The following is a 56,403-nucleotide window of genomic DNA, read 5'->3' as shown; positions in this document are numbered from 1 at the left end:
TTGCGGCCCCTCTTTCATTACACCAATCGATTGAAATAGGCGTCCCATTCGACAGCGAACCGTTGCATTTGACGCTCGATGTCCTCAAGCACCGGTTCAAGGTTCTCGACTTCGTTCGTCTCACCGGCGAGTTCAAGTTGTTGGAAACGCGACGCCGTCTCGTCAAGTCCGACCGAATAAGAGGCTCCCTTTAACAAGTGGGCGAGTTGTTCGATTTGTTCATGATCTTTCGTCTCGACCACGCGCTTTAATTCAGGAAACTTCGCCTCGAACTGCGCGACGTAAGTCTCGGCAATCTTTTTCAGAAAATCTTTATTTCCACTTGCGATTTGATGGAGCTCTGCTAATTTATCTTCGTTAAACAGAGCGTTTTGGGGTGTTTGAGTCATCTCCATCCCTCCTTCTACTCATTCCTTCTGACATTCTAACTCACTGTAGGATGTTTTCGAGAGAAAACAAAAAATCTCCTTCTTTGCGATTGCACTCTCCTACTCGCCTACCTATAATAAAGTTGAGCTAAGGTAGGAGGAAGATTATGCTAACGATTTACCGTACCGACGCATCTGGTCGCGTTCACGAGATCGAAGACTTTGACAAAGGAAGCTGGATCCAACTCGTCAACCCGACGAAAGACGAGGCCGATCAAGTCATTGCCGCCTCCGGCATTCCTGAAGACTTCGTGTATGACCCACTTGATATCGAAGAAAAGCCGCGTTTTGAGAAAGATGACGAAGGCCTGCTCATGATCATTGACGTTCCATACGTTGAAGAAGACGATACGGGACGTGCCTATAATACGATCCCACTCGGTATCATCGTCACGGGACGACATTTCATCACCGTCTGTTCGCGTGACCTCGATGTACTCAACTTGTTCGCTAACGGCAAAGCCCGCTTGTTCCGGACAAACTATCGTAGCCGGTTCGTCTTCCAGATTTTGCACCGAGTCAGCATGACGTACTTGCGGTTCCTTCGCCAGATCGACCGGCGAATGGAAGAGCTAGAGCAAGAACTTCAACGTTCGATGCGAAATCAGGAAATTTTCCAGTTGATGAACTTACAGAAGTCGCTCGTCTACTTCATGACATCGCTCAAAGCGAATGACAGCGTCCTCGACCGCATCGTCAAGACGCCGAGTCTTGAGAAGCATGAAGAGGACGAAGACTTGTTAGAAGACGTATTCGTCGAGCATCGTCAGGCGATGGAGATGGCCTCGATTTATAACGACATCATCAGCATTAAGATGGATGCGTTCGGGTCGATCATCTCGAACAACGTCAACTTCGTCATGAAGTTCTTGGCGTCGATCACGATCGTGCTCAGCATTCCGACGATGATTTCCGGGATCTTTGGGATGAACGTCCAAGTCCCGTTCGAAGGTCAATCAATCGGTTTCGTGTTCGCACTTGCCATGATGGTCGGTTTTTCGAGTCTCGCCTTTTATATTTTATGGCGGAAACGTTATTTCTAGACAAAAGGATGAAATCGTCATGAGCGACGGTCTCATCCTTTTGTCGTTTAAGTTAGCTTTACCGTGACGAGGCACAAGTCGTCGTCAATCTCGATTTTCGGGACGAGCCGTTCGGCAACGTGACGGGCATAATCTAAGCCGTACGTGGCGATGTCTTTTTCAAGCCAACGGATGCCGTCATCGATGTCTTTGCTATAACATTCCATCAGTCCGTCCGTGTACATATGCAGGACCATACCTGGCGTGATCTTGATTTCTTTCGATTCATAATTCGGTTCCTCGAACATGCCGACCGGCACCCCAGTCGTCTCGAGACGAGTCATCCCTTCCGGAGACGTCACGATCACAGGCGGATGGCCGGCATTGACATACTCGATGCGTTGATTCGTCGTATCGATGTAACAATAGACGGCCGTGAAATAACTTTGCATATCGTCGCCTGAAAACAGGAACGTCATCTGTCGGTTCAGTTCGGTCATGACGTCGACCGGGTACTGGACGTTGGCGACAAGGCCTGGCAAGATCGAGCGGATTCCCATCGTGATCAAGGCTGAAGACACGCCGTGACCCATCACGTCGAAAATGATGACACCGTAACGATCAGGCGCGACTTGGAACCAGGCGTACATGTCACCCGCCAATTTTTTAGATGGCAGGTACAGCGCCCGCATATCGATTTCCGCGCTACTGATTGGTGGGGTCAGTGCGCTCTGCTGAATCTTTTGGGCCAAATCCAGGTCATATTGGAGACGAGCCTCATATTTTTTCCGTTCATCGACGGCCGCTTTGTAACGGAGCGCCGAGCGAATCCGGGCGAGGAGTTCGGTGATTTTGATCGGCTTCGTCGTATAGTCGGACGCTTCAGCATCTAGCCCTTCGGCAATTTGCTTCTCTTCGGTCCGGCCCGACACCATGATTACCGGCAGTTCTTCATATCCTGTCATTTGTCGAATCCGTTTGCACGTTTCAATCCCTGAGATGCCGGGCATCTCGACATCGAGCAGGACGAGGTCATACAGCGACGGGGCTTGCGGGTCCATGAGGAGCGCGAGAGCATCTTCACCACTTGAGACCGAGACCGTCTCATAATCGTGTTGATGCAATAATTGTTCGAGAACCATCGTATTGACCGGTTCGTCGTCGACAATCAAAATCGCCATAGTCATCCCTACCTTCTCTGTCAGTGTTCTTCTATATGTTATTGTATCATATCTAATCAAGAGACCAACCATTTCAAACCTGTAACAGTTGTGAGAGGCTCAAACATGGAGAACGTCTCAGCTTTTTGTCATACTAAAAGAAAGAAAGCGAGGAATGCGCCATGGGATGGATATTTGCCGTAAGTGGATTGATCATTTTGCTCGTCTTGATCGCCTCTGTCGTCGTCATCCAAAAAGGATACGCCTACAAAGACAACAAAGATGACATCGTTCTCGACTACGATGAGATTAATCGTCGCATCACCGAACAAGATCAGCAGGACAAATAGAGCCATCCACGACGGATGGCTCTATTTTTATCAAAATTAGGCGAGAATACGCCCACTTCTAAACGACGAACATCCAGGGCAAGTCTCAACTTCCTGAGGTGTCGATCGTCGGCAACCGGCTCAAGCTGCCGAAGTTGAAGTGGGTCCGGTTCGCCAACTCGAAGCAGGTCGAGGGCCGTATCTTGAACGCCACGATCCGACGTAACGCCTCAGGCAAATACTTCGTCTCCCTCCTCGTCGAGCAGGAAATCGACGAACTGCCGAAGACCGGCTCAACCGTCGGCGTCGACGTCGGGCTCAAGAACTTCGCCATCCTGTCCGACGGCACGGTGTACCAAAACGACCGCTACTTTCGCACGCTCGAGAAGAAACTGGCACGTGAGCAGCGCAAGCTCTCCCGTCGTCGGCTCATCGCCCTGAACCGGAACATCAAGCTGTCGGAGGCGAAGAACTATCAGAAACAGAAACGGAAGGTCGCCTGCATCCATGAGAAGATCGCCAACAAGCGCACCGACTTCCTGCACAAGGTATCGACCGAGATCGTCAAAAACCACGACATTATCGGCATCGAGACCTTGCAGGTGAAGAACATGCAGAAGAACCGCGCGCTCAGCAAGTCCATCTCGGAGGTGAGTTGGTCGGAGTTCTTCCGCATGCTCGAATACAAGGCGGACTGGTACGGCAAGACCGTCGTGAAGGTCGGGAAGACCTTCGCCTCGAGCCAGCTCTGTTCGAGTTGCGGTCATCGACACAAAGACGTGAAGCATCTTGGTCTGCGTGAGTGGACATGCCCGGGCTGCGGGACCCACCACGACCGCGATGTGAACGCAGGACTGAACCTCAAACGAGAGGCTCGGCGTATCTTCGCCTCTTCAACCGTCGGGACGACGGGGCTAGCCTGATCAGGTTTCGACTGTTAGGTCGGATAACTCAGGAATCCTCCCCCTCTAAGCGAAGCGTAGGTGGGGGTAGTTCAATTGAACTCGAAGCGTATCGCCCCTTTTTCAAGATAGAGCGTGGCCTCAAACGTCTTGTCGCCTTTTTTGAACGCATGAACATTTGACTGCCCGCCGTTGATCATCTGTTTCAGTTCATCTTTCGCGAGTCCGACACCGAGCACTTGTTTTGACACGGTGAATTTGCACCCTTCGCGGTAGCCGCTGCAACCGATGAACTTCGGATGCTCGACGAGTCCTTTTCCACAGCTCGGACAGACGCCAAACGACGCTTTTGGCCGCGAGGCAGATTTCTTCCCGAATCGTCTCGGTTCAATCGTATAGCCTTCCGGATTCGCCGCCGCGACTCTCGCTTTGGCTTCTTCGACGAGATGAATCGACATCTTTTTCGCCTGGTCGATGAATTCGGCCGCAGACGCAGACGCCTGTCCGATCTCATGGAGCCGCTTCTCCCATTTCGCGGTCATGGCCGGCGAGGCGAGAATGCTGTCGCCGAGCACATCGATTAACAGACGGCCTTTATCGGTCGGAACGAGCTCTTTCTTTTGAAGTTCAACATAACCCCGCTTCTTCAAGCCGTCGATTATGTTCGCCCGAGTCGCTTCCGTGCCGAGCCCCTCGACTTCTTTCATGATATGGATCAGTTCCTCGTCGTCGAGCTGTTTCCCGGCGACTTTCATCGCCATGATGAGCGCGCCTTCCGTATACCGTTTTGGAGGCTCTGTCTGTTTCGATAACACTTCGACTTTCTTTTCAGTCAACGGCTCACCGGTTGTCAGCACCGGAAGCTCGACGTCTTTTGACTTCATCTCGACGACTTGACGGTACCCGGGGCTGACAACGACCGTCCCTTTTGCCCGGTATAAGTCTTCCCCGTCCATCAAGTCGACGGTCGTCTTCTCGAGTTTGGCCGAGGGGGCGAACGCCGCCAGAAAGCGGCGGTTGATCAAGTCATACAGTTTCGCCTCATCCCCGCTAAGTCGACCCACATCGCCGCACGCTTCGGTCGGAATGATCGCATAGTGATCGCTCACTTTTTTCGCGTTGACGTAGCGGCTGTTCCGGGACGGGTTCTCGGTCAACACGTCAGCGAGTCCAGCATATGCCGCAGACTTCAACAGCCGTGCTTTCGTCTGCGGGAACAGCGTCGCCTCGTCGGGCGTGACGAAACTAGAATCTGTCCGCGGATAACTGATCCACCCTTTCGTATACAACTTTTGGGCGATATCGAGCGTCTTCTTCGCCCCGAAGCCGAACCGTTTGCCGGCCTCGGCCTGGAGACCCGATAAGCTGAACCAGAACGGTGGGTGTTCCGTCTTGTCTTCCTTATCAATCGACCGCACGACCGCCGTTCCGGTCGATCGGTCGACGACGGCGTCAGCTTGTTCACGCGTCTTCAGTTTCGTCGTCTTTCCAAGTGTGTATTTCGCTTTGAACGTGCCCCGTCCTTTTTGGAGCGTCGCTTCGACCTCGAAGTACGCCTCCGGGACGAACTGTTTGATCTCGCGCTCTCGATTGACGATCAAGGCGAGCGTCGGTGTCTGGACGCGGCCGAGTGAGAACACGTCTTCGATGCCAATCGTCTTCAAGAGCGTCGTATATGCGCGCGATGCGTTCATACCGACGAGCCAGTCGGCACAGGCACGACTCATCGCCTCATGGTAATACGGAATCGTCTGCTCTCCCGGCAACAGCTGCGCGAAGCCGCGGTCGACCGCCTGCTCGGTCAAACTCGAGATCCATAAGCGCTCGAGCGGTTTTTTGTTGCCGGCAAGGCGCAAGATGAGACGAACGATCGCCTCTCCTTCCCGCTCGGCGTCAGAAGCGATGATGACGTCCGTGATCGAGCGGTCGTGGAGCCATTTTTTGATTGTCTGGAACGGCTTCGACTTGCCCTTCGAGATGCGATAGTCGAACCGGTCTGGGACAATCGGAAGTGATTCATACTTCCAAGACTTCCACTCCGGGCGGTAGTGGGACGGCTCTTGGAGTTCACATAAGTGGCCAACTGCCCAAACGACGATGGCACCTTCCGGGAAACGTTGGCATGCCGCGATTTCAATCTCGTCTTTTCTCTTTTTTGATGGATACGGCGCCGCCAGCTTTTGTGCCTGCGACGGTTTCTCCGCAATGATTAATCTCATGTGATCCCTACTTTCGTTGTCGTTCGAACGATCTCGTCGAAACGACACTTTCGAAAAAGAATGTTTTTTCTCGTATGTTTCATTATATCATTAGAGGAATATGTACAAAACCAAAGGGGGATGCCTGTTGTCTTATTTAATTTTATTTGCCGCCGTCTTTTTCCTGTCGACGAGCGTCTTGTTCGTCAAATGGACGTCCGCTCCGGCGGAGACGGCCGCTTTCTACCGCATGCTGTTCTCGAGCCTCATGTTGTTACCGTTTCTCGATTACCGCTCGCTCTTCTCGTTACGCTCGAACACCCGCTACGCGATCTTGCTCAGCGGGACGCTCCTCGCCTTCCATTTCTGGCTCTGGTTTTTATCGCTCGACTACACGACCGTCGCAAGTTCGACGTTGTTCGTGACGTCGAGCCCGATTTTCGTCCTCATCGGGAACGCCCTGTTCTTTAAAAAACATCCGACCCGAAAAGGTTTGGCATTTGCACTCGTCGCCGTCCTCGGCGGCATGCTCGTCGCGGCCGGTGATATCCAAATCGGTCGCGACGCGCTCTACGGGGATGTGCTCGCGCTTCTCGCCGCCTTGTTGATCGCCGGCTACTGGCTCGTCGGTCAACACATTCGGACCGAGATGAAGACGAACGACTACTCGTTCAGCGTCTATTTCGTCGCCACGTTCGTTCTCGGTTTCATGTTGCTCGTTCGGGACACGACGTTCGTCGGCTTCGAAGGAGTGAATTGGTGGTATTTCATCGCCCTCGCCTTCTTCCCGACGCTCCTCGGCCATAACTTGTTCAACTACGCCCTCGCCCGCGTCAGTGCGACCGTCGTCAGCATCACCATTCTCGGCGAGGCGCTCTGGGGCATGCTATTCGGCTTCGTCTTCTTCGAGGAACGGCTCGGCGTGATGCAATGGATCGGCGCGGCCGTTTTGCTCGGTGGGATTTACTTGTTCCTAAAAGAAGACGCCCGTTCAACAAGAACGGACGTCGTTTCATAAATTGGTCGCTTTCGCTTTCGCTTCCACCTCATCTTCTGACGGACGGAACAGCAGTTTCCGGTCCCAAATCGCCATGCCGATCGCTGTCAGGAAGGTCAAGCCGTCGGCGATTGGGAAGGCGAGCCACACACCGAACACACCGAAGAAGTTCGGTAAGATAAAGACGAGCGGAATCGTATAAAGCGTCTGCCGAGACAACGACAAGAACATCGCGACCCGGGCTTTCCCGAGTGATTGATAGATGCCGTTGACGAGCATTTGGACGCTCGTTAAGAACGAGACAGCGAACAGGACATGAATCGCCGTCACCCCGCCAGCAATCAAGTTCGCGTCGGACGTGAACATGCGCATGAGCGGTTCTGGGAACAGCTGGAGCGTCAGCCAGATGAAGACCGCAATCGCGATCCCAGCCCGTAGCGCCGTCCAAATCGTCTCGCGCATCCGCTCGAACTGTCGCGCCCCGAAGTTATAGCCGACTATCGGTTGCATGCCTTGGACGATGCCCATGATCGGCATTCCGACGAGCGCCATGAACTTATTCAAAATGGCGAACGTGGCCAATTCTTGGGTCCCACCATACGTCCCGAGCATGATGTTGACGAAGACGAACAAGATCGATTGCGACACCATCATGACGAACGAGGATGACCCGATTGCCATAATCTCCTTCAATTCGCCGAACCGCAGCCGAAACTTCCGCCATTGGAAGTCGAGCTCGGTTCGGCGATTTTTTGCGAAAAAGAAGCGTAACATGAGCACCGACCCGACGACTTGAGCGAGTGCCGTCGACCAGGCCGCCCCGTAAATACCCCATCCGAACGTGAAGATGAACAGCGGCGTCGACACCAAGTTGACGACGACGGTCGTGAGCATCACTTTCATCTGATAAGGTGCCTGTCCTTCGGCCCGTACCATCGCGCTCGCCGCGAGCGTGAACATGAAGAACGGCGAACTGATCAGCGTGACCGATAAGTATTGACGACTCAATTCCATGATCTCCGACGTCGCCCCGAACACGGTCAAGATCGAATCGAGCATGAAGATGGCCGAACTGACCGCGAACGCGGCGAACACACCAACGAGCACGAGCACGTTCATGAACGTGACGGCGGCACCGGCGTCGTCTCCTTTGCCGAGTTTCCGCGAACTGATCGAGGCCCCGCCGAGACCGACCGCACTCGAGACGGCCATCAGAATCATTTGAATCGGGAACGCGATCCCGATCGCGGCCACCGCAGCCGGTCCGATGCCACGCGAGACGAAAATCGTGTCAATTATATTATAGAGCGCCGTCACCAGCATACCGATCATCGCCGGCAGCGACAGCTTAAACAGCAGGCGTCCGATCGGATCGGTCCGAAGTTGCTCCGTGTTCTGATTCATCCTTCCATCCCCTTTTTCGTATATGTTAATAGGGTAGCAAGATTGGATGGAACGGTCGACTATGTTGCCTTGCCGGATGTGTCAACGGGCACTCGAAGCGGGAACTTTCACTGCTGCCGCTTTTCGTTTTCGCATGATGAAGTCGGTCGCGACAGGTTGGTCGACTTTGACGCGTACCGTCATCATCGCCTGGTTCGCCGTCTCGAGCGGCATCCCGGTCTCATCGAACAACTCGTCGATCCGTTGCGTGAAGCGGACGAACCCGGGACCAAAGAATTCGACTTCTTCTCCGCGGCGGAAATGGTTACGCTGCTCGAGCGTCGCCATGCCCGTCGACGCTTCATACGAGATGACGCGCGCTGCGAACGCATATTGCGGGATGGCGCGCGGCTTGCCGAACAGTTGCTCTTTCTCGGTCGGGATGCCGTAATAGAACCCGCTCGCGAGCTCTCGTTGCGCTGCTTTCCAAATCTCTTCTTCCCATGCCGGGTCGAAGACGAATCCTTCAGGATCCCCGCAGTAGGCGTCGATGACTTGACGATAGACGTTACAGACGGTCGCTACGTAATGGATCGATTTCATCCGTCCCTCGACTTTCAAGCTATCGACGCCGGCATCGACCAAATCGGGTATGTGCCGGACCATCGCAAGATCGACCGAACTCATCGAGAACGGTTCCTCATCGCGCGCTGCCATGTCGTCTGTCAACAGCTCATCCGCCTCGAAGAAGCCGTATTTCCAGCGGCACGACTGGGCACAGCCGCCGCGGTTCGCATCGCGGAGCGCCATATGGTTCGACAGCGTGCAACGTCCCGAGTAGGAGATACACATCGCGCCATGGACGAACGCCTCGATCTCGACGTCGACTTGACGTTTCATCTCTTTGATCTCTTCCATCGACACTTCACGGGCGAGGACGATTCGCTCTAGCCCTTCCTCTTGCCAAAAACGGAGCGTCTCGTAGTTCGTCGCCGACGCCTGCGTCGATAAATGGACCGGAAGACCGGGCGCGTCCGTGAGACAGACCTCGATCATGGCCGGATCCGAGACGATGACGGCGTCGATGCCGATGTCACGGAGTCGACAGAAGAAATCGCCCGCGCCATCGATATCCCCTTCATGGGTCACCATGTTCGCGGCGACATACACTTTCGCCCCGCGCGCGTGCGCGAAAGCGACGCCTTCGGCCATCTCCTCGTATCCGAAGTTACCGGCCCGCGAGCGGAGCCCGAACTGTTGACCACCGATAAAGACCGCATCGGCCCCGTAGAGAATCGCCATCTTTAATTTTTCTAAGTTTCCTGCCGGAGCTAGTAGTTCTGGACGTTTTTTCATCTTGATCCCCTCACTTGATCTCTTCTGGATTTCGTAACAACAGTCCGGTCCCAAGCCGGAATTGTTCAGGTTGGAGTTCGGCGAGACGCCGTTCCATGAGCGTGCGGTCGAACTGGCCGTTCAACAAATCCGATCGGGCTTTGTCGAACAGACGGACGATGTCGACGAACGCGTCCCCGGCATGCCACCCTTCGAGTTTCCACGTATGCAGTCCGCCTTTTAAGAGCGCCGGCAATTGACCCATGAGCGTCAAATCTTCGGAGAAGACGTGCGTCCCGTTGTCGTCTTGGTAGACGGGATAGCGACTGTCCGCATCAGACGGTTCGCTCATATAGTACTCGCGCACTTCCGCCTCCTCTCTCGACCGGCCGATCTCATTGAAATAGTTCGTCAATAGCGGTCGTTTCGAGTGATGGATACATGTTGGTCCGTACACTTGAACCTCGACGGGGAGCCCGATCTGCTGTTGAATCATCCCGAGTTCGGTCAGTGTCACTTCACGGGCCGCGACTGCCCCGATGGCGTCGCGCTTACCCCAAAATTGAATGTGTCGCGCCGACGTGACGAGCGTTTGAGCATCGTACCAATAGGGGATATTGGCATTACGGATCAAGCGGATGGCACCTGGGTCGCCCGCCGTCACACTGTCGATCCCGATTTGCTTGAGCGTGTGTAAATAATCCGGTAACGCCTCGATTTGATCGTTATGCATCAAATTATTGACGGCGACCGTCACTTCTTTGCCGTAACGATGGGCGAGCGCTGTGACTTCTCTCACAGCCGGTAACGACCAGTCGCCTTTATGGCGTAACCCGTATTTCGATTCTCCGATATAAATGCGGTCGGAGCCCGCCATGATCAGCGCCTCTGCTTGGTCGACGCTTTGTGCCGTAGTCACTAGCTGAATCATCATTTCGCTTCTTCTCCTGACTTTGTGAGTCTAATCACATATTCTTGATATACTTTAGCACACGTTCAAGCGTGTCGACGAAGCAGGAATTTAACAACTGGTGAAGAAATCAGTAACAATGTATGACTTTTTAATCGAAGGAGTGGACGATTTTGACAAAAACAGCCTTGATTACCGGTGCCTCGACTGGCATCGGTCTAGATCTCGCCGTCTTAGCGGCCCGAGATGGATTTGACTGTATTCTCGTAGCTCGTAGCGAGCCACGGTTACATGAACTCAAAAAAGTACTTGAAAAACGATACACAATTAACGTGCACGTGTTCGCACTCGACCTATCTGAACACAACGCCGTGAAGCGGTTGACGAACGCGATTGACGATGCCGGGCTCACGGTCGATTTTTTAATCAATAACGCTGGTTTCGGTACAGCCGGCGAGTTTATCGAGCTCGATGCGGAAACCGAGGCCGAAGAGGTCCGGTTGAATGTCAACGCCTTGACCGAGTTGACGAAAGCGTACTTGCCTGACATGGTCGCCCGCAATCACGGCTACGTCTTAAACGTCGCCTCTGTCGCCGCATTCCAGCCGGGACCGTATATGGCCGTCTATTACGCGACGAAAGCGTACGTCTTATCACTCACAGAAGCGCTCCATGCCGAGACGAAAGGCACAGGCGTAAACGTCAGCGTCCTTTGCCCGGGTCCGACCGACACCGGTTTCTTTAACCGGGCCGGCAGCGAAATGATGGTATCGAAAATGCCGTCTCATCTCGTCGCTTTCTTCGGTTATAAGGGCGTCATGAAAAATAAACGGGTCATCATCCCGGGCTTGTCGAACCAAGCGCTCGTCGGACTCGCGAAAATTATGCCGCGAGCTGTCAGTCTCGAAATTTTACGTCGATTCCAAAAACCGACAGATGCCTCGGTCGAACAGCTCCCGACATCTTGAACCTAAAAAAGCAGAGCGACTCAAACGTTTGAGTCGCTCTGCTTTTTTAGATTGAGGAATCAGCCGCCATGGCGTGACAGCTGAATCAGACGTCGAATAAAGATAAAAGCTGGTATAACCGTCATGAGCGCCGTCGTGACGACGAGAGACCAGGCGAACACAGCTTCAAGTGTCGCCGCTCGGGCTCGCATCTCCTCGAGAAGATTGACGTTTTGAACGGACAAGACGATCATCAGTGCCGGCCAGACGCTCGAAGCGAGGATGCTCAACATCGCGTATCGTGTCCGAATGAGCCGACGCGACATCAAGAAGATATTGACGGCCATAAACAATAGTCCGATGAAGAGGAACAAACCGATTTCATACATATTGACGTATCCGCCCATGCTCAACCACCTCACTCGAGTAGTACTCATGTTTACCCGTCTTCGCGGACAAATATGCGAACGAATAAATCATGTAGGACGATCAAAAAGAAGACGTTTGCGATTCCGTGCGCCAAATCGAACGGCAAGCTAAGGATGAGCAATTTGATAAAGTCGGCTCCAATCACTTCCGCGAACGACAAGTTCGTCGTCCAGCCGAATAAAAAACCAGAGCCGAGCCCGATTGACCAAAGTAACATGCGCGACCGCAACAAGATCGGTCGTAACAAGTAAACGAGCGTGATCACGAGCAACCAACCGAGAAACTGATACAAAACGAACGGACCGAGGCCGAGTAAAAGTCCCGATAGAAGCGGGACGAATAAAGCGAGCATGCCTGCACTCGTCCATCCAAAATAGAGCGCGGTCAGCATCAATAGTGCGGTCGTCGGTTGCACGTTCGGGATGGCCATGAAAAGCCACCGTCCGATGACGGCGAGCGCGAGAAGCTGTGTCAATACGGAAATAGGTGACTTCGTCCGCTCAAACTTCGACAAAAGTGCGAATGCGGTTATGAGGGCGAGGACGTAAGTGACCATAACGTACTCCGATCCACGTACTGTTCGCGCGTGCCGTCAAACACGACCGCTCCGCTCGCCATACATAAGACATGACCTGCCGCCGCAATCAAGCGTTCATCGTGGGTCGCACATAAAACACGCGCCGTCTCGGCTTTTTGTACGATTGCCGCAACGAAGGCGTCGCGTTCGTTCTCCGACAGTCCGACCGTCGGCTCGTCGAGGACGATGAGTGACGACGTGGACGCGAGTACCGCCTGCAACTGTTCGACCCGTCGATTCAATGATTTTGGGAACGGCCCGTACTCGGGGTCTGCCGGAAGATAGAGCGGCCGCTCTGATAACTTCACTTTCCCGTATAACGGATGCAGGCTCTTCGCCATCAGTTCTAGGAGTGTCGACTTGCCACTGCCGTTCGTCCCGATGCACACGGTTAACCCTGGTCCGTCAGACCGATACGACACGTGTTCGACCGCGTAGGCGGGTTGCAACGGATGACGATAGGACACGTCTTTGACGTTAATCGATGCTTCACTAGACGACTTAACGACCGTGAACGCATGTGTTGCACCGCCTTCACGCGACCGGTCCGTATAAGCAACGCTAATCCCGAGCTGTCCTAGCCGCCGAAGTAGCATCGATAAGTGTTCGCTTCGGAATCGATCGAGATAACGGAACGGCTCGATGAGAACGAGCGCATCGGGATTTTCGCCGAGCACATGAGCGATTCGAACGAGCTGTTGTTCTCCGCTCGAGCATTCATCAAATCGTTTTTTGGACAGATGATCGATTTGTAAGAGCGCTGCCAGTTCGGCGCCGCGCATCGCATCATCACCGGCGAGCAGTGAGGCGACCGAACCGGCGAGCGGGTCATCGAGATTGACGATATGGGCCCGCTCTGAAGCGACCCACTCCTCAATTTGCTGACGTCCGTGCTCTGAGGATAACCAACGCATCTCGCACACCTCCTTTCGTCAAATACGGGTAAAGCAACCAGATGAGTGGTGACCACTTAAGCGCCGCCACAAAGCAAATAAACAGGATGAACAGATGAACGAGATCATCGCCTTGGAATGAACGTAGGCGCGGCAACGCGTAAACGGGTTCACGGCGCTGGCTGTCAATCCCGACGACGATCGCTTCTCGCCAGTCTTGTCGCTGGTGACTGCGGAGCGACAAACGGATGGCCCGTTCCATGGACGGGACGAGCGCCCAAGCACCGTATAGCAACCGGGTCGATTGCGGAAAGCGTCGCAAGAGCGGCAATAGCCGTTCTAATCGCATGAAACGGCTCGCCCAAACCATTCCGAATAAAAACGTCGCCAAGCGGACAATTTGGTCGCTGAGCGCACGGATGGAGACGTCCCACTGGAACAGGATCGGTGCGAGCGAGATCAGCGCGAACGCGACAAGCAGACCGAGCATCGCGACGGGAAAGCGCCGCTCCAACAGTAACAACCCGACCAGCCCGGCGAGCAGACTTAACGAACCGTTCACATGAATCAAGACGTACAGATGGACGAGTAGAAAGAAAAGGAGCGTGACAGCATGTCTACGCTCCCAATCCGCCTCATTCGAAGAAAGAAATCGCATCTTCTTCAAACCGCCATTGGATAATATCGGTGGACTCGACTTCTTTTGCAGCCGCCCCTTCATCGCCAGGGCTGCCGTTAAAGGCATACACCCAGCCAGATGACTGACCGGCCGATTTTTCTTGTATCCCACCGATTGCCGTGACGTAGGTCATCTCCCCGCTTCCGACAGAATCAATCGGCAATTCTGTCGCTTTGAGGGCATCGAGCACCGTCGCCCCATCCTCTAGGCAGACACTTTTCTCATGGTACAACGTCTCTTCCGTCGACGCGTCATAAACGGAAATCGTCGGTTCGACGTCACAAGACTCACTTTGTCCGTTCGACGTCTCTTCTCCGGCACAAGCTGCCAATAAAGGTATCATCACACTCATGATGAGCAATTTTTTCATTGATCCGTCAAATCCTCTCGTTGGTGGATGGAATAGTTGTAAAGAATCGTATATTTTTCGCCTGTCGCTCTGCCTTCACGGGTCAAACCGGTCAATTGAATACTGTTGGCGAGCACAGGTTCTCGTTGGAGCCAGAATTTGACGATTCGTCCGTCCCGGTTGATCATGAGCATCGCTTCGTTCTCGAACGTGTACATGTCGTACAGTCCATCAAATGAGAACTGTAAGAGCGGTGCCTCGACTTGTTTGGCAAAGTCTTCCCACACTGTCCCTCGTACGGCTTCGATCACGTGTTCGAAGTCGACGAGCTTCTCGAAAAAGGCTCGGCCAGAACCTTTGTTCATCTCATCGACTTGACGATATTCAAGTTCCCCTGAGTCGTCATAGTTGATGCGGATTTGCTGGAACGAGCTGTTGCGTTCGACCATGAGCAAATACTCGAGTGATTGCAGTTCACCGTCCCGGTCGACAATCATTTTGCTACGATCGAGCTTGATCACCTCGCCGTTGATCCGGCGTAAAATCGTATCTGTCATCCGGTCGAACGACTCGTCTTGCACCGACACCGGCCCGATTTGTTGAGATTCGGCCCGGAATTCGGATTGGTCGAACAAAGGTACGAACAGTAAAACGATGAAGAAGAAGAAGCCGACGAGCGCCCCGTACCATTTATACCGGCTGTTTCGTTTCGGAAAGAACAAGAATGACATCAAAAATCCGATTGGGATATGAAACCCGCCGATCGGAAACGAAACGATTCCGAGCAACGAGTAGAATAAGAACTTGGCGAAAAAGTTCGGTTCTGGCTCTTTCAACTGATTCAATCTTACACCTAGCAACATGCTGATGACGATGAAACCTAGCCAAACGTATAGTTGTATTGTCACATCAATCCCCCACTATAAACTCGGAAAAGTCGGTTGCCACATGGCTATCCGCAAACCCAGACACGACCTCGGCCTCAAATTCTGCTTCCCGGCCTTGGTAGCGGGCTGAGATATGGGTGACGATCAATCGGCCCGCGCCCGCCTTGTTCGCGAGCATTGCAGCTTCGATCGTCGTCGAGTGACCGTACTGTCTCGCAAGTTTTGACTCCCCTTGCATAAACGTCGCCTCGTGGACGAGGACGTCGGCAGCTTGTGCGAGCACGAATGCATTCTCGCACGGAGTCGTATCCCCTAAGATGGCGACGATCGCTCCACGGACCGATTCTGTGACATATTCTTTAGACGCGTATGTTTTCCCTGCAAATTCAAACGTGTCTGCTTGTTTGATTGTCCGATAGATTGGACCGCTCGGAATACCGAGTGCTCTCACTTTGTCGACGAGGAGCGTCCCCGGACGCGCCGGTGCCTCGATGCGAAACCCGTAAGATGGAAAGCGATGCGCGAGCTTCCGCACCGTGACGAGGTGACCGTCTTGCTCGAACGTGTCCCCGTCCTCATATTCGACAATCGTCAGGTCATAGCCTAAATATGAACCGGTCAGTTTCAACGTCAGCTCGAGCCATTGCTTGATGCCACGCGGCCCGTACAGCGTGAGCGGATCCTTTCCGTCGAGGGCGGAACGCGTCGATAAGAAACCTGGCAACCCGAAGACATGGTCCCCGTGTAGATGCGTGATCCAAACAGCCGATACTTTTCGCGGTTTGATCGTGGTATGGAGAATCTGGTGCTGGGTCGCCTCCCCGCAATCGATCAGCCACGTCTGTTTAGGCAATGTGAGTGCGAGCCCGGAAACGTTCCGTTGTTTCGAAGGCATGCCTGAACCAGTTCCTAAAAAATGTAACTTCATAAATATATTTGTCCTTTCTGCTAGCCTAATCCATGCTATACTTGAGTCACTCGTTGAAAAGGATGTGATCCGTGATGAATAAAGTTGAACATTCCGACGCTTTGTATGAAGTAATTCGGGAACGAGCGACTTCAATGAATCGCAAACACCAACAAGAAGCAGGCACCTCGATCCGAATTCACGACATAGCGACCGAACTTCACTGCTCAGACGAACTCGTTTTAGAATCGTTGGAGTTCGCCGCATAAACACACGAACACATAGGAAGAGCCGACTTAGCGTCGGCTCTTTTTTTAGTTTGTTTCCGGTGTTGCGACTTGCCCGACAATTTCAACAACGAGTTCAATCAACTTATACAGTTCGACGAGCGGCATGCGTTCGTTCGTCGTATGGATTTCTTCATACCCGACCGCAAGGTTAACCGTCGGAATTCCTCCACCGGCGATCACGTTCGCATCCGAGCCCCCGCCCGAATGAAGGATACGAATCGGACGTCCAATTGCTGTCACGGCTGACTTCGCCACTTCGACGACCTCGTCGCCTTCTTCGAACTTGAAGCCCGGGTACATGATGTCAATCTCGACTTCAGCACGACCACCGTGCGTCTCAGCCGCTTCGATATACGCTTGTTTCATCGCTTCGGCTTGCGCTTCCATCTTATCGTGGATAAGCGAACGGGCCTCGGCGAGCACTTCGACGTAATCACAGACGATATTCGTCGCGCGGCCGCCTTCGAAGCGTCCGATGTTAGCCGTCGTCTCTTCATCGATCCGGCCGAGCTTCATTTTTGCGATCGCTTTCGCTGCGATTTGAATCGCCGAGACGCCTTTTTCTGGGGCGACGCCGGCGTGGGCCGTCTTCCCGTAAATTTTCGCGTTCACTTTTGCTTGGGTTGGAGCTGCCACGATAATATCGCCGACCGATCCGTCCGAGTCGAGTGCGAAACCGAATTTCGCATCGATTTTCGAGAGGTCGAGCACTTTCGCACCGACGAGACCCGATTCTTCACCGACCGTGATGACGAACTGGATCTGACCGTGTGGGATCGCCTCCTCTTTCAAGACCCGAACGAGTTCGATCATCGCCGTAAGCCCCGTCTTGTCATCGGCACCGAGAATCGTCGTCCCGTCCGTGACGATATAACCGTCTTTAATACTCGTTTTGATGCCTTTACCTGGTGTGACCGTATCCATGTGGGCCGTGAAGTAAATCGGGTCAACGCCCTGTTTAGTCGCAGCCAACGTGACGATAAGATTGTTTCCTGAATGTGCAGTTTTTGTCGATGCGTCGTCTTCGTAGACGTCACATCCGAGTTCTGTGAAGACCGACTTTAAATGCTCACAGATGACTGCTTCTTCTTTTGTCTCTGAATCGATGCTGACCAACTGTAAAAATGTGTCCAGCACACGTGTCTCGTTTACCATAAAAACATCCCTCCATCCAAACATTTCTTGGTCATTATAACAAACTCATGTCGTTTGCACGAACCTTTTCCATTCTGTACAATGAGGTCAAACACGTTTTGGAGGATCCTCATGAGAAAAAAACAACAGAAACGACAACGCATCATTCAAATCGGCGTCGTCGTCATCGTATCAATCTTCTTGCTTAGCACGTTTTTGTCGGGGATGGCCATGTTCCTGTAACAGGAGAATGTACCGTTCTTTCAAGATCAAGTAACTCTTCACATCTGACAAAATATTGAGCAGCGACGAGCGTACCTCAAATTCCTCACGCGATGTGGGGAGAGGTACGTTTTTTCGATAATGGTCGATGATGTCCTCGAGCTCGCGAAGAAACGCCGAGGCGTCAGCCTGCTCGTTGACGTTGTCGCCGACGCGGCGTAAAAACGCGGCGACGGGTTTCGCCTCATTGACGACCATCGTGATTTCCCGCGCATTATCAGCAATCCGCTTCAAAATATCGTACTGGCGCTCGCGCATCCGAAAGTATAGATAGTCCATGTCTTCGTTGCGCTTCCCGATCGAGTTTCCCATCCGGCGGAGCGCCAAGTCTTTCCCGTTCTTTAAATAGTCACGCGTCTTCAACAGCATCATCGAATGGTTATTGTACACACCGGTCTCGACACAGGCTGCGACGTCATAGAAGTGGACCGCGAGCGCCCGGTTGATACTCTCTTTAATGCGCTCGATGTCTTTATCGAGCGTCGGCATATACATGTTAACGACGAGCCCGACGCCAACCCCGATCGCGATCAACAGGAGTTCGTTCAAGAACAAGTCGAGCGAGAACCGTCCTTCGGTGTACAGATGGGTCAAGATGACGACACTCGTGATCATGCCGTCCTGCAGTTTGAGCTGTTGAACGAGCGGGATGAACATGACAAAATAAAGTGTGAGCGTCGCCGGCGAATAGCCAAGTAACGTGAACATCAACGCGCCCATCCCGATGGCGAGCAAGCTTGCCATGACACGTTCATATGAGGCCCGGAATGACTTCTTGCGCGTCTCTTGGATGCTGAGGATGGCGATGATGGCCGCGAAGACGTAGTAATCGAGATCGATCGTCTCAGCGATGAGCATCGCGATCCCCGCCGCGACCGCCGTCTTTAACGTACGTGTACCAATTTTCATATCATTCCCTCCTCTCATACAAAATTGTTTACTAGTTTTCTCTGTTTGGCAATCCTCAAGTTTGGAAGTGATCCTATTGAAGAAAAAACAACGACGCCGGCTCTTGCCCGCCCTGCTCAGCTTAGCACTTGCCATCTTCGGCTTTCTTTGGTTACAAGAGCGGGGCAACGGGACGTACACCGTCGAGACGTTCGCAGATGGTGACGTCTCGTCCCGTCACTTCGAGTCGCTCGCTGAAGCCCGCACCTATATGGAACGCGGCGGCAATCGCGCCTTGCTCGGCCCGTCCGGCGAAGTCATCGACTTTACCGGCACCGGCATCGCCGTCACGCCGACCGACCGGGTCACGAACCTGTATAAAGATGCCGCGTTCAAGGAGCGGCAGTCGTACGTCGCCGGCGGCACCCGGCTTAGGCTCGTCGGAAAGGGTTCTGACCATTTGCGAGTCACCATCTCCGGTGCCGACGTGTACGTACCGCTGGCCGACATGACGCTGTACCCGGACGCCGTCGTCGAGAAACGCGGCTATTACGAGATGCGGGACGGACAAGTGCTCCATACCGTCGAAGCGAACGGGAACTTGGCTGGGACGTTTTTGGTCGGACCGGCCCCGCAGGAAACGTCGGACCGGTTTTATACCGAAAACGTCCGGGACGTCTTCGATTCACCGTACCAATTCGCCTCGATTCAGTCCAAATCGCCGTACTCGGCCCGTGAACTCGATCAATTTCTTGCCACGCTCGGTGACAGTCCGCTCACCGGAAAAGGTGATGCCTTCAAGGACGCCGAAGCCGAGTTCGGTATTAACGCCCTGTTCTTACTCGCCGTCGCCGGTCACGAGTCGGGATACGGGACGTCCGCGATCGCCCGCGATAAAAATAATCTCTTCGGGTTCAAAGCGACGGATGACGACCCGAGCGGAAACGCCTCGACGTTCTCTTCAGTCGAGGCGAGTGTCGATGCTGCGGCCCGCTTGTTCGCCGAGAAGTATGTGACCGGATCCTACGACCGCGGCCCGTTCCCCGGCAACAAGCAGGAAGGTGTCAACGTCTTCTACGCCTCGGATCCGTATTGGGGCGAGAAAGTCGCCGGGACGATGTATCGCATCGACCGCGAGCTCGGATTAAACTATTTGAAACAGCTCCAGTGACGGCCAAACGGCCGTCGTTTTTTTTGCAGGAATCCCTAGAGTCAAACCCGAATACTAAAAATGAACGACCATTCATTCAAAGGGGGAGATTCATTTGAAAACGATTTGGATTACCGGCGGCTCGTCCGGCATGGGGAAAGCGATGGCGCTAAAATTTAAAACCGAAGGCTGGAACGTCGCCATCAGCGGCCGTAACGAGGAGCGCCTGCAAGAAACGATGGCTGAACTCGAGGCGATCGGTGCGGGACAAGCGTTACCCGTCCAACACGACGTCCGCGATTACGAGGCGTGCGCCCAAGCGCTCGATCAGATTGTCGAACGATTCGGTCCGGTGCATGCGCTCGTCAATAACGCCGCCGGCAATTTCGTCTGTCCGATGCTCGATTTGACACCGAACGGTTGGACGAGTGTCATCGACATCGTCTTGAACGGCACGTTCAACTGTACGCACGTCCTCGGAAAGCACTGGGAGCGCGAACAACTACGTGACGGCTCGATCATCAACATGGTCGCGTCGTACGCGTGGCAGGCGGGTGCTGGTGTCGCACCAAGCGCCGCCGCTAAAGCAGGCGTCCTGAACTTGACCCGGACGCTCGCCGTCGAATGGGGCTATCAGTTCGGGGCCCGCGTGAACGCGATCAGCCCGGGGCCGATCGAACGGACCGGCGGGGCCGACAAACTCGCCGTCCACGTCAAAGAAGTCGAACGCATCCGCCGCAACGTCCCGCTCGGCCGCTTCGGGACACCGGAAGAGATCGCCGACCTCGCTTTCTGGATGACGTCGGATGAGATGCGTTACTTGAACGGTGAATGCATCTCGCTCGACGGCGGGCATTGGCTCAATAAACATCCATTTTAACGCCAAACGGCCGAGGATCCCTCCTCGGCCGTTTTACATATCTTCGCCAACCCATTCCGCCTCGAACCGCTTCAAGAAAGACGTCATGAACGCGTGACGGTCGCGGGCGATCGCTTTCGCCCGGTCCGTATGCATCCCGTCCGCGAGCAAGAGCAGCTTGTCACTAAAATGCGCGATGGCGCTCGACGGGTCGTCCGGATCATAGAGCGGTGTGCCACGTGATCCGGCATACTGGAACGTCCTGGCGATGCCGATCGCACCGATCGCATCGAGCCGGTCCGCGTCTTGAATGATCGCACTCTCGAGCGTCGTCGGCAGTCTGCCTTGCGAGAACGACGTCTCCGCGATGACGGCGAGTACGTGGTCCGTCTGGCTTGTACTGAGGGCGATCGTCTCGAGATGATGCCGGACGAGCCCTTTGGCTCGACCGAGTTTCGCGTCCTCGACGTCATGAAGCAGCGCCGCGAGTGTGACGACGAGCGGGTCGACCGCCATCCCTTCAGCGAGATGTTCGGCGAGCCGACGCACCCGTTCGAGATGACTCATGTCATGCCCGGTATGATCCCCGGTATGAAGCTTCGTCACGAAACGTTCAGTAGCTTGAATCGCTTGACGCGTCATCAAATCTCGATCGTCGTGTTCGGTTCGATCAACAGACCGCGCTGATGTAACTGGTCACAGAAAGCACGTGCATCTTGTTTGATCGGTGGGAACGTATCGAAATGGATCGGGACGATCCGTTTCGCCTGCAGCCAATGGGCGGCATCGAGCGCGTCAACCGGCCCCATCGTGAAGTTGTCCCCGATCGGCAGGAAGGCGACGTCGATCTCGAACCGTTCACCGTACAGTTTCATGTCCGAGAACAATGCCGTATCACCCGCATGGTAAAGCGTCAGCGAGTTCGTCTCGATGATGAAGCCCCCCGGCATCCCCATATAGACCGGGACGTCGCCCATGTCAAGGCTCGAGCTGTGGAACGCCTGCGTCATCGTGACACGGCCGAACGGGAAGGAATACCCGCCCCCGATGTTCATGCCGTGGACCGAATAGCCTTTTTTCTCGTAATAGGTCGCGAGTTCATGTGTCGCGACGATCGTCGCGCCCGTTTCCTTTGCGATCAGTTCGACGTCCTCGATATGGTCGAAATGCGCATGCGTCAACAAGATGTAGTCGGCTTTCAATGTCGCCGGGTCGACGTCTGTATGCGGGTTACTCGTCAAAAACGGATCGATCAAGACGCTCATTTCGTCGATATCGAGCTGGACTGTCGCATGGCCATAGTAAGTGATCTTCATTCGAACCCTCCCTTTCTAGTGTCAGATGGAACGTGTCATCACAAGACTTTTTCTAAGAACCGTTTGGCCCGGTCCGTCTGCGGGTTGAGGAGCAGGTCGGCCGGTTTGCCTTCCTCCATCAAGATGCCTTCATCAAGGAACAGGACACGGTCAGCCACTTCACGGGCAAAGCCCATCTCGTGCGTGACGACGACCATCGTCATCCCTGAATCGGCGAGTCCTTTCATGACGTCGAGCACTTCATTGACCATCTCTGGGTCGAGCGCCGACGTCGGCTCGTCAAACAGCATGACGTTCGGCTCCATGGCAAGCGCCCGGGCGATCGCGACACGTTGTTTTTGTCCGCCTGACAACTGACTCGGATAAGCATCGATCTTCTCCGATAATCCGACACGCTCGAGCAACGTCTTCGCTCGTTCGATCGCTTCAGCCTTGCTGACTTTCAACACGTTGATCGGTGCGTACGTCAAGTTGTCGAGCACGTTCATATGCGGGAACAAGTTGAACTGTTGGAACACCATCCCGATATTTTGCCGTGCCTTCGAGACGTTGGCCCCTTTTTTCGTCAACTCGTATCCGGCGACGCTGACCGTTCCGCTTGTCGGCACTTCGAGCATGTTCAAGCAACGTAAGAACGTCGACTTACCGGAACCCGACGGACCGATGACGGCGACGACTTCTCCTTTTTCAATCGAAGTCGTAATCCCTTTCAACACTTCAAGGTCACCGAACTGTTTGTATAAATCCTTTACTTGTATCATCTGCCATCACTCTTTCTTAACCGTTTTTCAAGACGTTGACCAAAGTATGTCAACACCATTACTATCGTAAAGTATATCACACCGGCGAACAGGAGCGGTTCGAAGTAGATCGCCTTCTGTCCTCCGACGATTTGGGCCCGGCGCATAATATCGAGGACGCCGACCGTCGAGACGAGTGCCGACTCTTTCGTGAGCGTGATCATCTCGTTGACGAGTGCAGGCAAGATGTTTTTGAACGCCTGCGGCAAGATGATCGAGCGCAGCTGTTTGACGTAAGGGACACCGAGTGCGTCAGACGCTTCCCACTGGCCTTTGTCGACCGCTTGAATCCCGGCCCGAATGATCTCCGAGATGTACGCCGCCGAGTTGAGCGAGAAGGCGATGACGGCCGATTGATAAGGTGTCGTGATAAAGCCCGTCAACTGCGGCAAGCCGAAGTGGATGATGGCGAGTTGCAAGATGAGCGGTGTTCCCCGGAACACGGCCGTGTAGGCGTGTCCGATGAAGTTGACGAGACGGTTCGGCACGATCTTGAACGTGGCCACGACGACACCGAACGTGATCCCGAACAGCGCCGAGACGAGCACGACTTGGAACATGACCGGGATCCCTTCAAGAATGTACGGCATAGAATCATAAATCCGACTAAAATCCATTATAAGTTCCTCCTAAAAAAGGCTGACTGATGTTTTCAGTCAGCCTTGATCCATAATTATTCAGCTGGTGCTGCTTCTTCTTCGAACCATTTTTGAGCTAACTTCTCGATTTCTCCTGATTCGATCAATTTGTTCAACTCTTCGTTGAACTGATCGCGGAGCTCATCGTCTTTACGGAAAGCCGCGGCCGAGCCGGCTTCTTCTTCGTCAACGATTTCAAACGTCGATAGCTCGCTGTCTTGGTCGAGGTACTTCTTCGCGACCGTGTCTTCGATGACCATTGCGTCGATGCGGCCTGTCTTGATTTCTTGAATGATCTCAGGGATCTTGTTCAAGGCGACGATTTCCGCACCAGGGATCTGGTCTTTGGCAATCCCTTCTTGGATCGAACCGAGCTGGACGCCGACTTGTTTCCCGTCTAGGTCTTCAAGCGTTTGAATCGCGTCGCCTTTTGATAGAATCAAGTTTTTCGCCGTAAAGTAAATATCTGTGAAATCAGCGTTCTCTTTCCGCTCTTCAGTCGGCGTCATGCCCGCCATGACGAAATCGACACGTCCAGCGTTCAATGCCCCGAGCAAGCTACCGAAGTCCATATCTTCTATTTTCAATTCATAGCCCATGTTGTCGGCCACTTGTTTGGCGATGTCGATATCGAATCCGACGATCTCGTCACCGCTCGCCGTATCGACGAACTCATAAGGGAAGTAATCCGCGCTCGTCCCCATGACGAGGACTTTGTCGTCTTCCTCATTCGTCGACGATGACCCGCCTTCATTGACGTCGGCGCCACAGGCGACCGAAAATGCAGCCAGTGCTGCGATACATAATGCTAGAAAACTTTTTTTCATGTTCATTTTCCCCTTTTCAATAAGATGGAATTGTCAGAACTTTAACAAAATTATGACATATTTGTTTTTCTGTCTCAATAGTTCTTCCGCTCTTCATATGTCTGACTTGTTCTTCAACCACTATATACACATAATTATTAATTGTAAAGTATATTCATGCATAAAATCCAAAAAAAATACGGTCACATCCGCTCGTAAGCGAAATACGTGACCGTACCGTTATCTGTCGACCCATAAGGTTGAACCCGTTTTACCGACGTGATCGGGATGGCGCTATATACGTGAGGATAGCGATCTCCGTCCTCATCTAGCTCGTAGTGGAGCAAGCTGCCGAGGCGGCTAATATGGAATGAGACGAGCACGACCCGCTCCCCGTGATAGTGGCGCCTCGCGACTTTACTGATCTGTTGCGGGGTGCAGCAACGAACGTATCCTTCGGTTTGGAGCGATTCTTCGTTGATCTCACCTCGCGACAAGGCGATCGCATATTCCGCCTCACTCATGATTTTAACGACTGGTTCCATTCGATCGATCCCTTCTTAAGGAAAAGCGCAAAGGCAAAGCCTTTGCGCCCACACATTGATTACGCGTAATAAATATCGAACAACGTCTGTAACTGTTCGACGAGCTCTTCAGCCGTCGACGACTCGATCGTGCTCCGTTCGACCATCGTGACGATGTTTCCATCTTCGAGTAGCGCGATCGATGGTGACGACGGGGCGTACCCTTCGAAATACTCACGAGCCCGGTCCGTCGCTTCCCGGTCTTGCCCGGCGAAGACAGTGACGAACTGATCCGGTTTCGTGCCTTCCATCTTGTTCACATAGGCCGCGGCCGGACGAGCGATCCCACCGGCGCAACCACATACCGAGTTGACGAGTACGAGCGTCTTGCCTTCTTTTTTCAGTGCCGCATCGACTTCTTCCGGTGTCGTCAGTTCGGTGTATCCTGCTGCCCGTACTTCATTGCGTGCCTGTTCGACTACATCTTGAAAGTATAATTGAAAATCCATATTGTTTCCCCTTTCGACTTTCGTCTTATCTTCTTTATTTTACGTCTTGTGGATCGGTTAGGACAAGTCTATCGCTCAACTGACCTTCAAGGAACGGGTCCGCGCCGAGTAACGACTTGAACGCTTTGTAGCGGACGCGCTGCTCTTCGGTCGCTTCACGGTTCGTTAAATAGGCGCGGATCAAAATGTTTTTTGGTGTATGTTCCATATCGATAAATTCAAGCAACTGCGCTTCATAGCCGACGAGACCGAGCAGTTCGGCCCGGATCGAATCGGTGGCGAGCGCCGCGAACCGTTCCTTGACGAGGCCGTGTTGAAGCATGACGTCGAGGCTCGGCGCCTCGAGTTGCCGGTTCAGTTCTTTCTGGCAACACGGCACGCTCAAGATGACTTTCGCCCCCCAGCGGACCGCTCGCGCGAGCGCCATGTCGGTCGCGACGTCGCAGGCATGGAGCGTGACGACCATATCGACCGCCGACTCGCCTTCAAATTCATTAATGTCCCCAACGAGAAACTCGAGCCGTTCATAGCCGAGGTCGCGGGCAATTCCGGCGCACTCCTCGATAACTTCCTTCTTCAAATCGAGCCCGGTGATGTGTACGTCATACCCTTTCATCTCATGCAAGAAATGGTACAAGGCGAACGTCAGATACGATTTGCCCGACCCGAAATCGAGAATCCGGACAGTCCGGTCGGTCGGGAGGTATTTGATCGAATCCTCGATGAACTCGAGGAACCGGTTGATTTGTTTAAACTTATCGTACTTCTGACGCTTCACTTTCCCATCTGCCGACTGGACGCCGAGGCGAATCAGGAACGGGACCGGCTCATCGACCGGCAGCACGTACTGCTTTTCGCGGTTGTGCGTCAGTTTCACTTGCTTCACGTCCGTTGGCCGCTCTTTATACGTCACTTTAAACTTTTTCGAGAGTTGAAAATGGAGCTCGGTCGCTTTCAGCTGAAACTGTCCTTGCCGAAAGTTTTCGAGCAGCTGTCCAAGCTCTGCGATCGCTTCTTCCGTACGTAAGTTTTTATGTTTCATGACGCGCTCAAATTGGTATTCAAACTGTATGTGGTACTCATCTTTCAACAATACCGGCTTCAGTTTCACCCGGCGTAAATCGCTCGATTTTTGACGTGGTTGACTGATTGTCGCCGTCACGAGCTCCCCATCTTCGATCAGACCGTTGAGCCGTTCCATCAAATCTGTATATTCCACTTGATTCATCCTTTTTTTAAGTAGTTTCGAAACTTTTTAAACGTGCATCCGTACATACTATTACACGAACACGTGCAAACGTCAAAGGAGGATCATTATATGTTTAAAAAGTTACTTTCATCGATTGGAATCGGGGCCGCGACCGTCGATACGCGCCTTGCGGAGAACAGTTGTGTTCCCGGCGGTACGCTCGACGGGGTCGTCCACATCAAAGGCGGCAACGTCGAACAATCGGTCGACCGTATCTACATTTTCTTCAATACGCTCTACAAGCACGAGGTCAACGACAAGACGACGTATTCGACGTTCACAATCGAAAAAATCTTGTTGAACGAGGCGCCGTTCATGATCGGACCGGACGAAGTGAAAGAGATCCCGTTCACGATCGAGGTGCCGTTCAACACACCGATCTCCGTCAGCCAGTCGAAGACATGGATCGAGACCGGCCTCGATATCGCCCAAGCGGTCGACCCGAAAGACGAGGATTCGATTCTCGTCAAACCGAATCGGCAGCAGCAAGTCATCCTCGACGTGCTCGACGATATCGGTTTCCGGCTAAAAAAAGCCGACACCGAGATGCTGCCGGCCAGACATCGCTCGGGACGACTCCCGATCGCTCAAGAGCTCGAGTATTCGCCGAACGGCACAAGTTTCGGACGTCGGCTCGACGAACTCGAGGTCATCTTGCTCCAAGACGAGACGAGCCTCGACTTGTTGATCCAAGTCGACAAGAGCGTCCATAGTTTAGGCAGTCTATTCGCCGACTTAACCGGGACCGATGAGTCGACACATCGGCTCAGTTACTCACAGGCCGACTTATCTTCGCCCGAACGCATTCGCCGCGACATCGAGTCATTGATTGAACGGTCAATTTAACGAAAGGAGCCACGGACATGCGTCCGTGGCTCCTTTTTGGCTCAATAAAGTGTGTACGTGTTCGGGTCGATTGATTCGAGCGACTGTTTGATCGCCTGTAAAAACTGTCCGGCGACGAGACCGTCGAGGACGCGGTGATCGACCGACATGCACAAGTTGACCATGTCGCGTGCCGCGAACATACCGTTCACCCAGACGGGACGTTTCACGATCGATTCGACCGAGAGAATCGCCGCTTGCGGGTAGTTCAAGATCGGGGCCGATTGGATTGATCCGAAAGCGCCCGTATTGTTGATCGTGAACGTGCCGCCGCGCATCTCGTCGGCTTTCAAACGGTTCGCGCGGGCACGGCCGGCGACGTCTTGAAGCGCGACGGCGAGCCCTTTGATGTTCTTCTCGTCCGCATGCTTGATGACCGGGACGTAGAGCGCATCGTTCGCCGCGACGGCGACCGATAGATGGATATCTTTATGGACTTTGATATGGTCCCCGGCCCACTCCGAATTCATCATCGGATGTTTCTTCAGACCCTCGACCGCCGCCTTCATGAAGAACGGCATGAACGTCAACTTGACGCCTTCCCGTTCGAAGAACTCATCTTTCAATTTGGCGCGCGCCTCGACGAGGTTCGTCACGTCGACTTCGATCATGAGCCATGCGTGTGGTGCCTCGTGCTTCGAGCGGACCATGTTGCTCGCGATCGCTTGACGGACACCCGCCGTCGGGATCATCTCGATGCGGTCTGACGACTCATTCGGTGTCGATGCGGTCATTGGCGCGACGGACGGTTTCGTGACGGTTTCTGGCACATCGAGCTTCACTTGCGTCATCGTCTCTTGGACCGGTACTTGCGTCGCCGGTTCCGGTTGACGCGGACGACCTTCCGATAAGTAACGAAGGACGTCTTTCCGCGTGATCCGGCCACCGAGTCCTGAGCCGTCGAGTTGATCCAAATCGATATCATTCTCACTCGCGAGACGGATGACGGCCGGTGAGAAACGCCCGTTCGCGCTTCTATTACGCGGCGGCGCGGAAACAGGAACGGTCGCGACGACCGCAGCCTGTTCCGGCTGCTTCGTGTCTTCAGTTGTCACTTCGGCGGGCTCATCGGTAGCGCTTGCGACTTCCATCGTCAAGACTGGTGTTCCGACGCTAACGGTATCGCCTTCACCAATCAACAGCTCTTTAATGATCCCAGCACTCGTCGCCGGGATCTCGGCCGTCACTTTATCGGTCATGACTTCAGCGAGTGGTTCATACTCTTCGACCCGGTCGCCCGGCTTGACGAGGAATGTCGTGATCGTCCCTTCGGTCACACTTTCCCCGAGTTGTGGCATTTTGATTGTCTGTTCCATGAGACCCCTCCTTAAAACGCAGCGAGCTGACGGGCCCGCTCCGCAATTTTTTCAGGGGATACGATGAAATACTTCTCCATCGGTGGCGCGTATGGCATCGCCGGCACGTCCGGCCCTGCCAAGCGCTCGATCGGCGCATCGAGTTCAAACAGCGCTTTCTCGGCGATGATGGCTGCAACTTCCCCGATGATGCTACCTTCTTTGTTGTCTTCGGTCACGAGCAGGACTTTACCCGTCTTCTTGACGGCTTCGACGATCGCGTCTTGATCGAGCGGATAGACCGTGCGTAAATCCAAAATATGCGTGCTGATCCCTTCCGCCTCGAGCGTCTTCGCGGCTTCTTGGGCCATATGGACACAGAGGCCGTACGTGATGATCGTCACGTCGTCGCCTTCGCGTTTGACGGCGGCCTTGCCGATTTCGACCGTATAGTCGTCAGTCGGTAAGTCCGCCTTTAACAAGCGGTACGCCCGTTTATGCTCAAAGAAGAGGACAGGATCGTTCGAACGGATCGCCGCCTTGAGCAGTCCTTTGGCGTCGACCGGGTCGGACGGGATAACGACTTTCAAACCAGGCGTCGAGTTGAACATGCCCTCGACCGACTGTGAATGATAGAGCGCGCCATGGATCCCGCCCCCGAACGGCGCCCGGATGACCATCGGGCACGTCCAGTCATTGTTCGAGCGATAACGGATTTTCGCCGCCTCGGACACGATTTGGTTGACGGCCGGCATGATGAAGTCGGCGAACTGCATCTCGGCGATCGGCCGCATCCCATACATGGCCGCACCGATCCCAACGCCTGCGATCGCACTTTCAGCGAGCGGAGCATCGATGACACGGTCCTCACCATACTTTTCAATCAAGCCTTGCGTCGCCCGGAAGACACCACCGCGGACGCCGACGTCCTCACCGAGCACGAACACGTTCTCATCGCGTTCCATCTCTTCATGGATTGCTTCGTTGATCGCTTCAATAAACGTTTTCATCAGTTATCCCCCTCGTACACGTGGTCCATCGTCGATTCCGGTGACGCGTAAGGCGCCTTGTCGGCGTACGTCGTCGCTTCGTTCACTTCGACGTCGACTTTCGTCTCGATGTCTGTGAGTTCGGCCTCGGTTGCGACGCCATCTTCGAGCAATCGCTTCCGGAACAACTGGATCCCGTCGCGGTTTTTCAGTTCGGCGAGTTCTTCTGACGAGCGGTACGCCTTGTCATCATCATCCGACGAGTGCGGCACGAGCCGTTCGACTTCCGCCTCGATCAACGTCGGCCCTTCTCCGCGGAGTGCGCGGGCGCGGGCCTCTTTCACGGCGACGTAGACGGCGATCGGGTCTATCCCGTCAACCGTCACTCCTGGCATCCCGTATCCTTTCGCCCGGTCCGAGACGCGCTCGCAGGCGAGTTGCTTCGACAGCGGTACCGAGATCGCGTACTTGTTGTTCTCACAGAACAAAATGACCGGAAGCTTATGCACGCCGGCAAAGTTTGCCCCTTCGTGGAAGTCCCCTTGGTTCGACGAGCCTTCACCGAACGATACGAACGTGACGAGCTCTTCTTTTTTCAGTTTGGCCGCGAGTGCGACACCGACCGCATGCGGTACTTGCGTCGTCACCGGAGACGACCCCGTCACGATGCGAAGTTGTTTCGAGCCGAAGTGACCTGGCATTTGCCGGCCGCCCGAGTTCGGGTCTTCCGCTTTGGCGAACGCCGACAACATCAAGTCACGCGCCGTCTGACCGAAATGCAAGACGACGGCGACGTCCCGGTAGTATGGGAGAATGTAGTCGGTCCCTTTCTCGAGGGCGAACGCCGCCCCGACTTGGGCCGCTTCTTGTCCTTGACACGAGACGACGAACGGGATTTTCCCGGCTCGGTTCAATTTCCACATCCGTTCATCGATTTTACGGGCCCGGACCATCGTCTCAAACATCGCGGTGAGGTCTTGTTTCGACAAACCGAGCTCTTCATATGAATTCACAGTCATTTGTTCCATTTTCTGTTTCCTCCTTAGGCGTGAATCGGTAACCCGTCCACGGCGAGCGCCGCTTCTTGGAATGCTTCGCTCAGTGCCGGGTGCGGGTGGACGAGCTGACCCATCTCCCAAGCCGTCGCGTTCAAGACGAGGGCGAGCCCGCCTTCAGTGATCAGTTCTGTCGCTTTCGGTCCGACGATGTGCACTCCGAGCAGGTCGTCAGTGTCCGAATCTGAGATCAGCTTGACGAATCCGTCGGCCTGTCCTTCGATCCGGGCTTTCCCGAGACCGTTGAAACGGTACGTCCCCGTCTTGACAACGTGTCCCGCTGCTTTTGCCGCCTCTTCGGTCAATCCGACCGATGCGACTTCGGGTACACCATATACACAGCGCGGGATGACGTTGTAGTCGAGCGGTGTCGGTTCTTGACCGAGAATCGCTTCGACCGCTTTGACACCTTCAGCTGACGCGACGTGGGCGAGCTGGAGTTTTCCGATGCAGTCGCCGATCGCAAAGATGTGACGTTCTTTCGTCCGATATTGCGAGTCGACTTGGATGACGCCGTTCTCGACGATGATCGACGTGTTCTGCAGCCCGAGGTCTTCCGTATTCGCGATCCGACCGATCGAGACGAGCACACAGTCGACCGTGATCTCTTCGTCGCCGACCGCGAGCGCGACATCGTCCGCTGACACGGTCGTGCGTTCCGGGTCGACCGTCACATTTTTCTTCACACGCACGCCGCGTTTCTTGAGCAGTCGCTCGACTTCTCGCGAGACGGCCTTGTCTTCGAGCGGTAACAGACGTTCGCCGACCTCGATCAGCGTCACGTCGACATCGAGGTCGATCAGCATCGACGCCCATTCGACGCCGATGACGCCGCCTCCGATGATGGCGATGGACGTCGGCAACTGCTCGAACTGGAGCAAGTCGTCTGAATTGAGGATGCGCTCATGATCGAACGGCAACCCTGGGAGCTCCCGGGGGATCGATCCCGTCGCGATGATCAACTGGTTCGGCAACAACAGCTCCGACTCGCCGGTTTCATCCTCGACCGCGACCGTTCCCGGTTGGGGCGAGAAGATGCTCGGTCCCAAGATCGAGGCTTTGCCGCGGAACACTTCGATTTTCCCTTGCTTCATCAAGTGCTCGATGCCTTTCTCAAGGCCGGAGACGAGCTCTCGTTTGAACGTTTGTGCCCGTCCCATGTTGAACGTGACCGTCCCGACTTCTACGCCATACGTTTCGCCATGTTTCGCCGTTTGATAGACGTGCGCTGCCTTCAAGAGCGCTTTTGTCGGGATGCAGCCTTTATGTAGACATGTCCCGCCTAGTTTTTCCGCCTCGACGATCGCGACGTGCTTACCGGCCTGCGCCGCTTTGATCGCGGCGACGTAACCACCAGGTCCGCCGCCGATGACGATGACATCAAATTCTCGTGCCATGTGTATCCCCCTCATATGCTTTTACAGCTTCTTCTTGCCGGATGATCCGGAGGGCCCCTTCCGTGAGCGCCTTCAATTCATCCTCACCCGGATAGACGTGGACGGGTGCCAAGTAGCCGACCCGGTCTTTGATCTTCCCGGTCATCCAATCCGAGTAGGCGATCCCGCCCGTCAAGATGATGGCATCGACGTTCCCTGACAGCGTGGCCCCGTGCTTGGAGATCTCTTGGGCGACTCGGTACGCCATCGTCTCATAGAGAAGTGCGGCCTTATCGTCACCTGCCGCCATCCGGTCTTCGATCTCGATGGCGTCGACCGTCCCGAGGTGCGCATACAATCCACCGCGACCGACGATTTTCTGTTTCATATCGTCTTTATTATACCTGGTACTATAACATAGTTCTACTACCTGTCCAACAGGAATCGAGCCGGCTCGTTCCGGTGCGAGCGGACCGTCGCCGTCGAGTCCATTGTTCACATCGATGACGTTCCCGGACGCGTGCGCCCCGACCGTGATGCCGCCCCCGAGATGCGCGATAATCAAGTTGAGCTCGTTGTAATCGCTTCCATTTTCTGCGGCGAAGCGCTTGCCCACGGCTTTTTGATTCAAGGCGTGGAAGATGCTCCGTCGATTTATTTCTGGCATGCCCGTCGCTCGTGCGAAGTCATGCATCTCGTCGACGACTACCGGGTCGACGATAAAATTCGGTACTTGAAATAATTCTCCGAGCTTATAGGCGATCAAGCCGCCCAAGTTGGATGCGTGCACGCCGTAGCGCCCACTCGTAAGATCTTCGCGCATGAGTTCATTGACGGCATACGTCCCCGAAGTCATTGGGGCGAGCAGTCCGCCGCGACCGACGATCGCCGACAACGATTCGCCGGCGATGCCCGATTCAATTAACAAGTCCCGTACTTCTTGCTCCCGGTGAGGCAATTGTTCCGGGAGTGACAATCCTGTGACATCTTCTCCGTGGCGGACCGTTTTCGACAAAATTTCGTCTGAGCCCTCAAATAAACCGACTTTCGTTGACGTCGATCCCGGATTGATCGCTAGAACGAGCTGTCTCGTCATATTAGCGCCCACCTAACAGGCTTTTTTCGACTTTCAAGAACTGGCTGCGCGAGCGCGACATCATCTGGATGCGCTCTTCGGCCATCTTCTCTGCCGCGACGTGAGTCGGTACCCCGTCCCGTTCAGCGATTTCGAATACACGCTGCATGTTGTCATAAATCAAGTCGACTTTCTTCATGGCCCGCTCGCGGTTGTACCCTTCAAGCTCATCGGCCACATTGATGACACCGCCTGCGTTGATGACGAAGTCTGGTGCGTAAAGAATACCTCGCTCCTCTAACACGTCGCCGTGACGGTCTTCAGCGAGTTGGTTGTTGGCCGCACCGGCCACGATTTGAGCTTTCAGTTGCGGGATCGTCGCATCGTTGATGACCGCACCGAGCGCACATGGCGCGAAGATGTCACACTCGACCGCATAAATCTCATCCGGTTTGACGACTGTCGCGCCAAAGTCCGTCTCGGCCCGTTTGAGCGCGTCTTCGTTAATGTCCGTGACGATCAGATGTGCGCCTTCCTCGTGCAAGTGGCGGCACAAATTATAGGCGACGTTCCCGACACCTTGAACGGCGACCGTCTTGCCGGCGAGCGAGTCGGAACCAAACTTCCACTTCGCGGCAGCCTTCATGCCGCGATAGACACCGTACGCGGTAACAGGAGACGGGTTGCCGCTCGAGCCGAACGCTGGGCTGACGCCCGTCACGTAGTCGGTCTCCATATGGATGAAGTCCATGTCGGCGACAGTCGTGTTGACGTCTTCAGCCGTGATGTAGCGACCACTGAGCGACTGGACGTAACGGCCGAAGGCACGGAACAATGCTTCCGATTTGTCCGTCTTCGCGTTCCCGATGATGACGGCTTTCCCGCCGCCGAGGTTGAGTCCCGCCGCCGCATTCTTGTACGTCATCCCTTTGGCGAGACGTAGCACGTCTGTGAGCGCTTCTTCTTCTGATGTATAATTCCACATCCGCAGTCCGCCGAGGGCTGGTCCGAGCGTCGTATCATGAATCGCGATGATCGCTTTCAAGCCTGATGCTTGATCTTGGCAAAATACAATCTGCTCATAGTCTTCAGCCTGCAATACGTCAAAAATTCGAAAGCGTGGTTCCATGTTTGTTTCCATCATTTTTTATTCCTCCTGGGTCATCACTTATTTTTTAGCGTGCAGTAGCGCGAACGCGAGCGAATAAAGTTTCGCCTCGGCCGTATCGGCCCGGCTCGTCAAGACGACGGGGGCACTGGCCCCGACGACGATCGCCGCGACGCTGGCCCCGGCGAAGTACATGATCGATTTATAAAGGACGTTGCCGACCTCTATGTATGGGACGAGCAACAAGTCGGCTTGTCCGGCCACTTCACTAGCGATCCCTTTTTGTTTGGCGGCAATCATGTCGACCGCGTTGTCGAGTGCGAGCGGTCCATCGACGACGCAACCCTTGATTTGGCCGCGCCGGTTCATCTGGGCAAGGAGCGCGGCGTCGGTCGTCGCGGTCATTTGCGGATTGACCACTTCAACTGCCGCGATTGCAGCGACACGTGGCAACTCGTAACCGATATCTCGCATCGCGCCGACCGCATTATGAATGATATCGACTTTCTCTTCGAGCGTCGGAGCGATATGGATCGCCGCGTCGGTCACACCGATCAACCGCTCCCGATTTGGAATTTGGAACAAGGCGACGTGGCTTAGCGTGCGATTCGTCCTTAGTCCCGCCTCCCGGCTGAGCACCGCCTTCATGAAGATCGATGTCGACACCATTCCTTTCATGAGGACATCAGCCTCACCGTTGCGAACCGCGAGCGTCGCTCGTTTGGCGATATCGGCTTCTCCCTTGACGTGTAAAATATCGATCGTCGACTCGGCAATGTCATGTTCATCACACAAGCGTTTAATCTCCCGGGCATCCCCGAATAGGATAAATCGTGACAATCCATGGTCGGTCGCAAGCTTGACGGCGCGGATCACTTCCACGTCGGCCGCCCCGGCAATCGACACGGTACATCCATCTAACCGTTTTGCCCGTTCAAGCATCCTGTCAAAGTTCATCGTTGTCCCCCCTAACCTGTCTACACTTTATATTATGCAAGTTTGCTTCCGCTTTTGAAAGCGCTTTAAACGAAGGGTCACCCTGCAATACATTGCATAGTAAGCAGAATTATGCATGCATATTACTGCAGACGTTCAAGTTTATTATACAGCGTCCGGATCGAGATGTGTAACCGCCGCGCTGCTTCTGATTTGTTCCCGTCCGCTTCAGCGATCGCCCGGTCGATCAAGTCTCGTTCATAGCGAGCGACGGCGTCTTGAAGCGATACGGCTTCGACTGATCGCGCCGTGACGGTCCGTGTCGATAGTTGAAGGTGATGGGGAGCGATCCATTGCTCAGAACTCGCCATATAAATCATCGCCCGGCCGATCACATTCTCAAGCTCACGGACGTTCCCTTTCCAGTATTGACTCTTTAATAGTTCAATCGCAGCTTGATCGACCCCATGGACGAGTCGACCATACTCTTGATTCAGTTTACGGATAATCCGCTCGCAAAGCGGCTCGATCTCTTCAAGTCGGTCACGGAGCGGCGGGATGTGGATCGGCATCCGGTTGATCCGATAATATAAATCCTCGCGAAACGTCCCGTCCGCCACTTTCTGTTCTAAGTTCGCGTTCGTCGCCGCGATGATCCGGACATCGACCGGGATCGCGTTCGTGCCCCCGACTCGAACGACTTCATGTTCTTGGAGGACCCGGAGTAGCTTGACTTGAACGTCGACCGGGAGTTCGCCAATCTCGTCTAAAAACAAAGATCCGCCGTCCGCCTCCTCGAAATAGCCAACTTTCCCGCCGCGCCTTGCCCCGCTGAACGCACCATCCTCATACCCGAACAGTTCGCTCTCTAACAGCGTCGGCGAGATGGCTGCACAGTTGACCCGGACAAACTTTTTAAACTTCCGCGGCGATTCGCCGTGGATGGCGTGGGCGAACAGTTCTTTGCCGGTGCCGGACTCGCCGCGTATGAGCACGGTGACCGGCGTGAGTGCCGCTAGGCGGGCTTGTTCGATGACGAAGCGCATCGCTTCGCTCGTCGCAATGATATCTGTAAATTGATATTTCGCCTCCAAGTTGCGAATCCGCGTCTTCGCTTCCTTCAACTCATCACGCAACGCCCGGATTTGGGACACGTCGCGAATGACGCCGACGGAACCGCGCAGCTTCCCTTCGACCACAATCGGTTCGGCGTTGACGAGGATGTCTCGGCGCGTCGCCCCGATCTGCATCCGAATATCACGTACGCCTTGACCAGTCGATAAAACTTTCAAGTGCACGCTCTCCTGCACTCCAATGTCTGCCGTCGCCGGTTTATCAACGACATCTTCTTTTTTAAATCCGGTCAGGCGGGTATAGGACGGATTGATTAAAATCGTATTCCCGTTATGGTCGGCGACCGAGATCGCCTCGCTCGTACAGTCGATGATCGCTTCGAGCATCTGTTGGTTCTGCTTCAGCCGCTCGACGACGATCCGGATAAACTCGCCTGGTAGCACGACCGCCTCCGAAAAATGGTCCTTCAGTTCAACGAACGTCTCGCTCTGTCCGGTCGTCTCGATCACAAAGTCGACTTTTTTGTCAGCACACGCGTGCCAATCGCTCGAAGTCTGGATTCCCCAACTCCGTGCTAGCTTCAACCCCTCTGCTGCTATGTCCGAGTCGATGACGGCAGCGACGGTGACGAGCGGGGAATCAAGGAGCATCTTGAGCACCTCGGTCCCGCCTTTCCCCGCTCCGACAATCAACAATCGTTTATTCATTTTTAAAATCCCCCAATTTTCCTAATCTATATTCATGCTACTCAACCGCCTTCCTTTTCGCAACTCTTCGAAAAAGGCAGTGTTTCCGCTCTCGTTTTCTGTTAAAATAATGAGTGGAAAAGGAGGAGATACTATGCGTGCGATCGCGCTTCTGATCCTAATCATCCCAGGCCTATTCGGTGTCTACGGCATCAAGCTTTTACGTGACAGCTTCTTTTTAAAAACGAGTGCCCCGTTCACATGGATCGAGTCGGTTGCTGCAGCATCGATGTTGCAAGGAACGTTCGGTCTGTTACTGGCAATGGGCGGTATCGGTTTCGTTGCAGGGTATATCTTTAATCGCGACAAGAAGACAGGAAAAGTCCCACGAATAGATTCTTGAACACACAAAAAAAAGGTTCCCTAACTTGACTTCATTTCAAGTGCGGAACCTTTTTATTCATATTGAATTGTGATCACTACGGATGATCTCCTTTCAGACTTGCTATACTGCTTTGACATGAGATCCAATGGTCTTCTTAATGAAGAAGTTTGAAAGAAATTAGTAACTGCCGTCTTGCGTGAACGGAAACGTACTCATTCGAGTTACTAACAAATGTTCATCGGGTCATGTCCAACCATCCATTGTGAAGTCGAACGCTTGCCATGAGATGTTCAACGATTGACAACACTCCTTTTGGTCAACTGAACGATTCGTTTTACCCTGACATGGGTCCCTAGCTTCGAACCGATGTCGGAATCGTCTCGCAAATGAGCGAATGTCGCGACCTCTCGTCGGAACAATAACGATTTGAGATGTCGTTCGCACCTCTGAGCTATTAACGGATAGCGAGCCGAGATGATTTCTTGCTCTAACCTGTTCCGGAACATGTTAGAAAGCGTTCATCTGACGCTCGTCCAAGTAACTTGGTACACCTTTATTATAACAAGAATCATCAAAAATGCAAGCGCTTTCTTTATAAAAAAGAAAAGAAATCAGGGGGATTCCCCTGACTCCTTCATTGTTGTTTGAACGATTGGTACGTGACGAAATACGAAATAAATTCTGAGTTTTTCGGGCTGCGCTCTCGCTCTGGACGACCGTCAAACATCTCGTGATCCCGCATCCCGTTTTCCCAAGCCGTCTTAATCGCGTGACGCATCGCCCGCTCGACCCGAGACGACGTCGTCTCATGTTCTTTGGCGATCATCGGATACAATTCCTTTGTGATCAACCCTAAAAGTTCTTGCCGCTCCCTAACATAGACGACCGCTTGGCGGATATACTTAAACCCTTTGATCCGCGGCGAGATGCCGAGCTGTTGCAACAAGAGCGAGATGTCGAGTTCTTCTGGCGACATCGGCTCGAACTCGCGGCTTGAACCCGCGGCCAGCTCGCGGATTTTAGAGATCAGTTGTTGAATGTTGAACGGTTTGACCAAGAAATAAGAAGCACCCAGTTGAACGGCCTGTTTCGTGACTTCATCTTTCCCGAAAGCGCTGAGCATGATCACTTCCGGCTTCGTGTGCGGCAAGTCTACTTGAAGCCGTTCTAGCACACCGATCCCGTCAAGATGCGGCATGATGATATCTAGCAGTAGCACGTCCGGCTGGTGTGTCTTGACGACGTCTAAGCATGCTTCGCCGTCGAAAGCGGTCCCTACGACTTTCAAGTCGGACTCGGACTCAAGTTGTCGAGTCAACAAGTCGACGATTTCACGATTGTCGTCCGCAATGCATAATGTAATCAATTAAGACACTCCTTCGATAAACTTCCGTTTTAATTGGAGGGACATATCAAGTAGCTCCTCCACATGCTGTTTCGTCAGATCGGTCATTTGCGCACCGGCAATCATTCTTCCGAGTTCATCGATGCGGTCCTCATGGTTAAGCGCGGCGACGTTTGTCTTCGTCCGTTCGTCCGTCTCGGTCTTCGTAATATACAAGTGATGATCCGCCATGGCGGCCACTTGGGCCAAATGCGTGATACAAAGCACTTGTGAACCGACCGACAAGCGGAAAATCTTCTCCCCCATCGCTTGGGCAACCCGTCCCGAGACACCCGTATCGACTTCGTCAAAGATAATTGACGCGACACCGACCGTCCTTGAGAAAATCGATTTTAACGCGAGCATGACCCGTGACAGCTCTCCGCCCGAGGCGACTTTCGCTAGCGGCTTGAACGGCTCTCCGACGTTCGTCATCATATAGAATTCGACTTGATCGAGCCCGTCCGTCTTGTACGACACTTCTTTGAACCGGACCTCGAACTTCGTCTTCTCCATGTAGAGCTCTTTCAACTCACGCTGAATCGCCTTCTCAAGCTCGCCGGCCGCTCGTTTCCTTGCTGCCGACAACTCGAGGCCGGCCGAACGCATCAAATGTTCGAGTCTGTCGAGTCGATCTGTTATTTCTTGAAGATGTTCTTCCCGATTTGTCATCGTTTTTAACTCTTCTGTGATTTTTTCTCCGTACGTGATGACGTCGTCAATCGTCGCCCCGTATTTCCGTTTTAATTGTTGGAACAACGCGAGGCGCGTTTCAATCTCATCGAGCCGGATCGGATCAAATTCAAGCGAATCGAGTTGGTCGCGCAATTGGAACTTGGCGTCTTCAAGCAGGAAGTACGCGTTCGAGATCGTCTCGGCCATCGGCGCAAGTGACGCCGTGAGCGCCGAACCTTCCTCCATCTCCCGCATCGCGATGCCGATTTGATCAATCCCTTTCCCCTCGTCCGCAACGGCGTCGTAGGACAAGCGGACGTGCTGATGAATCCGTTCAAAGTTCGCAAGTTCGTTCCGTTCTTCAGTCAACGCCTGCTCTTCCCCGACTTTGAGCTCGGCCGCGTCGATTTCATTCGTTTGAAACGATAATAAGTCCATTCGTTGGGCCAATTCCTGCTCGCTCTGGCTGAGTCGTTTCAGTTCATCAGCGACACGTTTCCAATCGGTGTACGTCTCGTGATAACGCGCTAACAACGGGGCCAGATCCGTTTCGCCGAAACTGTCCAATATGCCGAGATGGTGCTCGGCATCCATCAAATGTTGGTGCTCGTGTTGTCCATGAATATCGACCAAGAGACGTCCCAACTCACGCAACGTCGACAGCGGCATCATTTTGCCGTTGACACGACACACACTCTTGCCGCTACTATGTAAATCACGGCGCAAAATGACGGTCCCTTCCTCGATCTCGATTCCGTACTGCGTCGCCGCCTCGATGATCAGGTGATCGGGTTCGACGACGAACAGCCCTTCGATTTCCGCTTTATCTTGACCGTAACGCACGAATTCACTCGAACCTCGTCCTCCGACGAGCAGTCCGATCGCATCCAAGAGAATTGATTTTCCCGCCCCCGTCTCTCCGGTCAATACGGTCATCCCGCGCTTGAACGTGACGTTCAATTCATCGATGATCGCAAATTGTTTGATCGATAGTTCTGCTAACATCTGATAATTCACCTCATAACATTCCGAGTAGTCGTTCGATGATCTGCTTCGCCTGGTCCTCATCCCGTGCAATCATCAAGATCGTATCATCCCCGCACACTGTCCCGATCAATTCATCCCATGACAAGTGGTCAATCAAGACGCCGATCGCGTCCGCATTACCGGGCAACACTTTCATGACGACCAAGTTTTGGGCCGAGTCGACTGAGACGAAGCTGTCGCCGAGTATCCGTTTCATCTTGCCATACGGGTTGAAGCGCTGGTCGGCCGGCAGACTATACTTATAGCGGCCGTCATTGAGCGGCACCTTGACGAGATGAAGTTCTTTAATGTCACGCGACACTGTCGCCTGCGTCACTGGGTAACCAGACCGATGGAGTTCGTCCACGAGTTCATCTTGGGTCTCAATTTCACGATTCGTAACGATCTCTCGAATTTTAATCAATCGTTGTCCTTTGTTCATACAACCTGACACCTCATTTTTCGTTTCACATATACAGTATCATTCTAAAGTATTGGCGAAAAAAGGTCTACCATTCCAAGGTTGAAAAGGAAAGATATGGTGAGCAACCACCTTCAAAAACAGCTGCAGACAAATCGTCTGCAGCTGTTCATACGGTTTTCTTCAGTTGAGTATGTGCCTTGTCGATGACCGCTGACACGTCGAGAGCTGGTTCGATCCCACCGATCCCTGTGTAACGGGCGAACAGCAAGAATTCGATATTGCCGTCACCGCCAGTGATCGGCGAGAAGTCGAGCCCTTCGACCCAAAACCCTTCAGATGCGAAGTAGCGGACCATCTCATTGACGACGCGTTCATGAATCGACCGGTCCCGAACGATGCCTTTTTTTCCGACATCCGCTTTACCGGCCTCAAATTGAGGCTTGATGAGCGCCATGACGACACCGTCCGGTTTTAAAATTTGTTTTAACGGCGGAATCATCAGCCGAAGCGAGATGAACGAGACGTCAATCGTCGCAAAGTCGGGTTGAATCGGGAACTGCTCGTTCGTCGCGTGCCGAAAGTTCATCCGTTCCATGACGACGACGCGTTCGTCGCTCCGAAGCTTCCAAGCCAACTGATTGTAACCGACGTCGACCGCATACATTTTCGTCGCCCCGTTTTGAAGGGCACAGTCGGTAAAACCACCCGTCGACGAGCCGATATCGATCCCGATACGCCCGGAGACGTCGAGCGGGAACACTTGGAGTGCTTTTTCAAGCTTTAGCCCGCCACGGCCGACGTAAGGCATTGTCTGCCCTTTGACTTCGAGCGGGATGTCGTCAAACACTTTATCGCCGGCTTTATCGAGCCGTTCGGTCCCGCTGTAAACGATTCCGGCCATGACGGCCCGTTTCGCTTTCTCTCTCGTCTCCGCTAACCCGCGATCGACGAGCAATACATCTAATCTTGTTTTATTTCGTTTTTCCATAATTCCTCACACATTCTGTCGATTTGTCATTTGAATGAACTGCTCTACCGATTCCGCGATTTGAGACGGTCTGAGCCCGATTTCTTCTAGCAGTTGATTGACCGCGCCATGTTCAATATAACGGTCCGGAATCCCTAGACGAAGGACGCGCGGGAACTGTCTCGCATCACTCGCATGCTCGAGCACGCTGCTTCCGAATCCTCCGGCAAGAACGGCCTCTTCGAGCGTGACGAGCGGGATGCCTTCCTCATAGAGCGCGGTAAGCATCGCATCGTCGAGCGGTTTGATCGTACGGCAGTTGATGACCCGTACGCTCCGTTGTCCTTCGAGGAGCGTTCTCACTTCTAGCGCATCTTGCACTTGCGGCCCGAACGTCAAGATGGCCACGTCCGTCCCGTCAGCCACGACTTCCCACTCATCGAGCGGAAGTTCACGCAACGTCTCACTCATCGGGGTACCGATGCCTTCTCCGCGCGGGAACCGCACAGCAATCGGTCCATCATCGTATTTTAACGCCGTGTAGACGAGATGTTGCAATTCTTCCTCATCTTTCGCCATCAAAATCCGAATATTTGGCACATGGCGCATGAAGGCGATATCGAACACGCCTTGGTGCGTCTCCCCGTCGGCGCCGACAAGGCCCGACCGGTCAATCGTGAAGACGACGTTCAAGTTTTGGCGGCAAATATCGTGCACGAGCTGATCATATGCGCGCTGGAAGAACGTCGAATAAATCGAAACGACCGGTTTGAGACCTTGTGTCGCTTGACCTCCGGCGAGCGTGACCGCATGTTGCTCGGCGATGCCGACGTCAAACATGCGTTCCGGGAATTGCTTGTTGAAACAGTCCAGTTTCGAACCGACGCTCATCGCTGGCGTGATCAACGTCACACGCTCATCCGTCTCCGCGACTTTCGTGATCGTTTCGGCCACGACTTTTGAATAACTCGGTCCTTTGACTTTCCCTTTAATGACTTCACCAGATTCAATCTTGTACGGTCCGAGACCGTGCCACGTCCCGATGCCGTCTAGTTCGGCCGGGCGATAGCCTTTGCCTTTTTTCGTGATGACATGGACGAGTACCGGTCCATCAATTTTTTTCGCATACTCGAGTGTCTCGAGCAAATCTTTCAAATCGTGACCGTCCGTCGGTCCAAAGTAAGTGAAGCCAAGTTCTTCGAAGAACGTACCCGGTATGAGTGCCGACTTCAACATATACTTGACTCGTTCGCCACTGCGTTCGAGCGAACTTCCGACAATCGGGATGTGCTTGATGAGCGCTTCGACTTCCTCGCGGGCATGCTTCAGTTTACGTGACGCGCGCATCCGGCCGAGCATATTATGCATCGCCCCGACGTTTGGCGCGATCGACATTTCATTGTCGTTTAAAATGACGATGACGTTTTGTTTCTCGGCCCCGATGTGATTGAGTGCTTCGAGCGCCATTCCGCCCGTGAGAGCACCGTCTCCGATGATGGCGATGGCGCGATCATTCGCTCGCCCTTTTAGCTCGTTGGCGATGGCAATCCCCATTGCCGCCGACAACGAGGTCGAACTGTGCCCCGTCTCCCATACATCGTGCTCGCTCTCACAGCGCTTCGGAAACCCACATAAGCCATTATACTGGCGAAGCGTGTCGAACTGGTTCGTCCGTCCCGTTAAAATTTTGTGGACATAGGCTTGATGCCCCACGTCCCATACGAGTTGATCTTTCGGGCTGTCAAATACACGGTGCAAGGCAAGCGTCAACTCGACAACGCCGAGGTTCGGTCCGAGATGCCCTCCCGTTTCTGCCAATTTTTCAATCAAGAACCGTCTGATGTCTGCGCCAAGCGCTTCGATCTCGGTCACCGACATTTTCTTTAAAAATGACGGGTCTTGAATGGATGTCAGGTCCATGATGACCATCCTTTCTCCTGTCGTATTACTGATTCGTACCTTACATTTTACAAGAATGTGTCCATATATGCTATACATACAGAAAAACAAAGGTGACACGATGTGCTCATCGTGTCACCTAAAGTCAATGATTGCGTTTGACGACAAAGTAAAGTAGCTCATGCAAACGAGGTGAAGCGACCGACAGTTCGGCGAGCGCAGCTTCAGCTTGCGCGACTTCCTGAGCGAGCGCTTGTTTCGCACCATCAAGACCGAGCAGCTTCGGATACGTCGATTTATCGTTCCCTTCATCCGAACCGACGCGCTTCCCGATCAACGCCTCGTCGCCTTCGACGTCTAAAATGTCATCTTGGATTTGGAACGCAACACCGAGATGCGCTCCGAAACGCTTCAATGCCGCTTGATCGCTTGCGGACGCATCGGCCAAAATCGCGCCTGCTTCGAGCGCATAGACGAGCAGCGCCCCGGTCTTGCGGGCATGAATCGACTGAAGCGTCTCGAGCGATACGTGTTGTCGTTTCTCGGCTAACATGTCGTCTAGCTGTCCACCGACCATCCCGGCGCTACCGGCCGCCTCGCTGAACCGTGAAATCAAACTCACTAGTTTTTCAGGCGCGGCGTCCGTGCGGGTGATCACCTGAAATGCGTCCGTCAAGAGCGCATCGCCCGCAAGGATCGCGGTCGCTTCATCAAACTGACGATGGTTCGTCGGACGGCCTCTGCGGACATCGTCGTCGTCCATCGCCGGCAAATCGTCATGAATGAGTGAATACGTATGTACCATCTCGAGTGCGACGGCGGCTTCGTGACCGAGTTCAATCGGTCGGCCGTATGTATCGAGGACGGCGTACAGGAGGGCCGGACGAATCCGTTTCCCACCTGCCTCTAATGAATAGGTCATCGCTTCGAACAGTCGCTTCGGCATGGCCGCGTCGTCAACGAGACGACTCATCGCCTGTTCGACCGCACGTTTCCACTCATCGAGCATCAACTGACTCATACGGCGCCTCCTTTGTCACGGAGCGTACCGTCCAGTTCTAAAATTTCGTCCATTTTCTTTTCGGCAGCCGTCAATTTTGACTGACAAAGCGCCGACAGACGAACACCTTCCTCGTAGAGCGTCATCGCTTCTTCAAGCGCGACTTCTCCAGTCTCAAGCTTCGCCACGATGTCTTCGAGTCGGGCCAGCGCCGTCTCAAACGTCTGTTCTTCTTGTTTCTTCGCCATAATGTCTCTCCTTCACTTCCGCGACGGCATGACCGTCACGGAAACGGATCGTCACGACTCCGTCATGTAGTTGTTTGACATCTTTCACGTACGTCCCGTCTTGCTCGGTAAGCGTATAGCCTCGGGATAGGACCGCGAGCGGGCTGACCGCATGCAACCTGCCGGCCTGCGCGGTAAAGCGTTCGGTCGGCCGTTCGAGCGGCCGGATCCGGTTCAGTCGTCCTTCAAATTGACGGTACCGTTCATCGTTCGTCCGCAGTGCCCGAGCCAAATTCCGGACATCGAGCCGCTGCTGCGATTGAGCGAGACGATGGCGGGCGAACGTCAGTTGTTTGGTGACACCTTGCTCGAGACGGATCTCAGCCTGAGCGAACCGGTCCCGCTTTTGTGAGAGCGTGAACCGCGGCGACTTCAACCCGTAGCTGTTCGCCGCCCGTTCGAGCCGGTCGCGCACAGCTGTCATTTGATTCGTGACGGAACGCTGCAACTGCATCGTCAAACGCTCGACGTCTTTTCGCTGCGCATCGATCGTCGCCGTCGCGAGTTCCGCCGCAGCCGTCGGTGTGGCCGCACGTAAGTCGGCGACGAAATCGGCAAGCGTGAAGTCGGTTTCGTGACCGACGGCCGAAATGACCGGAATCGTCGAGTTGTAAATCGCTTCAACGACGATATCTTCGTTGAACGCCCACAGTTCCTCGATCGAGCCGCCGCCCCTGCCGACGATCAAGACGTCACAGTCCGTCCGTTCGTTCATCCAGCGAATCGCACTCGCTACTTGCGGGGCCGCCAAGTCACCTTGGACGGCAACCGGCGCGAACGTGATGGCTACGTGTGGCGCCCGGCGCCGCAGTGTCGTCGCGATGTCGTGCAAGGCAGCACCTTTTGGGGACGTAATGATCCCAATCCGTTCAGGGAAGGCCGGGAGCGAACGCTTCCGTTCCTCGTCGAACCACCCCTTCGCTTCGAGTTCGCGCTTTCTCGCCTCGTAACGCTCAAACAATAGACCGACACCGTCTTGACGCATCAGTTCAACGTACAGCTGAACGTCACCTGTTGCCTCGTACATCGTCACGCGAGCGACGACGACGACGTTCATCCCGTCTGTCGGTTCGAACGTGAGCGTTCTGGCGTCACGTGAAAACATGACGGCTTTCATGCGAGACGCCTCATCTTTCAACGTGAAATAGCAATGACCCGAAGCGTAACGTTTAAAGTTCGAGATCTCACCGACGACCGCGATTTGTTGTAAAATCGGATCGTCGTCAAGCTGTCGTTTGACGTAACGGACGACTTCGGACACTTGAATCGGATTAGCCACGCGAAGCGACCTCGACCGTGTTATGCATGAGCATCGTGATCGTCATCGGTCCGACGCCGCCAGGAACAGGCGTGATGGCGCTCGCGACGTCACGGACGCCTTCATAGTCGACGTCCCCGACGAGACGATTGTCGACACGGTTGACACCGACGTCGATGACGATTGCACCTGGTTTGACCATGTCGGCCGTGATGAGTCCGGCCCGACCGACCGCGACAATCAAAATATCGGCCTGTCTCGTCATCGCTCCGAGGTCAGCCGTCTTCGAATGGCAATACGTGACGGTCGACGACTCGTTCAAAAACAGCATGCCGACCGGTTTGCCGACGATTTGGCTTCTGCCGACGACGACGACATGCTTCCCGACGAGGTCGGTCTGCGTTTTGACGAGGTGTAAAATCCCGTGCGGCGTGCACGGCAACAGCGTGTCAAGACCGAGCATCATTTTCCCGACGTTCTCCGGATGGAAGCCATCGACGTCTTTCTCCGGTGAAATCCGCATGATGACGCGAGATTCATCGATATGGTTCGGTAACGGGAGTTGGACGAGAATCCCATGTACCGCTTGATCTTCATTCAATAAATCAATCAGCTTCAGTAAATCCGCTTCGGTCATGTCATCATCAAATCGAAGTATTTGCGAGTCGATGCCAATCTCTTCGGCCGCTCGCTCTTTCCCGCGAACGTAACTGTGGCTCGCTGGGTCGTCCCCGATTAAAATGACTTTTAATTTCGGGGTGATGCCGCGCGCCCGAAGAGCTGTCACCTGATCTTTCAACGTTTCCCGATACGATGCTGCGATTTGTTTCCCGTCGATCACTACTGCCATCTCTCTCATCCCCCATTGTCTTAGGTTTCTCTGTAGTTGGTGTGGTGTCTTCTCTATTTGTTTAACAGACCGTGTGCTTGTCTTCGCTTACGCTTTAATGATGTTACCGAGCACGCCGTTGACGAGCTTGGCCGCTTCTTCATCGGCGAACGATTTGGCGAGTTCGACCGCCTCGTTGATCGTGACTTTGTCCGGAATCGTCTCGACGTAGAGCAACTCGTACGTCGCCATGCGGAGAATCGTCCGCTCGACATTTCCGAGACGGTCGAGTCTCCAGTTTTTCAAGTTTTCGATGAGCAATTCGTCAATCTCATCTTTCTTCTCCAACGTTCCAACGACGAGTTGTTCGTAGAATGGATCAGAGTCCATACCATCAAGGGCAAATTCGATAGCCTCGTCTACCTCAAGTTTTGATACTTCGATTTGAAAAAGCGTTTGAATCGCTTTTTCCCGTGCTTCATGACGTTTCATTCAGATACTCTCCTTTTGCTTGCTTTCATCTTTAATCGGCAAGGATACCCCTACTTCAATCGTGCTCCGGGCACAGCCCGACGATAAGTGGGGGAGAAATTGCCGCCGGGACTGAATCACGCATGTCCGTTTTGGCAGACAACGTCGCTATCGATACCGGCCTCATCTCTTGCCCATCCTCTCCGGTTGTTCGTTTGTAAACTGTTCTCTACGGGAAAAAAATATTATCTCTAGTGAAAGGCGGTGAACCCAATGTCCACCATCACTGCGAAGGTCCAACTCTTCGTCCCGCCCCCTCAAGCGGCTATCCTGAGGGCAACGATGGACGCATACCGGTCGGCTTGTGACTGGCTGTCGGGACACGTCTTCGAGACGAGGGACCTGAACCAGGCGAGCCTCAACGACTCGCACTATGCCGAGCTCCGGCAACGGTTCGGCCTGAAGAGCCAGATGGCCCAGTCGGTCATGAAGACGGTGATCGCTCGGTACAAGTCGGCGAAGTCGAACGGGCACGCGTGGTCCCGTGTGGAGTTCAAGCGTCCCGAATACGACCTCGTCTGGAACCGCGACTACTCGCTCACCCAGGACCGGTTCAGCGTGAACACGCTGGACGGACGGATCAAGCTGGACTATGCGCGTAAGGGCATGAGGCAGTACTTCAACGGGACGTGGCGGTTCGGCACAGCCAAACTGGTGCACAAACACGAGAAATGGTTCCTACACATCCCCGTGACGAAGGCGTTCCCCGAACTCGACGACGCTTGCGTCACAAACATCGTCGGTGTGGACCTCGGCATCAACTTCCTGGCGGTCACGTACGACAGCCAGGGGCGAGACCACCTTCTACGACGGAAGAATGGTGAAGCACAAGCGAGGCACGTTTAAAGCGACCCGCGAACAGCTGCAACGACGGCAGACCCCATCGGCCCGCAAGCGGCTGAGACAGCTCGGCTCGAGAGAAAACCGTTATGTGACCGATGTGAACCATCAGGTCACGAAGGCACTCGTCGACCGATACCCGAGGGGCACGCTGTTCGTGTTGGAGGACCTGACCGGCATCCATGCCGCCACAGAGAAGGTGCGGGCGAGAAACCGCTACGTCTCCGTGTCGTGGGCGTTCTACCAGTTCCGTCGCATGCTCGAGTACAAGGCCGCACTGAACGGTCAGAAGGTGATCGTCGTCGACCCGAGACACACCTCCCAGACCTGTCCGACATGCGGGCACACCGAGAAGGCGAACCGGGACAAGAAGCTGCACACGTTCCAATGCAAGAACTGCCGGTACCGATCGAATGATGACCGCGTCGGCGCGATGAACCTGCATCGGAAAGGCATCGAACACATCGGTACAGGTGCCACGGGAGCATGACCCCCATGGAAGGGGCGAGGTCAACCGTCCCGATGTTCCGCCACGCGAAGGTAGGAGGCGCATGAGCGCCGTCCGCACTACCGGGCAGGAACGAGCGTAACCGTACTCTACGAGGGTAGAGGCGCCGTCGAGTCCTCGATGGACGCAAGCCCCCACCTCAAACGGACCGTCAAGGCGTTAAGTGGCGGGTTGTTGACTGTGATAGTTTAGCATAAAGCACTCACAAATTCAGTACAAAAAACAAGGAAGCCCGAAATAATGTTCGGGCTTCCTTGTTCGACTCATTTCGTCAGTATCATTTCTTTTTCGACAAATTTCGTGTCGAACGCACCGTTGCGGAAATGTTCGTGCGCCATGACTTGTTGATGGAACGGAATCGTCGTATGAATACCCGACACCGTGAACTCGTCAAGGGCACGGAGCATCTTCGCGATCGCTTCCTCGCGCGTCGGGGCGTGGACGATCAGCTTCGCCACCATCGAGTCATAGAACGGCGGGATGACGGCACCTGCGTATAAGCCGCTGTCGACCCGTACCCCCATTCCTCCTGGAACGATATATTGATCGATCTTGCCGGCCATCGGACGGAAGTCGGTGAACGGGTCTTCGGCGTTAATGCGGCATTCGATCGAATGACCGCTAAAGACGATATCGGCCTGTGAGATGGCGAGCGGATGCCCGAGCGCGACTTCAAGTTGCGCTTGGACGAGATCAAAGCCGGTGATCATCTCCGTGACCGGATGCTCGACTTGGATTCGCGTGTTCATTTCCATAAAGTAAAACTCGTTCGATTCAGGGACGTAAATAAATTCGATTGTCCCGGCGCTCGAGTATTGGATCGCTTTCGCCGCTTTGACGGCCGCTTCTCCCATCGCTTGACGCGTCGCCTCGTCGATCGCAGGCGACGGGGCCTCCTCGATCAGTTTCTGCATCCGGCGTTGGATCGTGCAGTCCCGTTCTCCTAAATGAATGACGTTCCCATACTGGTCAGCGAGCACTTGCACCTCGACGTGACGGAACGATTCGATATATTTCTCTAAATAGACGTCACCGTTCCCAAAAGCTTGTTTCGCTTCTTTACGGGTCGCGACGAGTCCTTTGATGAGCTCTTCTTCGTCGAAAGCGACACGAATGCCGCGTCCGCCGCCTCCGGCCGTCGCCTTGATAATGACCGGATAACCGATTTCTCGAGCGAGTTCAATCGCCTCATCATCCGTCACGACACCGCTCGATCCCGGGACGACAGGAACACCTGACTCGATCATCGTCCGTTTCGCTTCATCTTTAATGCCCATCTTCCGAATCGCATAGCTGCTCGGACCGACGAACTGGATCCCGCACGCTTCACTCATCTCGGCGAACTCGGCATTTTCTGCCAAAAATCCATACCCCGGATGGATCATCGTCGCATCGACCGCACAAGCGACCGACAAGATGTTCGGGATATTCAAATAAGAGTCTTTCGACGGGTTCGGCCCGATACAATACGCCTCGTCCGCGAGACGAACGTGCAACGCCTCACGATCCGCCTCCGAAAAGACGGCGACTGTCGGGATATTCATTTCTTTGGCTGCCCGAATGATTCGTACCGCGATCTCGCCGCGGTTTGCAATGAGTAATTTCATAGCACCCTCACTTCACGCTAAAGAGCGCTTGGCCATATTCGACTAAATCGCCGTCGGCGACGAGGATTTCAACGACTTCCCCGCTGATTTCGGCCTCGACGTCGTTGAACAGTTTCATCGCTTCTAATATACAGACGACCTGACCCGTCTCGACACGGTCGCCTACTTTGACGTACGTGTCTTTATCCGGGGCCGGGCGTGAATAAAACGTTCCGACCATCGGTGATGTGATGGTACGTAAGTTGCTCACTTCCGCTTGAGGCGCTTCGCTCTCGTCTACGGCTGGTGCAGATAACGGAGCAGTACTCGGTTGAGCAAGCGGTGTGCTCGTGACGATTTGTTGCGCCGTTTCTTTTTTTAATGACAGTTTGAACTCGGACGTCTCGAGCTCCATCTCATGGATAGACGTCTGGTCGAGCAGTTCAATCAGCTCTTTAATGTGATCGATTTGCATGAAATAACCCCCTATTTATACCTGGTACTAATCTCTACTCTACTATAACTGGTCAGACCAGTGAATGCAACGACAAAAAAAGTGCCCATTCGTTTGAATGGACACTGCTCGTATTACCCGTTATAACGTCCCATGAAGTCGCCGGTACGTGTGTCGACCGTCACTTTTTCACCTGGCTCGATGAAGAGCGGGACTTGAATGATATGGCCCGTCTCGACCGTAGCGTTCTTTTTGACGTTCGACGCCGTATCCCCTTTAACACCTGGGTCAGCTTCTGTGATCGTCAAGACGACCGTCGTCGGAAGTTCGATCCCGAGGATCTCACCGTTATAATCAGCGATGCTCACTTCCATGTTCTCGAGCATGAACGGAAGCGCCGCTTTCACTTGCTCGCCCGTCAATTCGAGCTGCTCATACGACTCTGTATCCATGAAGACGTACGTGTCGCCCATCGGATACAAATACTGCATTTTTTTACGTTCGATGTGAGCGCGTTCGACCCGCTCGCCGCCCCGGAACGTCGTCTCTTGAATCGCGCCAGAACGTAAGTTGCGCATTTTCGTACGAACGAACGCTGCGCCTTTACCTGGTTTGACGTGCTGGAACTCGATGACTTGCCAAATCGACCCGTCTGATGTTTTGACTGTTAACCCTGTCTTTAAATCGTTTACTGATACCATAGTGATTTCCTCCTAAAAATGAGCTGAGACTCAAGCCTCAATCGTGATTAACTCTTTTGGCGACTGCGTGAGACGGACATTTCCATCCTTCGTGATGACGACATCATCCTCGATGCGGCAGCCACCGATGCCGGCGATGTAGATCCCAGGCTCGATTGTGACGACCATCCCAGGTTCGAGCACCGTGTCAGACCGGAACGACAACCCTGGCGCCTCATGTACTTCCATTCCGAGTCCGTGACCGGTTGAGTGGCCGAAGTACTCGCCGTACCCGGCTTCTTTGATGACGTCACGCGTCAACGCGTCAGCCTCGATGCCGGTGATGCCGGCCCGAGTCCCTTCCACGCCTGCCAGTTGGGCACGTAACACCGTGTCATAAATCTCGCGCAATTTGTCTGAGATCTCGCCGACTGCGAGCGTACGCGTAATATCCGAACAGTACCCTTTGTAGTACGCTCCGAAGTCGAGCGTCACGAGTTCACCCGCTTCGATGACTTTGTCACTGGCCACACCGTGCGGCAATGCCGAACGATGACCAGAAGCGACGATCATATCGAATGAAGACGAATCCGCACCTTGGCCGCGCATGAACATCTCCAACTCATTGGCGACTTCTTTCTCAGTGCGTCCCGGGCGAATGAACGTCTGGATGTGGGCAAACGCCGCATCAGCAATCGCCGCAGCTTCCTTCATTATCTTAATCTCTGCCTCGTCCTTAATCAAGCGCAGCTTTTCCACGATCCCTGACGTCTCGACCAGTTCAGCCGCTACCTCTTTCTCATACGTCCGATACGTCCCGACCGTCATGTCATCTTGTTCGATCCCGATACGCTTCACCCCTTCTCGGCTCGCGATGTCAGACACCGACTTGATGAGCGATGTTTCGAGCTCGATGATGTCATAACCGGTTACTTGGCTAGCCGCCTGCTCGGTATAGCGGAAGTCCGTGATGAAACTCGCCGCCTTCGCTGTGATCAAGATGACCCCGCTCGACCCGGTAAACCCAGACAAGTAACGAATGTTCTCTCGTTTCGTCACGAGCAATCCATCGATCCCGTTCATTTCTAACTGAGCTTGTAGCTTGTTGACGCGTTCAATCATGTAGATTCCTCCAATGTTCGATGAGTGCATGCAACGCGAGCGTATAGCTCGTCAATCCGAATCCGCTGATGACGCCGAGGCAGACACCGGCAAGTTTCGATTCGTGACGAAACGACTCACGGGCATGCACGTTCGAGATATGTACTTCGACGACCGGGGCTGAAATAGCGGCAATCGCGTCTCGCAATGCAATCGACGTATGCGTATACGCCCCGGCGTTCAAGATGACGCCCGCGTAATCATACGCCTCATGCAGCGCATCGATCAGCTCACCTTCATGATTGGACTGGATGAACGTGAGACGAACATCTCCCGGTGCTTCGAGCAACAGTTCTGCCGTCAAGCCTTTCAGCGAGACATCCCCATACACATCCGGTTCCCGTCTACCTAGCAAGTTCAAATTCGGTCCATTCAAGACAAGTATATGCACAAGCCTTCCCCCTCATTCGTCAAGTCTTTCTTATTGTAACAAATTTATGCGAAGAGCGATAATCGCGTCACCTGAGGTTTCGTTTTTCGATCAAATCACGTTATAATTCAACTATATACTTGTCAGAATCGAGGAGAACCTATGAAAAATAAACAGTTGATCCCCGTCGGCGGTCAAGCACTCGTCGAAGGCGTCATGTTCCAAGGACGCACCGAGAGCGCCTCGGCCATCCGGCGTAAAGACGGATCGATCGAGACGTTCAAACAGCCTCGACTCCTCGTCCCGTGGGTCCAATCGTTGAAAAAAGTCCCGTTCCTTCGCGGCATCGTCGCTTTATACGAGTCGTTAAAGAACGGCTCGGCCCACATGAACTTCGCGAGCGATCGCTATGACGTCGACCCGAGCGAAGACGTCACGGAGAAGCCAGAGCAAAAGCAAAACATCCTCATGGTCATCATGATCGCCATCGTCGGTGTCATTTCTTACATCTTCGGCAAATTGATCTTCAACGTCACCCCGGCGCTCCTTGCCGCTATGTTCCAAAACGTGCCCGCACTGTCCGGTCACGTGATTCAAAACCTGCTCGAAGGGGGAATTAAACTAGTATTACTGCTCAGCTACCTATACTTGATTTCATTGACCCCGCTCATCAGACGCGTCTTCCAATATCATGGCGCCGAGCATAAAGTTATCAACTGCTACGAATCCGGACGACCGATCACCGTTGATAACGTCCGTTCAAGCTCACGCCTCCACTATCGGTGTGGTTCAAGCTTCATCCTGTTCACCGTTTTTGTCGGCATCGGCGTCTATATGGTCGTCCCAATCGACCCACTTTGGGTCCGGCTCGTCAGCCGGATCGCGCTGTTGCCGGTCGTCATCGGCATCTCGTTCGAGGTGCTTCAATTCACCAATCGCTTCCGGGAGCATCGGTTCTTATCCGTGCTCGGTAAACCAGGACTTTCCTTGCAACTACTAACGACGCGCGAACCGAACGACGAACAGATCCGCGTCGCCATCGAAGCGTTCGAGACGTGGGAACGTTCCGAGCTCGGTCAACCAGACGTCCAAAGAGAGGGATAAAGAGGAGGAAAACACCATGATCAGACAAAGAATCGGCTCGACCGCGGCGACCATCGTGTTCATCTTGGGCTTCATCGGAGTCGGACATATGTTAGCGACCGATCCTGGTCGATTGTTCAGACAGTTGCTCTTCATCGGTATTTTCGGGTTAATCTTTTACGTGATTTACCGGGTCTTCATGGCTCCTAAAATTTCGGCCGAAGACGTGCGTTACCGGAAGACCGCGCAAGCGTCGAAAAAACGGATGGCGCGACCAGGCAATAGCCCCAAAGTCAAACCTTCCGCAGCGGCCGCTAAGAAAAAGAACACCAAACCAGGCTCGAACGTGACCAAACTGTCGAAACGTACGAGCGTCCATCGCAGCGATGCCCCTCACCTGACCGTCATCGAAGGAAAAAAAGGCAAGAAGAAAAAGAAAGCGAACATGTAAAAGGAGCGCCTCTCGAGGCGCTCCTTTTAGTCTGTATCGACAAATCCGATATACGGTAAGTTGCGGTATTGTTCCGCGTAGTCGATACCGTACCCGATGACGAACTCATCTGGAATCTCGAATCCGACATAATCCGCGTCAAGTTGGACGAGGCGACGAGCCGGTTTATCTAGCAACGTGCAAATTTTCAATTCTCCCGGTTGATGCAGCTTCATATGCTGACACAAAAATTTGAGCGTCTGACCGGTATCGATGATGTCCTCGATAATGACGACATATTTCCCTTCGACGTCGAGGTCGAGATCTTTCCGAAGTTGGACGTTCCCGCTCGAGACCGACTTTTTCCCGTAAGACGAAGTCGCGACCGTGTCCAGTTGGACGCTTCCTTTCATCTGTCGCATCAAATCAGCGGCGAATACGAGTGAACCTTTTAACACGGGGACGAGGACGATCGGCGTCCCGGCCGCATCACGTTCGATCTGTTCCGCGAGTTCAGCGACGCGCTGTTTGATCTGTGCTTCATCAAATAACTTCCCTTTGATTTGAATGTTCATTTTTCGGCGATCGTTCGCCGTCACCCCCTCATTTATCTATCCAGCAACTATTCTATCATACAATCACCCTAAAAATAGACTTTAATTCAATAACATGATGTTAATGTTCGGTTTTTGGTTCAGGTGCATAAAAAGACCGCTACCCGATTCGACGATCGGATCGCGGTCGATTTCACTCATCGCGTGTCATATTTAGTTCCTGAAACTGTCGAAACTGCTCCATCAGCTCGGGTTTGTCTTCAAAGAATTCGACGAATTGGGTCATGCAGTCGAGCGTGTTCGAGCTCAAATGATGTTCGATGCCTTCAACATCCTCATAGACGTGCGCTTCATCGACCCCGATCAGCCGTAGGAACGACTCGAGCATCGTATGCCGCTCGACGAGCCGCTTGCCGATCTTCTGCCCTTTATTCGTCAACATCAGGCCTCTGTATTTTTCATACACCAAATAACCTTCCCGGTCTAACTTTTGCACCATTTTCGTGACTGAGGAGGGATGCACCCCTAAATGTTCGGCGATATCAGATACACGGGCGTATCCTTTCTCGACCATCAGTAAGTAGATTCGTTCTAAGTAGTCTTCCATACTCGGTGTCGGCATGGGCGTAGCCTCCCCTTATGTTCCGTTCTCCAATCTCCATTTTAGCGTAACCCGTGTAAAACCGAAAGCAGAACGGGCAAATCGTCTAGTCAATCATTGTCTCATGACCTTAAATTCTTTATAATGAATGTTGGTGAAACTTAATAAAGAAAGGAAGAACATCAATGGGAATCGAAACAATCCTCGTCATCATC

60 protein-coding genes and 2 pseudogenes (1 of these 62 only partly in view) are annotated in these 56,403 nt (G+C 53.8%); 14 read left to right on the top strand and 48 right to left on the bottom strand.

What is annotated here, in order from left to right; genetic code table 11:
• Positions 1-17 precede the first annotated feature (17 nt).
• Positions 18-389 (bottom strand): Hpt domain-containing protein, encoded by a 372-nt coding sequence (locus tag EVJ28_RS05430; RefSeq protein WP_236634051.1) that lies wholly within the window; start codon positions 387-389, stop codon positions 18-20.
• Positions 390-535: 146 nt separating this feature from the next.
• Between EVJ28_RS05430 and EVJ28_RS05425 the strand changes: the two genes are divergently transcribed.
• A complete protein-coding gene (locus EVJ28_RS05425) occupies positions 536-1,471 on the top strand; it encodes a magnesium transporter CorA family protein (RefSeq protein WP_070327095.1) in 936 nt (311 codons plus the stop codon).
• A 47-nt stretch (positions 1,472-1,518) separates the two neighbouring features.
• Here EVJ28_RS05425 and EVJ28_RS05420 read toward each other — a convergent pair whose 3' ends face one another.
• On the bottom strand, positions 1,519-2,631 hold the full coding sequence (locus tag EVJ28_RS05420; protein ID WP_070327094.1) for a PP2C family protein-serine/threonine phosphatase: 1,113 nt from the start codon (positions 2,629-2,631) through the stop codon (positions 1,519-1,521).
• A gap of 161 nt (positions 2,632-2,792) precedes the next feature.
• Here EVJ28_RS05420 and ytzI point away from each other — a divergent pair, with 161 nt between their 5' ends.
• Positions 2,793-2,960 (top strand): YtzI protein, encoded by a 168-nt coding sequence (gene ytzI, locus EVJ28_RS05415; protein WP_131458459.1) that lies wholly within the window; start codon positions 2,793-2,795, stop codon positions 2,958-2,960.
• 65 nt (positions 2,961-3,025) lie between these two features.
• Positions 3,026-3,862, top strand: a pseudogene (locus EVJ28_RS05410) (RNA-guided endonuclease TnpB family protein); the annotation flags it as partial.
• A gap of 71 nt (positions 3,863-3,933) precedes the next feature.
• Here EVJ28_RS05410 and EVJ28_RS05405 read toward each other — a convergent pair.
• The gene (locus EVJ28_RS05405) at positions 3,934-6,060 is read right to left on the bottom strand and encodes a DNA topoisomerase III (protein ID WP_131467887.1); all 2,127 of its coding nucleotides are present in this window, start codon (positions 6,058-6,060) and stop codon (positions 3,934-3,936) included.
• 127 nt (positions 6,061-6,187) lie between these two features.
• Here EVJ28_RS05405 and EVJ28_RS05400 point away from each other — a divergent pair, with 127 nt between their 5' ends.
• Positions 6,188-7,057: a DMT family transporter gene (locus EVJ28_RS05400; RefSeq protein ID WP_236634050.1), complete on the top strand. Its 870-nt coding sequence runs from the start codon at positions 6,188-6,190 to the stop codon at positions 7,055-7,057.
• Here the strand turns inward: EVJ28_RS05400 and EVJ28_RS05395 are convergent.
• From EVJ28_RS05395 to EVJ28_RS05385, 3 genes are all read right to left on the bottom strand, one after another.
• Entirely contained in the window at positions 7,052-8,440 is a 1,389-nt protein-coding gene (locus tag EVJ28_RS05395) for an MATE family efflux transporter (RefSeq protein ID WP_131458465.1), read from the bottom strand. The two genes, EVJ28_RS05400 and EVJ28_RS05395, sit on opposite strands and share 6 nt — an antisense overlap.
• A gap of 81 nt (positions 8,441-8,521) precedes the next feature.
• Positions 8,522-9,775 carry a peptidase U32 family protein gene (locus EVJ28_RS05390; protein ID WP_131467885.1) on the bottom strand — a complete coding sequence of 418 codons (1,254 nt, stop codon included), beginning with the start codon at positions 9,773-9,775 and terminating at the stop codon, positions 8,522-8,524.
• A 10-nt stretch (positions 9,776-9,785) separates the two neighbouring features.
• Complete coding sequence (locus EVJ28_RS05385; RefSeq protein WP_131467883.1) at positions 9,786-10,688, bottom strand: peptidase U32 family protein; 903 nt, start codon at positions 10,686-10,688, stop codon at positions 9,786-9,788.
• Between the two features lie 146 nt (positions 10,689-10,834).
• On the opposite strand from EVJ28_RS05385, the gene EVJ28_RS05380 reads away from it, so the two are divergent.
• A complete protein-coding gene (locus EVJ28_RS05380; RefSeq protein ID WP_070327908.1) occupies positions 10,835-11,632 on the top strand; it encodes an SDR family NAD(P)-dependent oxidoreductase in 798 nt (265 codons plus the stop codon).
• Positions 11,633-11,691: 59 nt separating this feature from the next.
• On the opposite strand, the gene EVJ28_RS05375 is transcribed toward EVJ28_RS05380, so the two are convergent.
• Genes EVJ28_RS05375 through rnz form a run of 7 tightly spaced genes read right to left on the bottom strand, consistent with a single transcriptional unit; the run spans position 11,692 to position 16,353 of the window.
• Positions 11,692-12,033, bottom strand: a complete 342-nt coding sequence (locus EVJ28_RS05375) for a hypothetical protein (protein WP_236634049.1) — start codon at positions 12,031-12,033, stop codon at positions 11,692-11,694.
• Between the two features lie 17 nt (positions 12,034-12,050).
• Entirely contained in the window at positions 12,051-12,596 is a 546-nt protein-coding gene (locus tag EVJ28_RS05370; RefSeq protein WP_131458471.1) for a hypothetical protein, read from the bottom strand.
• A complete protein-coding gene (locus tag EVJ28_RS05365; RefSeq protein ID WP_131467880.1) occupies positions 12,569-13,531 on the bottom strand; it encodes an ATP-binding cassette domain-containing protein in 963 nt (320 codons plus the stop codon). The genes EVJ28_RS05370 and EVJ28_RS05365 overlap by 28 nt, the downstream gene beginning before the upstream one ends.
• On the bottom strand, positions 13,491-14,168 hold the full coding sequence (locus EVJ28_RS05360; protein ID WP_131488216.1) for a hypothetical protein: 678 nt from the start codon (positions 14,166-14,168) through the stop codon (positions 13,491-13,493). The genes EVJ28_RS05365 and EVJ28_RS05360 overlap by 41 nt, the downstream gene beginning before the upstream one ends.
• On the bottom strand, positions 14,146-14,559 hold the full coding sequence (locus EVJ28_RS05355; protein ID WP_131467876.1) for a DUF4430 domain-containing protein: 414 nt from the start codon (positions 14,557-14,559) through the stop codon (positions 14,146-14,148). The genes EVJ28_RS05360 and EVJ28_RS05355 overlap by 23 nt, the downstream gene beginning before the upstream one ends.
• Positions 14,556-15,446 carry a hypothetical protein gene (locus EVJ28_RS05350; RefSeq protein ID WP_131467874.1) on the bottom strand — a complete coding sequence of 297 codons (891 nt, stop codon included), beginning with the start codon at positions 15,444-15,446 and terminating at the stop codon, positions 14,556-14,558. The genes EVJ28_RS05355 and EVJ28_RS05350 overlap by 4 nt, the downstream gene beginning before the upstream one ends.
• A 1-nt stretch (position 15,447) precedes the next feature.
• Positions 15,448-16,353 (bottom strand): ribonuclease Z, encoded by a 906-nt coding sequence (gene rnz, locus EVJ28_RS05345; RefSeq protein ID WP_131467872.1) that lies wholly within the window; start codon positions 16,351-16,353, stop codon positions 15,448-15,450.
• A 74-nt stretch (positions 16,354-16,427) separates the two neighbouring features.
• On the opposite strand from rnz, the gene EVJ28_RS14200 reads away from it, so the two are divergent.
• Positions 16,428-16,601 (top strand): hypothetical protein, encoded by a 174-nt coding sequence (locus tag EVJ28_RS14200; RefSeq protein ID WP_173647369.1) that lies wholly within the window; start codon positions 16,428-16,430, stop codon positions 16,599-16,601.
• A gap of 45 nt (positions 16,602-16,646) precedes the next feature.
• On the opposite strand, the gene EVJ28_RS05340 is transcribed toward EVJ28_RS14200, so the two are convergent.
• Positions 16,647-17,777 (bottom strand): M20/M25/M40 family metallo-hydrolase, encoded by a 1,131-nt coding sequence (locus tag EVJ28_RS05340; protein WP_131467870.1) that lies wholly within the window; start codon positions 17,775-17,777, stop codon positions 16,647-16,649.
• 171 nt (positions 17,778-17,948) lie between these two features.
• Positions 17,949-18,947, bottom strand: a complete 999-nt coding sequence (locus tag EVJ28_RS05335; protein ID WP_131467868.1) for an aromatic acid exporter family protein — start codon at positions 18,945-18,947, stop codon at positions 17,949-17,951.
• 67 nt (positions 18,948-19,014) lie between these two features.
• Between EVJ28_RS05335 and EVJ28_RS05330 the strand changes: the two genes are divergently transcribed.
• Together EVJ28_RS05330 and fadH are read left to right on the top strand one after the other, a co-directional pair.
• The gene (locus tag EVJ28_RS05330; RefSeq protein WP_236634062.1) at positions 19,015-20,097 is read left to right on the top strand and encodes an N-acetylglucosaminidase; all 1,083 of its coding nucleotides are present in this window, start codon (positions 19,015-19,017) and stop codon (positions 20,095-20,097) included.
• An 88-nt stretch (positions 20,098-20,185) separates the two neighbouring features.
• Positions 20,186-20,956 (top strand): 2,4-dienoyl-CoA reductase, encoded by a 771-nt coding sequence (gene fadH / locus EVJ28_RS05325; protein ID WP_201738404.1) that lies wholly within the window; start codon positions 20,186-20,188, stop codon positions 20,954-20,956.
• A gap of 33 nt (positions 20,957-20,989) precedes the next feature.
• On the opposite strand, the gene EVJ28_RS05320 is transcribed toward fadH, so the two are convergent.
• The 8 genes from EVJ28_RS05320 to EVJ28_RS05285 all read right to left on the bottom strand — a co-directional run bounded on the left by EVJ28_RS05320 (position 20,990) and on the right by EVJ28_RS05285 (position 26,747).
• Positions 20,990-21,577 (bottom strand): HD domain-containing protein, encoded by a 588-nt coding sequence (locus tag EVJ28_RS05320; protein WP_131488262.1) that lies wholly within the window; start codon positions 21,575-21,577, stop codon positions 20,990-20,992.
• The gene (locus tag EVJ28_RS05315) at positions 21,577-22,251 is read right to left on the bottom strand and encodes a metal-dependent hydrolase (protein WP_071397698.1); all 675 of its coding nucleotides are present in this window, start codon (positions 22,249-22,251) and stop codon (positions 21,577-21,579) included. Before EVJ28_RS05315 ends, EVJ28_RS05320 begins: the two co-directional genes overlap by 1 nt.
• Positions 22,252-22,289: 38 nt before the next feature.
• Positions 22,290-23,012 (bottom strand): amino acid ABC transporter ATP-binding protein, encoded by a 723-nt coding sequence (locus tag EVJ28_RS05310; RefSeq protein WP_070327076.1) that lies wholly within the window; start codon positions 23,010-23,012, stop codon positions 22,290-22,292.
• The gene (locus EVJ28_RS05305; protein ID WP_201738347.1) at positions 23,009-23,668 is read right to left on the bottom strand and encodes an amino acid ABC transporter permease; all 660 of its coding nucleotides are present in this window, start codon (positions 23,666-23,668) and stop codon (positions 23,009-23,011) included. Before EVJ28_RS05305 ends, EVJ28_RS05310 begins: the two co-directional genes overlap by 4 nt.
• Positions 23,669-23,724: 56 nt before the next feature.
• A complete protein-coding gene (locus tag EVJ28_RS05300; protein WP_131458483.1) occupies positions 23,725-24,516 on the bottom strand; it encodes a transporter substrate-binding domain-containing protein in 792 nt (263 codons plus the stop codon).
• Positions 24,517-24,698: 182 nt separating this feature from the next.
• Complete coding sequence (locus tag EVJ28_RS05295; protein WP_131458485.1) at positions 24,699-25,040, bottom strand: DUF952 domain-containing protein; 342 nt, start codon at positions 25,038-25,040, stop codon at positions 24,699-24,701.
• A 59-nt stretch (positions 25,041-25,099) separates the two neighbouring features.
• Positions 25,100-25,528, bottom strand: coding sequence for a BrxA/BrxB family bacilliredoxin (locus EVJ28_RS05290; RefSeq protein ID WP_070327072.1), 429 nt, complete (start codon positions 25,526-25,528; stop codon positions 25,100-25,102).
• A gap of 34 nt (positions 25,529-25,562) precedes the next feature.
• Positions 25,563-26,747: a class I SAM-dependent methyltransferase gene (locus tag EVJ28_RS05285; RefSeq protein ID WP_070327071.1), complete on the bottom strand. Its 1,185-nt coding sequence runs from the start codon at positions 26,745-26,747 to the stop codon at positions 25,563-25,565.
• 99 nt (positions 26,748-26,846) lie between these two features.
• Between EVJ28_RS05285 and EVJ28_RS05280 the strand changes: the two genes are divergently transcribed.
• Positions 26,847-27,623, top strand: coding sequence for a sporulation protein (locus EVJ28_RS05280; protein ID WP_131488212.1), 777 nt, complete (start codon positions 26,847-26,849; stop codon positions 27,621-27,623).
• Positions 27,624-27,664: 41 nt separating this feature from the next.
• On the opposite strand, the gene EVJ28_RS05275 is transcribed toward EVJ28_RS05280, so the two are convergent.
• From EVJ28_RS05275 to EVJ28_RS05240, 8 genes are all read right to left on the bottom strand, one after another.
• Entirely contained in the window at positions 27,665-28,978 is a 1,314-nt protein-coding gene (locus EVJ28_RS05275) for a dihydrolipoamide acetyltransferase family protein (protein ID WP_131458853.1), read from the bottom strand.
• Positions 28,979-28,989: 11 nt separating this feature from the next.
• On the bottom strand, positions 28,990-29,967 hold the full coding sequence (locus EVJ28_RS05270; protein ID WP_070327068.1) for an alpha-ketoacid dehydrogenase subunit beta: 978 nt from the start codon (positions 29,965-29,967) through the stop codon (positions 28,990-28,992).
• On the bottom strand, positions 29,967-30,965 hold the full coding sequence (locus tag EVJ28_RS05265) for a thiamine pyrophosphate-dependent dehydrogenase E1 component subunit alpha (RefSeq protein WP_070327907.1): 999 nt from the start codon (positions 30,963-30,965) through the stop codon (positions 29,967-29,969). The genes EVJ28_RS05270 and EVJ28_RS05265 overlap by 1 nt, the downstream gene beginning before the upstream one ends.
• 23 nt (positions 30,966-30,988) lie before the next feature.
• Positions 30,989-32,398 (bottom strand): dihydrolipoyl dehydrogenase, encoded by a 1,410-nt coding sequence (lpdA, locus tag EVJ28_RS05260; RefSeq protein WP_131458854.1) that lies wholly within the window; start codon positions 32,396-32,398, stop codon positions 30,989-30,991.
• Positions 32,382-33,473: a butyrate kinase gene (gene buk / locus EVJ28_RS05255; RefSeq protein WP_131470192.1), complete on the bottom strand. Its 1,092-nt coding sequence runs from the start codon at positions 33,471-33,473 to the stop codon at positions 32,382-32,384. Before buk ends, lpdA begins: the two co-directional genes overlap by 17 nt.
• A gap of 1 nt (position 33,474) precedes the next feature.
• The gene (locus tag EVJ28_RS05250; protein ID WP_070327065.1) at positions 33,475-34,596 is read right to left on the bottom strand and encodes a Glu/Leu/Phe/Val family dehydrogenase; all 1,122 of its coding nucleotides are present in this window, start codon (positions 34,594-34,596) and stop codon (positions 33,475-33,477) included.
• A gap of 24 nt (positions 34,597-34,620) precedes the next feature.
• The gene (gene yqiS / locus EVJ28_RS05245) at positions 34,621-35,517 is read right to left on the bottom strand and encodes a phosphate butyryltransferase (RefSeq protein WP_201738348.1); all 897 of its coding nucleotides are present in this window, start codon (positions 35,515-35,517) and stop codon (positions 34,621-34,623) included.
• A gap of 122 nt (positions 35,518-35,639) precedes the next feature.
• Positions 35,640-37,277 carry a sigma 54-interacting transcriptional regulator gene (locus EVJ28_RS05240; protein WP_131458856.1) on the bottom strand — a complete coding sequence of 546 codons (1,638 nt, stop codon included), beginning with the start codon at positions 37,275-37,277 and terminating at the stop codon, positions 35,640-35,642.
• 133 nt (positions 37,278-37,410) lie between these two features.
• On the opposite strand from EVJ28_RS05240, the gene EVJ28_RS05235 reads away from it, so the two are divergent.
• Positions 37,411-37,659: a DUF2627 domain-containing protein gene (locus tag EVJ28_RS05235; protein WP_131458857.1), complete on the top strand. Its 249-nt coding sequence runs from the start codon at positions 37,411-37,413 to the stop codon at positions 37,657-37,659.
• A 616-nt stretch (positions 37,660-38,275) separates the two neighbouring features.
• On the opposite strand, the gene spo0A is transcribed toward EVJ28_RS05235, so the two are convergent.
• From spo0A to nusB, 10 genes are all read right to left on the bottom strand, one after another.
• Complete coding sequence (spo0A, locus tag EVJ28_RS05230; RefSeq protein WP_084812906.1) at positions 38,276-39,007, bottom strand: sporulation transcription factor Spo0A; 732 nt, start codon at positions 39,005-39,007, stop codon at positions 38,276-38,278.
• Positions 39,008-40,705 (bottom strand): DNA repair protein RecN, encoded by a 1,698-nt coding sequence (gene recN, locus EVJ28_RS05225; RefSeq protein WP_131467856.1) that lies wholly within the window; start codon positions 40,703-40,705, stop codon positions 39,008-39,010.
• 13 nt (positions 40,706-40,718) lie between these two features.
• A complete protein-coding gene (gene ahrC / locus EVJ28_RS05220; RefSeq protein WP_016510386.1) occupies positions 40,719-41,168 on the bottom strand; it encodes a transcriptional regulator AhrC/ArgR in 450 nt (149 codons plus the stop codon).
• Positions 41,169-41,316: 148 nt separating this feature from the next.
• Positions 41,317-42,138 carry a TlyA family RNA methyltransferase gene (locus EVJ28_RS05215; RefSeq protein ID WP_131488210.1) on the bottom strand — a complete coding sequence of 274 codons (822 nt, stop codon included), beginning with the start codon at positions 42,136-42,138 and terminating at the stop codon, positions 41,317-41,319.
• Between the two features lie 6 nt (positions 42,139-42,144).
• Positions 42,145-44,037, bottom strand: a complete 1,893-nt coding sequence (gene dxs, locus EVJ28_RS05210) for a 1-deoxy-D-xylulose-5-phosphate synthase (RefSeq protein ID WP_070327906.1) — start codon at positions 44,035-44,037, stop codon at positions 42,145-42,147.
• 124 nt (positions 44,038-44,161) lie between these two features.
• A complete protein-coding gene (locus EVJ28_RS05205; protein WP_131458859.1) occupies positions 44,162-45,037 on the bottom strand; it encodes a polyprenyl synthetase family protein in 876 nt (291 codons plus the stop codon).
• Positions 45,034-45,264 carry an exodeoxyribonuclease VII small subunit gene (xseB, locus tag EVJ28_RS05200; protein ID WP_016510387.1) on the bottom strand — a complete coding sequence of 77 codons (231 nt, stop codon included), beginning with the start codon at positions 45,262-45,264 and terminating at the stop codon, positions 45,034-45,036. Before xseB ends, EVJ28_RS05205 begins: the two co-directional genes overlap by 4 nt.
• A complete protein-coding gene (gene xseA, locus EVJ28_RS05195; RefSeq protein ID WP_131488208.1) occupies positions 45,233-46,582 on the bottom strand; it encodes an exodeoxyribonuclease VII large subunit in 1,350 nt (449 codons plus the stop codon). Before xseA ends, xseB begins: the two co-directional genes overlap by 32 nt.
• The gene (gene folD / locus EVJ28_RS05190; RefSeq protein ID WP_131488206.1) at positions 46,575-47,411 is read right to left on the bottom strand and encodes a bifunctional methylenetetrahydrofolate dehydrogenase/methenyltetrahydrofolate cyclohydrolase FolD; all 837 of its coding nucleotides are present in this window, start codon (positions 47,409-47,411) and stop codon (positions 46,575-46,577) included. The genes xseA and folD overlap by 8 nt, the downstream gene beginning before the upstream one ends.
• Positions 47,412-47,498: 87 nt before the next feature.
• Positions 47,499-47,882, bottom strand: a complete 384-nt coding sequence (nusB, locus tag EVJ28_RS05185) for a transcription antitermination factor NusB (protein WP_131458862.1) — start codon at positions 47,880-47,882, stop codon at positions 47,499-47,501.
• 252 nt (positions 47,883-48,134) lie between these two features.
• Between nusB and EVJ28_RS05180 the strand changes: the two are divergent.
• Positions 48,135-49,251: pseudogene (locus EVJ28_RS05180) on the top strand (RNA-guided endonuclease InsQ/TnpB family protein).
• Positions 49,252-49,532: 281 nt separating this feature from the next.
• On the opposite strand, the gene accC reads toward EVJ28_RS05180, so the two are convergent.
• The 5 genes from accC to aroQ form a co-directional block, all read right to left on the bottom strand.
• Positions 49,533-50,876, bottom strand: a complete 1,344-nt coding sequence (accC, locus tag EVJ28_RS05175; RefSeq protein WP_131488203.1) for an acetyl-CoA carboxylase biotin carboxylase subunit — start codon at positions 50,874-50,876, stop codon at positions 49,533-49,535.
• A gap of 7 nt (positions 50,877-50,883) precedes the next feature.
• The gene (gene accB / locus EVJ28_RS05170; protein ID WP_131458864.1) at positions 50,884-51,330 is read right to left on the bottom strand and encodes an acetyl-CoA carboxylase biotin carboxyl carrier protein; all 447 of its coding nucleotides are present in this window, start codon (positions 51,328-51,330) and stop codon (positions 50,884-50,886) included.
• 113 nt (positions 51,331-51,443) lie between these two features.
• On the bottom strand, positions 51,444-52,010 hold the full coding sequence (gene efp / locus EVJ28_RS05165) for an elongation factor P (RefSeq protein WP_070327053.1): 567 nt from the start codon (positions 52,008-52,010) through the stop codon (positions 51,444-51,446).
• A gap of 30 nt (positions 52,011-52,040) precedes the next feature.
• Positions 52,041-53,108, bottom strand: a complete 1,068-nt coding sequence (locus EVJ28_RS05160; RefSeq protein ID WP_131488260.1) for a M24 family metallopeptidase — start codon at positions 53,106-53,108, stop codon at positions 52,041-52,043.
• A complete protein-coding gene (gene aroQ / locus EVJ28_RS05155) occupies positions 53,104-53,541 on the bottom strand; it encodes a type II 3-dehydroquinate dehydratase (RefSeq protein WP_131488201.1) in 438 nt (145 codons plus the stop codon). Before aroQ ends, EVJ28_RS05160 begins: the two co-directional genes overlap by 5 nt.
• A gap of 141 nt (positions 53,542-53,682) precedes the next feature.
• Between aroQ and EVJ28_RS05150 the strand changes: the two genes are divergently transcribed.
• Together EVJ28_RS05150 and EVJ28_RS05145 are read left to right on the top strand one after the other, a co-directional pair.
• The gene (locus EVJ28_RS05150) at positions 53,683-54,624 is read left to right on the top strand and encodes a DUF1385 domain-containing protein (protein WP_131458865.1); all 942 of its coding nucleotides are present in this window, start codon (positions 53,683-53,685) and stop codon (positions 54,622-54,624) included.
• Between the two features lie 16 nt (positions 54,625-54,640).
• On the top strand, positions 54,641-55,054 hold the full coding sequence (locus tag EVJ28_RS05145; RefSeq protein ID WP_016510385.1) for an SA1362 family protein: 414 nt from the start codon (positions 54,641-54,643) through the stop codon (positions 55,052-55,054).
• A gap of 26 nt (positions 55,055-55,080) precedes the next feature.
• Here the strand turns inward: EVJ28_RS05145 and hpt are convergent, their stop codons facing one another.
• Positions 55,081-55,608: a hypoxanthine phosphoribosyltransferase gene (gene hpt / locus EVJ28_RS05140; protein WP_131458866.1), complete on the bottom strand. Its 528-nt coding sequence runs from the start codon at positions 55,606-55,608 to the stop codon at positions 55,081-55,083.
• Positions 55,609-55,780: 172 nt separating this feature from the next.
• Complete coding sequence (gene mntR, locus EVJ28_RS05135; protein ID WP_070327049.1) at positions 55,781-56,209, bottom strand: transcriptional regulator MntR; 429 nt, start codon at positions 56,207-56,209, stop codon at positions 55,781-55,783.
• A 164-nt stretch (positions 56,210-56,373) separates the two neighbouring features.
• Here mntR and EVJ28_RS05130 point away from each other — a divergent pair, with 164 nt between their 5' ends.
• Positions 56,374-56,403, top strand: the 5' portion of a protein-coding gene (locus tag EVJ28_RS05130) for a rhodanese-like domain-containing protein (RefSeq protein ID WP_016510373.1). The gene runs 351 nt beyond the window's last position; 30 of the gene's 381 nt are visible here — the first part of the coding sequence; the start codon lies at positions 56,374-56,376; its stop codon lies beyond the right edge, outside the window.

Source organism: Exiguobacterium sp. SH3S3 (assembly GCF_004337115.1).
Classification (GTDB): domain Bacteria; phylum Bacillota; class Bacilli; order Exiguobacteriales; family Exiguobacteriaceae; genus Exiguobacterium; species Exiguobacterium aurantiacum_A.
This window is presented reverse-complemented; position numbering and strand designations above follow the sequence as displayed.

Coding starts and splice junctions, on each gene's coding strand:
- EVJ28_RS05430 (WP_236634051.1), bottom strand. CDS start 389: ATGACTCAAACACCCCAAAACGCTCTGTTTAACGAAGATAAATTAGCA.
- EVJ28_RS05425 (WP_070327095.1), top strand. CDS start 536: ATGCTAACGATTTACCGTACCGACGCATCTGGTCGCGTTCACGAGATC.
- EVJ28_RS05420 (WP_070327094.1), bottom strand. CDS start 2,631: ATGGCGATTTTGATTGTCGACGACGAACCGGTCAATACGATGGTTCTC.
- ytzI (WP_131458459.1), top strand. CDS start 2,793: ATGGGATGGATATTTGCCGTAAGTGGATTGATCATTTTGCTCGTCTTG.
- EVJ28_RS05405 (WP_131467887.1), bottom strand. CDS start 6,060: ATGAGATTAATCATTGCGGAGAAACCGTCGCAGGCACAAAAGCTGGCG.
- EVJ28_RS05395 (WP_131458465.1), bottom strand. CDS start 8,440: ATGAATCAGAACACGGAGCAACTTCGGACCGATCCGATCGGACGCCTG.
- EVJ28_RS05390 (WP_131467885.1), bottom strand. CDS start 9,775: ATGAAAAAACGTCCAGAACTACTAGCTCCGGCAGGAAACTTAGAAAAA.
- EVJ28_RS05385 (WP_131467883.1), bottom strand. CDS start 10,688: ATGATGATTCAGCTAGTGACTACGGCACAAAGCGTCGACCAAGCAGAG.
- EVJ28_RS05370 (WP_131458471.1), bottom strand. CDS start 12,596: ATGGTCACTTACGTCCTCGCCCTCATAACCGCATTCGCACTTTTGTCG.
- EVJ28_RS05365 (WP_131467880.1), bottom strand. CDS start 13,531: ATGCGTTGGTTATCCTCAGAGCACGGACGTCAGCAAATTGAGGAGTGG.
- EVJ28_RS05360 (WP_131488216.1), bottom strand. CDS start 14,168: ATGCGATTTCTTTCTTCGAATGAGGCGGATTGGGAGCGTAGACATGCT.
- EVJ28_RS05355 (WP_131467876.1), bottom strand. CDS start 14,559: ATGAAAAAATTGCTCATCATGAGTGTGATGATACCTTTATTGGCAGCT.
- rnz (WP_131467872.1), bottom strand. CDS start 16,353: ATGAAGTTACATTTTTTAGGAACTGGTTCAGGCATGCCTTCGAAACAA.
- EVJ28_RS14200 (WP_173647369.1), top strand. CDS start 16,428: ATGAATAAAGTTGAACATTCCGACGCTTTGTATGAAGTAATTCGGGAA.
- EVJ28_RS05340 (WP_131467870.1), bottom strand. CDS start 17,777: ATGGTAAACGAGACACGTGTGCTGGACACATTTTTACAGTTGGTCAGC.
- EVJ28_RS05335 (WP_131467868.1), bottom strand. CDS start 18,947: ATGAAAATTGGTACACGTACGTTAAAGACGGCGGTCGCGGCGGGGATC.
- EVJ28_RS05320 (WP_131488262.1), bottom strand. CDS start 21,577: ATGACGCGTCAAGCGATTCAAGCTACTGAACGTTTCGTGACGAAGCTT.
- EVJ28_RS05315 (WP_071397698.1), bottom strand. CDS start 22,251: ATGAAGATCACTTACTATGGCCATGCGACAGTCCAGCTCGATATCGAC.
- EVJ28_RS05310 (WP_070327076.1), bottom strand. CDS start 23,012: ATGATACAAGTAAAGGATTTATACAAACAGTTCGGTGACCTTGAAGTG.
- EVJ28_RS05305 (WP_201738347.1), bottom strand. CDS start 23,668: ATGGATTTTAGTCGGATTTATGATTCTATGCCGTACATTCTTGAAGGG.
- EVJ28_RS05300 (WP_131458483.1), bottom strand. CDS start 24,516: ATGAAAAAAAGTTTTCTAGCATTATGTATCGCAGCACTGGCTGCATTT.
- EVJ28_RS05295 (WP_131458485.1), bottom strand. CDS start 25,040: ATGGAACCAGTCGTTAAAATCATGAGTGAGGCGGAATATGCGATCGCC.
- EVJ28_RS05290 (WP_070327072.1), bottom strand. CDS start 25,528: ATGGATTTTCAATTATACTTTCAAGATGTAGTCGAACAGGCACGCAAT.
- EVJ28_RS05280 (WP_131488212.1), top strand. CDS start 26,847: ATGTTTAAAAAGTTACTTTCATCGATTGGAATCGGGGCCGCGACCGTC.
- EVJ28_RS05275 (WP_131458853.1), bottom strand. CDS start 28,978: ATGGAACAGACAATCAAAATGCCACAACTCGGGGAAAGTGTGACCGAA.
- EVJ28_RS05270 (WP_070327068.1), bottom strand. CDS start 29,967: ATGAAAACGTTTATTGAAGCGATCAACGAAGCAATCCATGAAGAGATG.
- EVJ28_RS05265 (WP_070327907.1), bottom strand. CDS start 30,965: ATGACTGTGAATTCATATGAAGAGCTCGGTTTGTCGAAACAAGACCTC.
- lpdA (WP_131458854.1), bottom strand. CDS start 32,398: ATGGCACGAGAATTTGATGTCATCGTCATCGGCGGCGGACCTGGTGGT.
- buk (WP_131470192.1), bottom strand. CDS start 33,473: ATGACGAGACAGCTCGTTCTAGCGATCAATCCGGGATCGACGTCAACG.
- EVJ28_RS05250 (WP_070327065.1), bottom strand. CDS start 34,596: ATGATGGAAACAAACATGGAACCACGCTTTCGAATTTTTGACGTATTG.
- yqiS (WP_201738348.1), bottom strand. CDS start 35,517: ATGAACTTTGACAGGATGCTTGAACGGGCAAAACGGTTAGATGGATGT.
- EVJ28_RS05240 (WP_131458856.1), bottom strand. CDS start 37,277: ATGAATAAACGATTGTTGATTGTCGGAGCGGGGAAAGGCGGGACCGAG.
- EVJ28_RS05235 (WP_131458857.1), top strand. CDS start 37,411: ATGCGTGCGATCGCGCTTCTGATCCTAATCATCCCAGGCCTATTCGGT.
- recN (WP_131467856.1), bottom strand. CDS start 40,705: ATGTTAGCAGAACTATCGATCAAACAATTTGCGATCATCGATGAATTG.
- ahrC (WP_016510386.1), bottom strand. CDS start 41,168: ATGAACAAAGGACAACGATTGATTAAAATTCGAGAGATCGTTACGAAT.
- EVJ28_RS05215 (WP_131488210.1), bottom strand. CDS start 42,138: ATGGAAAAACGAAATAAAACAAGATTAGATGTATTGCTCGTCGATCGC.
- dxs (WP_070327906.1), bottom strand. CDS start 44,037: ATGGACCTGACATCCATTCAAGACCCGTCATTTTTAAAGAAAATGTCG.
- EVJ28_RS05205 (WP_131458859.1), bottom strand. CDS start 45,037: ATGAGTCAGTTGATGCTCGATGAGTGGAAACGTGCGGTCGAACAGGCG.
- xseB (WP_016510387.1), bottom strand. CDS start 45,264: ATGGCGAAGAAACAAGAAGAACAGACGTTTGAGACGGCGCTGGCCCGA.
- folD (WP_131488206.1), bottom strand. CDS start 47,411: ATGGCAGTAGTGATCGACGGGAAACAAATCGCAGCATCGTATCGGGAA.
- nusB (WP_131458862.1), bottom strand. CDS start 47,882: ATGAAACGTCATGAAGCACGGGAAAAAGCGATTCAAACGCTTTTTCAA.
- accC (WP_131488203.1), bottom strand. CDS start 50,876: ATGAAATTACTCATTGCAAACCGCGGCGAGATCGCGGTACGAATCATT.
- accB (WP_131458864.1), bottom strand. CDS start 51,330: ATGCAAATCGATCACATTAAAGAGCTGATTGAACTGCTCGACCAGACG.
- efp (WP_070327053.1), bottom strand. CDS start 52,010: ATGGTATCAGTAAACGATTTAAAGACAGGGTTAACAGTCAAAACATCA.
- EVJ28_RS05150 (WP_131458865.1), top strand. CDS start 53,683: ATGAAAAATAAACAGTTGATCCCCGTCGGCGGTCAAGCACTCGTCGAA.
- EVJ28_RS05145 (WP_016510385.1), top strand. CDS start 54,641: ATGATCAGACAAAGAATCGGCTCGACCGCGGCGACCATCGTGTTCATC.
- hpt (WP_131458866.1), bottom strand. CDS start 55,608: ATGAACATTCAAATCAAAGGGAAGTTATTTGATGAAGCACAGATCAAA.
- mntR (WP_070327049.1), bottom strand. CDS start 56,209: ATGCCGACACCGAGTATGGAAGACTACTTAGAACGAATCTACTTACTG.